The following is a 57,671-nucleotide window of genomic DNA, read 5'->3' on the forward strand; positions in this document are numbered from 1 at the left end:
TTTCCCTCACGGTACTATGCGCTATCGGTCGCCTCGAGTATTTTGCCTTGGAGGGTGGTCCCCCCTGCTTCCCACAGGGTTCCTCGTGTCCCGTGGTACTCTGGATTCCGGCCATTTCGCTCTGCCTTTCGCTTACAGGGCTGTTACCTTCTGCGGCCTACCTTTCCAGGTAGTTCGACTAGGCCTGACGAAACTTCCGCCGGTCCTCAACCCCAGTCGACCGAAGTCCACTGGTTTGGGCTCTTCCCCGTTCGCTCGCCGCTACTTGGGGAATCTCTGTTGATTACTTTTCCTCCGGGTACTTAGATGTTTCAGTTCCCCGGCTTACCTCCCGACCTAAGTCGGGTAATGGTGCATGACCACCACTGGGTTCCCCCATTCGGAGATTCATGGATCAGGGCCTGCTTGCGGCTCCCCATGACTTTTCGCAGCTTACCGCGTCCTTCTTCGGCTCTTGGCGCCTAGGCATCCACCGTATGCCCTTACTAACTTGACTTCTAGCTCCGACTGTCTATAAGCCGCCATCTGCGTTGTTGCTCCTCAACCCGATTGTTTGCGTACGCGAGTACGCGGCACGGCTCGGGTTTCCGGGGCGCCTAGCATATGGCACCTTCTAGCCAGTCTCCGCCTCAACTTAAACTTTGCTTGTGACTAAGGTTAAGTCATTTTTTAAAAATCCTAATTGCGCTTCGTTAAGTTACTTCACATATTTGCATATGAGAGGTACTTTTACTTTGCTTTCTTCTGTGCAGTTTTCAAGGAACATGTTTTCAGGAATATCTATGTTACCATCATTGCTTGTGTTTTGCAACAAGTAACTTTTGGTAACAAAAGCATTCCCTCAAAACCAAACAATGTAAATCTGTGCATCTGCCAAATGTACCGACCTGGAAGTTGTTTGGGGGTTAACCCAAACGCTTCTCCCTAGAAAGGAGGTGATCCAGCCGCACCTTCCGATACGGCTACCTTGTTACGACTTCACCCCAATCATCGGCCCCACCTTCGACGGCTAGTTCCATTTCTGGTTACCCCACCGGCTTCGGGTGTGACTGACTTTCGTGGTGTGACGGGCGGTGTGTACAAGGCCCGGGAACGTATTCACCGCAGTATGCTGACCTGCGATTACTAGCGATTCCGACTTCACGGAGGCGAGTTGCAGCCTCCGATCCGAACTGAGAGCTTGTTTCTGCGTTTTGCTTGCCTTCGCAGGTTTGCTTCGCTTTGTTTAAGCCCATTGTAGTACGTGTGTAGCCCAGGACATTAGGGGCATGATGACTTGACGTCATCCCCGCCTTCCTCCGCATTCTCTGCGGCAGTCTCCCTTGAGTTCCCGCCTTTACGCGCTGGCAACAAAGGATAAGGGTTGCGCTCGTTGCGGGACTTAACCCAACATCTCACGACACGAGCTGACGACAGCCATGCACCACCTGTTTTCGCGTTACCCGAAAGTAAGGGATCTATCTCTAGACCTTTCGCTCAATGTCAAGCCCTGGTAAGGTTCTTCGCGTTGCGTCGAATTAAACCACATACTCCACCGCTTGTGCGGGCCCCCGTCAATTCCTTTGAGTTTCAACCTTGCGGCCGTACTCCCCAGGCGGGGTACTTATTGCGTTAACTCCGGCACAGAAGGGGTCGATACCCTCTACACCTAGTACCCATCGTTTACGGCCAGGACTACCGGGGTATCTAATCCCGTTCGCTCCCCTGGCTTTCGCGCCTCAGTGTCAGACACAGTCCAGAAAGTCGCCTTCGCCACTGGTGTTCCTCCCAATCTCTACGCATTTCACCGCTACACTGGGAATTCCACTTTCCTCTCCTGCACTCAAGCCTGACAGTTTCCTGCGCCCATACGAAGTTGAGCTTCGCACTTAGACACACGACTTATCAGGCCACCTACACGCCCTTTACGCCCAATAATTCCGGACAACGCTTGCCACCTACGTATTACCGCGGCTGCTGGCACGTAGTTAGCCGTGGCTTCCTCCTTTGGTACCGTCATTACCCTATATTATTTACATAGGATACGTTCGTCCCAAACGACAGAGCTTTACGACCCGAAGGCCTTCTTCACTCACGCGGCGTTGCTCCGTCAGACTTTCGTCCATTGCGGAAGATTCCCCACTGCTGCCTCCCGTAGGAGTCTGGGCCGTGTCTCAGTCCCAGTGTGGCCGTTCATCCTCTCAGACCGGCTACTGATCGTCGCCTTGGTGAGCCGTTACCTCACCAACCAGCTAATCAGACGCAGACCCATCTCTGAACGATAGCTTCTTTGAGAGGCCACCTTTCTTATCTCAGTCATGCAACCAAGATACCACATTCGGTATTAGCACCACTTTCGCGGTGTTGTCCCCAATTCAGAGGCAGGTTGTCTACGCGTTACTCACCCGTTCGCCACTAAGTAGCTATTGCTAACTACTCCGTTCGACTTGCATGTGTTAGGCACGCCGCCAGCGTTCGTCCTGAGCCAGGATCAAACTCTCCAATAAAATGCTGCAATCACATAGTGACTACATTTATATTGAAGCCGTTTTATCGGCTCAATTCAATCAAAATTGTTGTTGGTTGTGCTGCATGGCAGCACACCGCACATCTGGCTTTTAATGATGCATTTCTTTACATTGTTCAGTTTTCAGGGAACGACGCGCATGGATGCGCTAGGATCACAGGCGTATCAGGACGATACGCTTTGCCTGGGACCGACGCGCATGGATGCGCTAGGATCACGGGCGTATCATGGACGATACGCTCTGCCCGGGACCGACGCGCACGGATGCGCTAGGATCACGGGTGTATCATGGACGATACGCTCTGCCCGGGATCGACGCGCCCATCATGTCAATACGCTTTGCATTCATTATTGTCTTGCTTACTGCTGAATGCGACAGCTTTTATATGTTAACACGTTTATATAAACATGTCAAGGATAAAACAATTATTTTTTATCCACTTCTCACTGTTTGTTAGGGTGGGATATTCTGCCGTACCCTTGGCGGCTTAGTTATAATAGCACATCTCCATTAATTATGTCAATCTACTTAAACAAAGTAAATTCTCCAGCATCTTGTGGGACACTATTTTACCTTAGGAAAAGTTTAGGAATTTACATTGAACACTATACATCCTTAGTGGCAGCTATATTGGTTATCACAAATATTCGTCGTTAGGATCCAAATACATAGAATAATCAACAGGAAACAGCGGATAGATCATATCAAGCATCTGTGTTTGGTCATTCCAGTCTGTTTTTACATTATAAACTTCACTGATATCATTTATTGCGATAAATGGTTGCCCACTAATTAGTTTAATTGGCGCTGGTTTCCCGTGTATAAGCAGTTCTCCTGTTGCAGGCCGCCAGGTTACGCGCTCGCCTAATTCATTGGCTATCGCCAGTGCCGGTACCGCCAGTATATTATCTAAGCGTTGAATATCACCCGATAGTAGGTGTCCATCCAACCTGGCAACAGGCAAGAGTAATTCAAGGCAATTTTGCTCATCATTCCAGCTCTCCCGCCCGCCAAACAGCAAAGGTACCTGATCAGCAGCCACATATATTCTTTCACCAAGCTTAAGACCAGGAACTGCCTCATTTTGACGGGTTACGGTCCGGCTCACTGCGTTCCATTGTACAGAAGTATGCAGGCTATCGGCTAAAGCCAAGACCGGTACATACTTCTCGCCGCCTCTGGCTAATATGTACTCAGGCCGTAAGGTTCCGTTTATTCTAAGGTTATGAAGCTGAGCAAATACAACCTGCCGATCGGGAACAGCCTGTATAAGTGCTTGAAGAAAATCATCGTCAATAAGATTATCTAATGCAGCCTGCTGCAATGCCTTCTTGGCATCAGCCAGCGTTATTTTCTGCTGATTATAGACATCCGGATAAATGCCAATCGTTGCCTGGCCGCCGGCATTAATCCGTACTTTAATCCGCTCATATTCAATCTTAACCGGAGTATCACAGTTAATCAGCTCAAATAGTTCTTCAGCATCTACTTCCTGCAGGCGGATACAGCCATTAGATATTGCCAGTCCAATTGACCAGGGATCATTCGTACCATGAATGCCATACAGGTCACCCAACCCCATCCAACGGTATCCCAGTGGGTTTTCAGGCCCGGAAGGCACAACATAGTTCTTGCCGGGAGGATACCAGGCGGGATCTACCTCCTTTTCAATTATGGAAAAATTACCGACCGGTGTAGGTGTATCCGACTTTCCAATGGCTACCGGATACTCTTTTATCAGAATATTATCTTGATAAAGTTCCAGGGTACGACTGGGGAGATTAACAATGATCTGAGACGAAGCTACTTGTGCGGTAGCCTGGGCCTGAGTTGGCACAGCAAAAATAATAAGCCCGAAAAAGAAAAGTAACCAAACAGCCTGTTTCCATAGCCGTTTACCCATGCAGCCATCCCCTTTTATAAATGCCTAAGACAATAACATATATGACAGGAGGGCTGCGGTTATTCATTAATTATTCGTACAAGCCTAGAAAAAACTGGCTTATCAAGTATTCTTGGCTTGGGCCAAGTCCTCTAGGACGCCGGCAGAAGCCACCTGTGCCCTTTAGGGTATAGATTTTTCTTATCCCTTAGATTATAGTCTTGAACTTTATCAATTCTGATGGGGTAAAAAACAAGGGCAACACACTACAATATGCGCTGCCCTTGCCTGTCCAACATAATATTAAAAACCTAACTCTTCTCCAATAATGATAATCTCAACATCACTTGCCGCGGGCTTTTTGTGCATGACTGTAGTTACATTACATATCCGCGTAGGCCCTTGGCAATCCATACATTCACCGGTTATAGTACATGGGTTAGGACGATTTAGACGTTTATTGTTAATCGGAGCGGCAAACAATTCAATCCGGTCCATGGCGGCATCAACATCAGTAACAATTTTATTTACACCGGTTATGACAATAACCTTTTTAGGACCAAAAATCATCGCTGCAACCCGGTTACCAGCCCCGTCAACATTAACAAGTTCACCTTTCAGAGTCAGGGCATTAGTTCCGGTAAGGAAAACATCCGCCGTCATTTCCTGCCGCCGCAGCGCCAGAGATTCTTCCGGCGACAGTCCCGGTTTGTTATGGTTGAATACGGTATTGCCCCGCTCTTCCAGCAAGGTATCAATACCAATTTCCTTAATCGTCCAGGAACCGCCGATCCCAACAGTAGCATCAGGAGGAATCAAGGCAGCCAGCTTTGCCAAAGCCTCTTGCCGGGTGCTGACATAGCTGGCGGTAAAGTTGTTCTTTTGCAAGGCTTCGACAACTTTATCCGCAATCGTCTTGTTATGCCAGGCTTTAAATTCACTCATCGCAAAATACTCCTCTCCTCTAATAATTTATAAGGTAACCATATGTACGCCAGCCATGTCTGCCATTTCTTCAGCAGTGTACTGGTTGTACACCATATTCAGGTGTTTCGCGTAGGATAAGCCATTGAAGCTGCCGTTAGCCTGGGCAGTTATAGCTAAATTAAGCTTATTGGCAAATTCAGAAGTCATGGCGATCTTCCTCACGGCCTGCACAATACCATTGTCAGCATTTACGAGTGTGACTTGTAAAACAGAAGAATCTGCAGCCTCCTCTGGATATACCCGGATGCCACGCGGCACGGTATGCCAGGAGAATGGCGCGTCGTTCCAGCTTTCGGTTCCAAATCTAAAGAGTAAAAAAATAACAGGGCCATCAATATACATACTGAATATGGCGGTCCCTTTCTGAATATTTTCTATTTCCCGGTTAATAATTCCTGCTTTAACAATAAGAAGTCTATGACCTTCACTATCCAAACGGTACATAATTTTTTCTTCTAATTTATGCTGGCCTGATTCGTACAGTTCTCCTATTTTTCCTGCTCGCATCATGCTCCACCACTTTCTCTCTATAGTTTGTTTCTATATTATACCATTGTCTATATGAAATAATAAACTAATGACCAAAGGGCCGCACCGTTTCTGGACCTGCTTCGTAAAAATTACCACAATGGCCGGTAATAAAATGGCGTTTGTTTTCAGAAACTATAGTAGCGTGAGATATTGTAATGCTAATAATTCTCAGGAGGTGATTTTGTACCATGTACAAAATCAAAGGATGCGCCGATTGCATCGAAAGTAGTTCCTGTGAGTTTTCCTCCGAGTTTTGCCCTAAAGCATTATTGGATGTTCATCCGGATAACGACTTAACCACTGATCCTGTATTAAGAAAATACCAGGAATTATACCAACGCTTAGACAAATAATCTAATTCGCAGGGGAGGTTCAGCTGTGAAAACTACGATCAAATATGCTCACGGTAAAGGATTTAGTAAAAACTTGTCTTCCGTTACCGTGCTGACCAGTCCGCGTGTTAACCGTGAGATTCAGGAAAATATAAAGAAAACACGGCTATTATCAAGCCGCTTGGCAAAAAGGTCCGCCCGGAATATACCAGGCGGACAGGCCTATTAATTATTTTAAGATATGATTCCGGTCTGGAAAATACGTCTGCGCCCCAGGGCTGCCACTTGGCAGCCTATATTTTTTACTGCCTCTATACCAATCTGGCTAGGCACCTTATATATTTCATGTAGAGCAGTGACAACTTCCTCTAAGGCGGCATTGCCTGACCGTTCTCCAATACCGGTAGCAGTCACACTGGCAAATACGGCTCCATTTTGTAAAGCGGCTAATGTGTTGGCTGTAGCCAGGCCAAAATCATTATGGCCATGAAATTCAATGGGTAATGGGCAGCGGACTGCGAGATCAGCCATAATTTTCGTGACAGAAAACGGATCTAACAGACCAACTGTGTCTGCATAACGAATTCTTCTCGCACCAAGGCTGGCACTAAGCTCAGCCAGTTCCAGAAATTGCCCGGAACTGGCCCGCGATGCGTCTTCGGCCCCAACCGACACATAACAGCCATGGCTTTGGGCTAAAAGTATCGCATTTTTCAGCTGAGCGATCACCCAGTCGCGGCTTTTCTTTAGTTTCCGATGAATGTGAAGATCTGATACAGGAACAGAGATATGCAAAAATTCAAAGCCACAGGCAATTGACGCTTCAATATCTTCCCGGCATGCACGATTCCAGGCAAATATCACTGCTTTTAGACGGGCATCAAGAATAAATCGCAAAGCCTCGGTCTCTTCCGGCCCCATAGCCGGTGTACCCGCTTCAATCCAGGTTATGCCGGCTTTATCCAGCGCAGTGGCAATGGCGAGCTTTTCCATGGCTGTAAAAACGATCCCCGCTGCTTGCTCTCCGTCTCGCAAAGTGGTATCAATTAAAACACCCTGATTGAGTTCTTGCATAGGTCTGCACCTCTCAGCCTGATAAGTATAGACGCTGTAATTCATCATCACTAACCGCCGACTTGTTGCGTACGGACAGGGCCCGCACACTGGCAAGCAGCCTTTTGGACTCCACGTCCTCCAACTGTATCCCCCAGGATGCAAACTTAGTTTTTAGCGCCGTGGTTCCAGAATGTTTACCAATAATAAGCTGCCTGCTTAATCCTACAAGTTCCGGAGCAAAGGGCTCATATAACCACGGGTCCTTGTTGACGCCATCAACATGCAAGCCTGATTCATGAGCAAAAATAGCTGGGCCAATAATGGCTTTATTGGCGGAAACAGTAAGCTGCAGGGCCGCTAGAACCTGTTGACAGTTACCTGCTAAAGCAGGTGGTATGACGATATCCTGTCCGGCAAATTGTTTGGCAGCCATAAGGGCCTCTTCCCAGGGAGCGAAACCGCCGACACCGGCTACCGCCGTCATTACCTGCCGGGCGCCCGCCTTCATTGCGGCCAGTGTATTGGCAGTTGCCAAACCATAGGCATTTCCGGCCCGAATGCCGATAGGACAATGTAAATTATTTTTTAATAGGGTTATTTGATCAAAGATAGTTAAATAATTGCCGCTCCCATTCTCATCTCCATAGAAAACAGTTTTTATAGAATAGCTGTTAATTTCGGTGATAACAGCTGCCAGGCCGCGTTGGTCCAGATTAGCCAGACCTTCCAGCAACAGCGCGACATCCAGGTCAAGCCTGCTTGCTTTGCTTATTGCTGCGCCCAGGTTAGCCCTGCATTCATCTGAGCAAATATTACGCGCCACCATTATTACTCGTTTAATACCTGCCTGTTCTAACCATTTAAGGTCATAGGCAGATATATCGATTATCCCCCAGAGTTCAAGCTGCTGCCTAACAGCAGACAAATCCGGACAATACTGTTGCCAGACCGGCATATAAATACCGGCTGCCTGCATTCCTAGTCCTGACAGCAGCCTGGCTATATGCTCAAGCTGCGCACTGGTAAGATACGAGTTAACGGCTGCATTTAGGGTCTGATCAATCCATATTGGCTTGCTCATTATAATCACCCACAGCTTTTCTTCTTTATTGTCAATTTAATGCCATTTGCAGACTGCTCGGATTTACAGTCAAACTTGCCACAGGCCCAGTCAGCCTCCAGCCAGGGCGGAATATGGCTGCAGTGAACTTCGACAAGATAGAAGTTACCCTGCAACAAGGGTTGCAATACTTGCTTAGAAGTCATTCCGGTGCCGCTTTGCTGCAACTCCTTAAGTGATACCTGATAGCAGCCTGGTCCGGTCTCAACAACAGCCGGGGTTACTGCCTTTAGTGGCGCAGGCTGGCGGGCGGCAAGTTCTTCCTGAATTAATATATACTCCAGAAAGTCTAGCGGCCGACCGTCAAATTCCCAAATACTAAATCCCGCCTGTTCAAGTTCTTTGTATAAAAGGCCGGCGACAGCCCGGGCAACAAAAACACGGCATCGTCCGATAAATTCTATCATTGCTGCTAATTGTTGCCGTGCTCCTGCCATGCCACTTGTGGGATCGAGCTGAAACAAGGCCTCGCTGACCGGTTGCCATTTTCCCTGTTGGCGCCGGTAAACAATCACTTTGCCTGATTCTCCCAGGGCAGCCGTACTACCGTTATTACCCACAAACACAGCAATTTCCCGCGCCATTTTTATTACCTCCTTGCCTTTAAACAGCAGCAGCTTTCAAATCAAGTTGTTCTGTTGCGTAACCAAGCCCGCTTTCTATTGTATAGCAGTACTCAACTGACATTATGCCCCGCTTCAAGAGGCGCTTCTGGGCCTGATAACCGATACGCATAGTCAATACCGCATCACAGTCAGACAAAGCCATTAATATCGCTTCTTTTCTTTTATCCTCATTATCGCAGACAACATTGCCTGCACAATATTTTTCCAGCTGCCGCGTCTCTACCAGTTCAAAACGGCTGCCATTCACCTGATAAATCAGGAACTCTTCTGCCTGACCAAAATGTAAGTCCACCAGCTTGCCAAATTTGCTGGTAACAGCAATCTTGTAGTGGGGAACAAACGGTATTGGCTTGACCTCAACCGGTTCCACCTGACTGACGCAACTGCGAAACTCACCGGCTCTGTCTTGCCCTAATAACCCAATGGCATCCGCCCGGCACTGACGGCAATGAGTCATTTGTCTCAGTTCAGTGGCACAAGCTGTGCGAACGGCTGTAACATCACGCGGATTTGTTTGCGGCAAGCCGGAAAAGACGCTGCCTGGAGCAGGAATAAACGGCATAATATTAGTCATACAGGCACCTAGCTGCTTAACCTTTTTGACAATATCGGGAACATGCCAATCATTAACCAGTTTAATCATGACAATATTTACCTTAACAGTAACCCCATGCCCGGCCAGATACATAATGCCTTCCTGTTGATTATTCAGAAGAATATCCGAACCCTCAACACCAACATAACGCTTGCCCTGATAATTAACAGTTCCATAAACCTGAGCGCCGACAACCGGATCCGTACAGTTAACAGTTACAGTTACATGCTGCACCCCCAGTTTAATTAACTCTGGTGCATATTCAGGCAGCAGCAGCCCGTTTGTTGATAAACAGACCATAATGTCCGGATCAACTTGTTTAACAAGCTCAATTGTCGCCTGTGTTTCCGCCCAGTTTGCCAGGGCATCCCCCGGCCCGGCAATGCCGACAACACTCAAATTGGGAATTGCTGCTTTAACTTGGGCAAATTTTTCTTTCGCTTCCAGGGGTGACAGGATTTCACTTGTTACTCCCGGACGGCTTTCGTTTACACAGTCAAACTTGCGACTACAATAATTACAGCTGATATTACACCGGGGAGCCACCGGCAGATGCATGCGGGCGTATTGATGCTGAGCTTGCGCGGAAAAGCAGGGATGTTTATCGGTAAGCACACTCGTCATAGAGCGGCCACCCCCTTTCTTGGTCGTTCAGTTTTTGGCTGTTGAAAATATTTAGCAAACATATTCTTACGGTAATCTTTATATTTATCTTCCAGCAGGGTATTGGTGATACGGTCTAAAAGCAGCGCAGTACCCGTATAGCCTACAGAGAGAAGGCGTTGCCCGCCTACCCGGTCATGAATAGGGAATCCCAGCCGGACTAAAGGAATGCCATCCCGTTCGGTAAGAAAACGTCCGTCTGAATGACCAATCGCTATATTGACCAAACCGGCCCCAGCCCTGTCCTGTACTAATTTAAAATCCGGCTCTGCCAAGACAACCGTTTCACTGGTCATTTCATTATCTGGCAGCAGCCTGGACAAGTTACCATTTTTATCACCGGTCACAACGATGGGGCGAATTCCATTTTCCATGCAGACCTGAGTAACAGCGTATACCAGCTCAGGATCACCAAAAATAGCAGCGCGACCGGCAAAATTGTATTTATGAGAGTCAATCATAGCATCAAGCAGCCGTCCCCGCTCAAGCTCGATTGCCGCCGGCCGCTTTTTGCCGCTAATGGTCGCCAACGCTTCCATAAATGCATCTGTATTCTCAATGCCAATAGGAATCGGCACCGTATAGAGAGGTACGCCAAATGTATCCTCCAGGTATTTCCCCGGTGATACACTGCCCTCCACAGTAACTCCCAGTTCAATTGTCGCCGGCGCACCACTCATCCGGCAGATATCCGCAACAGCGGTGCCGCCGTCCGGCAACTTGCTATACACAGGCAGGTACGGCTGATCCATAGTATCCGAGATATCCGGGCACAGGCTATAATCAAGCTCCATTGCTGCCAAAAGACGCTTTAGCTCACGAATATCCGCCGGACTCAAACTGGGAATAATTATATTGATCTTGTTATGCCGCTCAGTAGTTGTAGCCAGCGTTTCGACAATTCGTCTTACTGTCAGCCAGTAGCCTTCGTGGTGGCTGCCGCCGTAACCGGGCGTACTGGCAGCGACAATCGGCATATCAACCCCGTTATCCTGCCGGTACTCTTTTACAATTCTGGCAACGTCTTCACCAATAGTCTCTGCCAGGCAGGTGGTAACAACGCCAACCAGTTTGGGCTGATATACCCGGTTGATGTTATCAAGTGCGGTACGGAGATTCGCAGCCCCGCCATATACAGTCCCTTTTTCATTAAGGGAAGAGGAACCGACATCAACCGGTTCGTTAAAATGTTCGGCAATATGCCGCCGCATATACGTACTGCAGCCTTGTGAGCCATGAACAATAACCATTGACTTTTCGATGCCTTTGAACGCCAAAATGCCGCCCATCGGCATACACATATGGCAAGGGTTCTCCATATCAGCCACCTCCATTTACCGCAGTATATTTCCATACCGGCGAACATAGGGTAGAGTAAACTTCCTGCGCAAAATTTACCGCGCCGTCATAGCCGCTTAAAGGATGCTTGCGATCATGATTATGGTCAATAAAGGCCAATCCCAGCTTATAGGCCAGCGGCCGTTCCTTTACACCGCCAACCAGCAGATGAGCGCCCTGGCTGGTCATAAACCGTTCCAGTTCGGCCGGGTTGGCATCATCCAGGATCACCGTGCCCTCGGCAACAAGCTCATGGATTGTATCGTACTCTTCCCGCCTGCCGGTTTGGGTTCCAATCATGACAACCTCGATCCCGATTTCCCGGAATTGTTTGATGAGCGATATGGCTTTAAAACCGCCGCCAACATAGACGGCTGCTTTTTTGCCGCTAAACTTTTCCCGGAATTTCCTAATATGAGGCAACACCCGGTCGGTTTCCCGGCGGATAAGCACCTCGGCCTTAGCCCTGATCTCACCGCCCCCCATAGCATCGGCGATACTGCGCAGGGATTTAGCCGTATCTTCCAGCCCCAGAAAGGAAACCTGCATATATGGTATACCATACTGTTCCTGTAATTGGGCCGCCAGATAATTCATCGAGCCTGCGCATTGCACTATATTCAGAGATGCATTGGCAGCGCCCTTGAGCGTGGCACTGGTGGAATCGCCTGTGAAAACAGTGTTAATTTGAATCCCCATTTGGGCCAGATAATCCCTGATGATCCAGGCTTCCCCCGCCAGGTTAAAGTCTCCCAGGTAGTTGATTGTCCGGCTGGCTGCAGCCTTAGCCCGGTCAACCGGAGCAATCAGTTTTAACAGAGCCTCACAGGCCGCCCGGTAACCGGCTGATTTATTGCCAATAAAACCACTTGATTCTACCGGGATAACTTCAATATTGTTTCTGAGAGCCGCCGCCTTGCAAATAGCAGCCAGATCATCGCCAATGACACCAACAATACAGGTGGAATAAACAAACATAAGTTTTGCCGGGTGCTTGGCAACAAGCTCATCAATGGTTTTGGCTAATTTCTTTTCCCCGCCAAAGATAATGTCTTGCTCCCGTAAATCGGTGCAAAAACTGTTGCGGTACAGCTCCGAGCCGCTGGACAAGCTGCCCCGAATATCCCAGGTGTAGCTGGCGCAGCCGACCGGGCCATGTACCAGGTGGATCGCATCGGTAACCGGATTAAGCACCACTCTGGCACCACAGTATACACAGGCCCGTTGACTGACACAGCCGGCAATGCTGTCAGCATCACATTTTAATGAGTTTTTACGCCGCCCTTTAGTTGCTATAAACTGCTCTCGTTCCGAAATGGCTACAGTCGCCTCGCTCACTTGCTTCACCCCCAACTATTTACATAACAAGTTCAAAATCTTCATCAGCAGCATCACGGTCAGCCCGCTCTAACAAGGCCCCGCTAATATTTTCGATCAGACGCATAGCGCCCCGGTAGCCAACAACCGGCAAATAAGAATGAACACTGCGGTCCAGAACCGGGAACCCAACCCGTACTAAGGGAATATCCTCGGCCCGGGCAATATACTTTCCGTAGGTATTGCCGATGATAAGATCAACCGGCTGATTCTTGATCCACTGATGCAGTGTAAATAAATCACCGCCGGCTTTGACGTTAGCGCTAATCCCGGCTTGGCGCAAAAGCTCATTAATATCCTCTTCAAAGCTGCCTACTGCTGAACCCATAGCCCCTCCCGGCGTACCGGTCAGAATGTGCAGGGGCACCATTCCCAGACTGAGCACGAATTCAGTCAGGCCGGTAACCATATCAGGATCACCGAAAATGGCTACTGATTTACCATGGAAATGAAAGTGGGTGTCAGTCATAATATCGACTAACTGACCGCGTTCCTCTTCCAGCTCTGCCGGCACTTCCTGGGCAAAAGTCCGGCGCAGGGATAAGAGCAACGCATCAGTTGCCTTGATACCAATCGGCGTCTTAAGCACTGCTGCCGGCACCTGACATTTCTTGGTCAGCGCGTCTGCCGCATCACTGGACGCAAACCGTCCTAAGGCCAGCGTTATTTTGGAGTTGCCGCTGTCTTTAATCTGAGCTATGGTAGCACCGCCTTTGGGATACATGGCAAACTTCCCGGTCATCGGTGCATCCATAACGCCTGAGGTGTCTGGGAACATAATTAATTTAATCCCCATAGCCTTGACTATACGTTTTATTTCCCGCATATCACCGGGATTAACAAATCCGGGAATGATATTAGCCTGCTCTTTTTTTACCGCTGAAGCACTTTCGGCAATATAGGTAACCATCCCTTTAGTCATATTGGAGAAACCCGTAATATGAGAACCCTGATAACTCGGGGTATTGGCATGGATAACCAGCTTACCTTCAGGCACCTCGGCTGATTTAATAATACTGGGTATGTCATCGCCGATCGTTTCCGTTAGGCAGGTAGTATGAATAGCCATAATGTCAGGGTTATATATCGAGAAAACATTTTTAATCGCCGTTTTCAAGTTCGCACCACCGCCAAACACCGAAGCGCCTTCTGTGAAGCTTGAGGTGGAAGCCATCGCCGGCTCCCGGAAATGCCGGGACAGGTGCATGCGATGGAAAGAGCAGCAGCCTTGCGACCCGTGGCTGTGGGGCAGGCAACCATGAATGCCAAGGGCAGCATACATGGCGCCAATAGGCTGGCAGGTTTTAGCCGGGTTAATGACTGCGCCGTGACGTTGTTTCATCTCTTTTGGTGTACAATCCAGCATATCAGGCCACTCCTTCCTCGTTTACAGTACCGCTGAGCAGAGGTTCATCCTGCCATGGCGGCACTATGAAGTTCCAGGTAGGGGAAGCAAAACCCATGCTAACATCCCTGGCAAAGTTTACAGCACCGTTGAAACCGGCATAAGGGCCGCTATAATCATAAGAATGGAGTTGTTTCGCCGGGATACCCATTTTTTGAATCACATATTTATCTTTAATACCTGATGCGAAAATATCCGGTTTCAGGATTTTAATGAATTCTTCGGTCTCAAAATGATTGAGATCGTCAACAATAATGCTGCCGTCTTTCATTTCGGCATTCATACCTGCATAATAGCTGAGAGGAATTTTCTTTTTCAGTTCTTCCATCTTGGCCGGCGATACCTTCAGCCGAAAACGCCGCTCATCGGCAGTAACATGCAGCTCGGGAATATTCTTTGAGTCAGCATCGGTCTTAATTGTGGGAATGACTTCCCGCCCCTCATAGTCGTCCCGATGGGCGAATTCATACCCGGCCAACACGGTTTCAATCCCCAGCTCAGAGAAAAGCCCCTGGTAGTGATGGCCGCGGGAGCCTCCCACAAAACAAAAAGCTGTTTTGCCGTCGCAAATCTTTTTATATTGATCCAGCAAGGGTTCAATGCGCGTCACTTCCCTGGCAATTACTTCCTCCGTTTTCCGGATAAGCGCCTCATCGCCAAAATACAAAGCCATATTCCGGAGAGAGTCGGTTGTGCCCTGGATACCGATAAAATTAACTTTAAGCCAGGGTGTGCCATATTTAGTCTCCAGCATTTCCGCAATATAGTTGATGGAACGATGGCATTGCACCAGATTAAGCTCAGCCGTATGGGCATTTCTTAAATCCTTGTAAGTTCCGTCCCCGGTCATAACCGATACGACAGTATAGCCGATTTCTTTGAGCACGCGTTCAATTTCCCAGCTGTCGCCGCCAATGTTATATTCTCCCAGAATATTGATTGCATATTTGCCAGAGGCCTCTTCTACATCAGATGCACCAATGACCTTATCCATAAGAATATTATTAGCGATATGGTGGCCGGCAGACTGACTGACACCTTTATAGCCTTCACAGCTAAAAGACAGTACCGGAATACCGTGGCGGCCTTCAGCGGCTTTAGCCACTGCCCCCACATCATCACCGATGAGCCCTACCGGACAAGTAGCCGATACGGTAATCGCTTTGGGATGAAAAATCTCCACTACGTCATCAATGACCTTAGCCAGCTTCTTTTCACCGCCAAATACGATGTCGCTTTCCTGCATATCAGTAGAAAAGCTATAGTTAAGAAAATACTGGCTGGGATCATCGTTTTTTGCCTTATTGCGGCGTGTGCCCCAGGTATAGTAAGCACACCCGATCGGGCCATGGGTAATATGAACCATATCCTTCAGCGGGCCAAGCACTACGCCTTTACAGCCGGCATAGGCACAGCCGCGGTTTGTGATTATACCAGGCACTGTACGTGTATTGGCTTCAATGATTTGAGCTCCTTGCTCGCCGTCCTTAATCAAAATATGCTTTTTCCGGTTTTTCTGAACTTTGGCCGGATATTGGTCAAGTATTTCCTGTAATTGTTTTTCAGTAACAGCCATGCTGCTTTACCCCCTTTGCCCTTTGCTATTTATACTGCTTCTTCACCTGATTCGCCAGTGCGAACCCGAATTGCGTCCAACATAGGTACTACGATAATTTTGCCGTCACCTACTCCGTTTTCGGTACGGTTTGCCGCCATGATCGCCTCAATGATGGTGTCGGCGTCTTCATCGTGAGCCAGAATAGTGAACAGCCGCCGCGGAAACAATCGGTGCCCGTCAAGAAAACCGTCAATTAACATCTCCGCATCCTGTTCGTCTGCACCGGCCAGCGCCATCATTTTGGCTTTTCGCTCGGCTACAATCGCCGGGTCATCGACTAATTGGCCACGGCCCATTACCTTAAAGGCGGTGAAACCGGCCACGCCAGCGTCTACAAGAGCTTTCTTCGTAGCGCCTGTTTTATTCATGCGCACGATGGCAATGATCTCTTTCATGGTGTCACCCTCCTTTACAGCTCTTTCATGCCGCTCGATACAGTGTATACCTCGGAAACAGGGCTGACGAAAATTTTACCGTCACCGTAAGCACCTTTTTCTCCGGTTTTCGCTGCCTCCATGATTACTTTAACAATTTCCTGTTTGTATTCGGCCCGCACAGCCATCAATAATAGGCTTTTGGGGATTTCATCATAGACGACACCGCCAATTTTGATGCCCTTTTGTTTACCTCGGCCGACGACGTCGACAACGGTAACCGCGTTGAATCCGGCTGCTGACAGCGCGGCCAATACCTCGTCTTTTTTGTCCGGTCTGATGATTGCTCTAATTAATATCACAATACTCACTCCTCATTTTATCGTCGGTCAGGCTTAGGCGATGGCATCAAGAAAACCGTGCTGCATCATCAGTTCTTCCAGACGATCCTGCGTCATAGGTTTAGGAACTACAAACATTCTGTTTTCGTCAATGGCTTTTGCCAGGTTACGGTATTCCTCGGCTTGACCAGCCTCAGGTTCAAAGTGAACAACTGTTTTCTTATTGATTTCCGCCCGTTGGACAACATTATCCCGCGGCACAAAGTAAATGAGCTGCGAGCCAAGCTCTTCGGCAAATGCCTTTAACAGCGGTAATTCATTATCTACCTTCCGGCTGTTGCAGATGATGCCGCCAAGCCGGACTTTACCTGATGCAGCATACTTTTGAATACCCTTGGCAATGTTGTTGGCAGCATAAAGGGCCATTAACTCACCTGATGCTACAATATATATTTCTTCGGCTTTGCCTTCACGGATTGGCATTGCAAAACCGCCGCAGACAACGTCACCTAATACGTCGTAAAACACATAATCAAGGTCGGAAGTATATGCACCCAGCGATTCCAGCATATTGATAGAGGTAATGATGCCGCGGCCAGCGCAGCCTACCCCGGGTTCAGGACCACCTGATTCAACACACATGGTATTTTTAAACCCTGGCTTTAAAATATCATCAAGATCAATATCGTCGCCTTCGTCACGCAGTGTATCAAGTACGGTCTTTTGACAAAGTCCGTTTAGCAGCAACCGGGTTGAGTCAGCCTTCGGGTCACAGCCAACCACCATTATGTGTTTCCCGGCCTCGGCCAATGCTGCCACTGTGTTTTGGGTTGTAGTTGATTTTCCTATACCGCCTTTACCATAAATAGCAACCTGTCTCATTTAAAAAATCCTCCCTTTGTTAAATAATGAGATAACTGGCATCCGGGTTTATGTTGAAAAATGTTGGTGTGTAGAATATAATGTAGATGGGCATGTCAATAAACCCTTGCCGTCACTTGGGGATGTGATGTTGCCCCGGCTTCACGGGTACTCGCAATACCCGTGAAGTCTTTTATTATGCACGAAAGCGATCACCTCCTTATATTGGTTGTAAAAAAGACAAGGCTTACCGCGTTGGTGAATGCGGTAAGCCTCATTGCTTTTGAATCTATTCTGTTGATAAAAATAAAAAAACTACGGGCAGAAAATTGCTCCATAGCTTCATTGCTGAAATCAAATACTGTTTATCACACTATAACATAGTTAAAACAGTCCTGCAATACCTTGCAACGATGTCGGAAAATTAAGTTTTCTACAATTCAGGACAACATAAATTTTTGTTGCTTTTCTACAGATATCCGGCTATAATCCCAATAGGCAAAGGAAAGGTAGCAACAGTCCCCCTGCCGCTTGGCCGGCAATCTATCCCTGGAAAAAATGGAGGCCTCAGTTATGGAATCAGATAAAGATCCGGTGCACGACCTGCTGACAGCAATCGTATCTTCCCTCAATAATACTCTCTATGATCTCGCAACTGAAAACGAGCGAAGCGGCAGCAAAGTCACTGCTAAACGCCTGGATTTTTCCCGGCAAAAGATTATGAGCGCATGGGAAGTATATAACCAAAACCGCAGTGCCAAATAAACCAAAGAAGCTTTATGGGTGAGCGATGCCCATAAAGCTTCTTTTATAATCTGGGGAAAACAATATCCTTAACCACTTCACCGGCAATAATCAGACCGGCTACAGAGGGGACAAAGGCGATACTGCCCGGAATCTGGCGGCGTGTTGTGCACTTGCGCGTTGTTCCCTGAGGGCAGACACAGCCTGTGCTACAGCTTGAGTTTTCCGTTTCCAGAGGTCTGAGCGGCTCCTCTTTAGAATAGACTACCTTTAACGAAGCAACGCCCCGCTTCCTCAGTTCCTGTCGCATTACTTTGGCCAGCGGACAAACGGAAGTACTAAAAATATCTGCCACTTCAAACCTGGTTGGGTCCAGTTTGTTGCCGGCGCCCATGGAAGAGATGATCGGAATATTTCTGGACTTAGCCTGCATTACCAGATCGATCTTGCCGGTGACAGTATCAATGGCATCTACAATATAACTGTAATCATCGGCAAGCAGTCTGGCGGCGTTGTCCGGCATATAAAACTCCTGGAAAACAGTTACTTCCGCCTTGGGGTTTATTTCCAGAATGCGACTGCGCATTATTTCAACCTTAGACTTACCAATTGTTTTTCTGGTTGCATGCAATTGCCTGTTAATATTTGTAAGGCAAATACAGTCATCATCAACCAGAACAAACTTGCCCACACCGGAACGGACCAGGCCTTCAGCAACAAAGGTGCCTACTCCGCCGATGCCAAAAATGGCGACTTTGCTTTGTTTAAGTTTTTGAAGGCCTTCTGCGCCGATTAACAATTCGGTCCGGGAAAACTCATGCAGCATATTGTCACCCTTTATATCAAAATTATGTGTATGTATTAGTGTAGCAAAATTCCCCAGACCAGTCAACGCTGCTGCGGCTACTTGCGCGAAACCCGGGGTTTAATCGTTTTTCCGCATTTCGGGCAAACATGAATACCTTCCTGATCAACTTCCATAACCACACCGCATTGAATATGCACCAACATCCTGCCACCTCCTAAATTAATTCCACAATAAACAGTATATGAGAAGCAAATAAAAATAGACCAGGATAATTTTTGCTTAACAATAGGTTTTCTGATAGATAAAAAGCTTTCCGGCAGCACCGGAAAGCTTTTCTATTGCCTTAGCGTTCAATATATACTAATGAAGGATCTTTACTGGCAACTAGTTTAAACGTGCTGCTGTCAGCGCCAATCTGTTGAACCAGCCAGTCACGGCTCAGGTCTTGCGGGGTGCAAATACTGATCGCAAACGCCTTTCTTGCTTTCGATAAAAGCTGACTGGGGAAAGTGACATTATCAATGACTGCAATATGAAGCCCCGAATTGACCTCGCCCGCTGCCATATGGCTTACCTTAGCTAATATCTCAGTACTAATCTGAACGTGGTTTTTGCCTGGTTCAGGTTCCACCAGCACCTGGAACACATACATTTTATCGCTCATCAACCGTCACTCCCCCTACATTCGTCCTATTTTTAGATACATTTTTATACAAACAATTGTATCATAGCAGGTTTTTTCCCGCAATGTGCAACATAGCAATTCACAATATTAGGACTAAAGTTTTTTCCAATCACGCACTACTTTGCCCATGGATCTTACACCTGTAACCCTAAAGACTTTACCGCTACTTTATCAGTCTGTGCAATGGTAAAAAGGTAAGTAATCGCACCTTGCGCATTACTTACCTTTTTACTTATTCAGCGCCTTGCTCACCACATGATTTACGCTTTATCAATTCCGGCTTAAACATTACTGTTGCCGGCTTTTTAGACATGCGCGGCGCTTTCAGGCGTTTCATCAACATGAGCGCCGCTTTATTGCCCATAGCGTAAACCGGCTGGGCAACAACAGTAATTGGCGGTTCAATAAGTTCCGCCCAATCCCAGTCATCAAAACCAAGTATGCTGACTTGGTCCGGTATTGATACCCGCATCTTTTTCAGGGCTCTAACCACCGCCATGGTCAGCAGATTATTCGCACAAAAAATTGCCGTGGGACTGCTCTCGCGCTGCCCTGCAGCTAACAATGCCTGCAGTTTGGCAGTAACATCGGCCTCATCCCCACCAGTACGTATCAGCCATTCTTCCCGGGACAGCAAGCGGTGTCCGGCTAAAGCGGCCTGATAAGCCTGAACCCGTTCCAGACGGGGACTGATATGGTCATACGGCAAAGTGAACATGGCAATCCGGCAATGACCAAGGCTCACCATATGATCGATAGCCTGTCTGACACCGCAGGCACTATCGACAGTTACCGTATCTAAATTAATTTCTGGCACCTTTCTGTCAATAAGCACAACCGGTGTTTGTTGATTTACCTGGGCAATTAAAGAATTATTACAGCTGGTGGTATTGATAATCAACCCATCAACCTGCTTATCAACAAGCATAGTAATATAGTCCCGCTCTTTGACCGGGTCATCATCGGCATTACATAAAATAAGATTAAAGCCCGCTTCTTGCAGTGTATCCTCAATTCCACGGATGATGCTGGTGGAAAAAGGATTTAAAATATTGGCCACAATTGCGCCTATCGTATGGGTACGTTTTTGCTTCAGACTGCGTGCCAGCGTATTGGGCCGGTAATCAAGTTCGGCAATGACCTGGGCAATACGCTCCCGGGTATCTGCTCCCATATGCTCGTACAGGCCATTTAGATAACGGGATACCGTACTTTTGGAGACACCGGCTCTCCGGGCAACCTCCGCAATAGTAACTGGCATTGCTTTACCGCTGAACGCGCCCTGAACCATCGCCAGCCATCAGGGCTTTTACTTCACTGACAGTTACATGGTTATGGTCACCTTCAATTGTATGTTTAAGACAGGAAGCGGCTACTGCAAACGCAAGGGCATCACTATTAGAGTAATTGTTGATAAGCGCATGAATTAAGCCACCGCCGAATGAATCGCCGCCACCTACACGGTCAACGATGTGGATGGCATAATTACGGGAGAAATAGAATTCATCGTCTTTATACAGCATGGCCGCCCAGTTATTATCAGAGGCTGAAATGCTGCCGCGTAAAGTAATGGCTACCGCTTTAAAGCCAAACCGTTCTTTAAGCTTCTTAGCCACATCCTTATATCCCTCATGGCTGAGCTTACCGCCGGTAATATCGGTATTATCGGCCTTGATGCCGAATACTTTTTCCGCATCTTCTTCGTTGGCAATGCACACATCAACATAGGGCATAAACTGAGCCATAACCTTACCGGCTTTTTCACTTGTCCACAGGTTCTTGCGGAAGTTAAGATCGCAGCTTGTGGTCAAGCCGGCTTCCTTAGCCGCTTTACAGGCATCAAGCACACACTCGGCAACACCATCCCCCAGAGCTGGCGTAATCCCTGTAAAATGGAACCAGGTTGCGCCCGCAAAGATCCTTTTCCAGTCAAAGTCTGCCCTCGTTGCCCCGGAAATAGCAGAGTGGGCACGGTCATACACTACCTTGGAAGGGCGTTGGGAAGCCCCTTTTTCACAAAAATAGATTCCCAGCCGTTCACCGCCCCGGACTATGTACCGGGTATCAACGCCATAGCGGCGCATTTCATTAACAGCAGCCTGACCGATGGGGTTTTCCGGAACCTTAGTGACAAATACAGCTTCTTCCCCATAGTTCGCCAGTGATACACATACATTTGCCTCTCCCCCGCCATAAACGGCTTCAAAACTGGGAGTCTGTTCAAATCGCTGATACCCTACCGGTGCCAAACGCAGCATAATTTCACCAAAACAAACGACCTTTTGCAAAATATCCACCTCTTAATTAGTTTTTATTTTATTTGCCACGAGCCTGGCGTACTTTGTCAATAAATTGTCTGCCAATCTCGGTAATCGACGCATAATCCCCCTTTTTCGCACCGGCAGTCAAATTACCGCCGACCCCGACAGCTACACAACCGGCTTTAATCCAGTCCTGCACATTTTCAAGGCTGACACCACCTGTCGGCATAACCGGCGCCTGCGGCAACGGCCCCTTCAGGGCTTTGACGAAAGATGCGCCCAATGCCTCGCCCGGGAATAATTTTATAATATCCGTACCGGCCTCCATCGCTTCAACAATTTCTTTAATTGTCATGCAGCCAGCCATGATCGGTATTTGATAACGATTGCACAGTTTGACAGTTTCCTGATTAAAGGACGGGCTGACAATATATTGGGCACCAGCTAATATGGCGGCACGGGCCGTCTCCGGGTCAAGTACTGTACCGGCGCCAATAATGATTTCACCGTTTTTATAAGTAGCGGCAAGATCCTTAATTACCTCAGCAGCACCAGGCACTGTAAAAGTAATCTCAATTGCGGCAACCCCGCCTTTCAGGCAGGCGTCAGCAATTTTCACAGCTTGTTCAGAGGTCTCTGCCCGTACAACAGCCACCACCCCGGCGTCCATAATTTTCTGCAATACATTTAATTTAGGTATCATTTACATCTCATCCCTTCTTTAGTAAACCGGTTTAGGAAACCGGTTTACTAAGTTATACGTGCATATATTAGCTATTTTTTTAAATATTCCTGCTACAGGGCAACCACATTACCAAAAAAATATTTGCCAGACTAAATCAGCTTGCTTGGATTAGAATACCTTCACCGGCATTGACTTGTACTGCTATATAAAGGTATACTGTACATATAGTTATAATGGAGGCAATAATATGGACATTGCAGCGCTTTCCGCAGCGGTTTCGCAAACGAATATCAGTAATCAGGCTGGTATTTTAGTAATGAAAAAAGTCATGGCTACGGCTTCCACGCAAAACCAGGGCCTGCTTGCACTGCTCCCGGCAGCAACTGCCCCGATTTCACCGTCTCATTTAGGTAATAGTATTGACATATCTGCATAACCTTCTGGCTGACCAGGAGTCTTGCCAAACTAATCAAAAAAAGTGGCCGCCATTCATAATGGCGGCTTTTTGTACCTCGACTTTCCCGAATAAGCGGCATAGCTTCGCTATGTCAAAGGCCCGGGCAAACCGTGATTTTTCTTGCTTACATCAGTCAGTTGCTAACTCCAGGGCAAACCGGGGAACTTCCCGGCCTTCAATTATAAGGTATTCACAAAACATGGTTTTCGGCCTGACCCATAAACCAAATTCTCCATATAAAGCCCGATAAACCACCATAGGTTCAAGAGTTTCACTATGAGAAGCTTCACCAATCACCAGATACTGCTGCCCTTTATAATGCCGGTAAATACCCGGCTTTAGTTTTTCCGGCTTACCTACTGTCATGATTAATCTCCTTACAGCCCTGTCAATGCAAAACAGGAGAAACTTTTTTATATACCAGCATTGTGATTATGGAAACAACAATCCCTTTAAATAAATTAAATGGCACTATAGCAAAAACAATAAACGTTTTTAAGTCAATAATCAACGGATTCGCCACCCTGCCCATGTTGACGATTGCCTCTGGCGGCAAGTGCAGGGCAATTTGATACAAAGGGATCAACACCCAGTAATTAAGCGCCGCTGCGGCCAGTGTCATTGAAACCGTTCCCGTTACCAGCGCCACGATTGCACCCGTACGGTTTTTTTGGCCTTTATAAACCATAGCAGCCGGTACTACCAACGCTGTGCCCACAAATAAATTTGCCATCTCGCCAATGCCGGCTGTTTGTGTGCTGGTTAAATGAATCAGATTTTTCAACAATACAATCAGCCCCCCTGCAAGCGGCCCTAATGCAAAGGCGCCAATGATAGCCGGTATATCACTAAAATCAAGTTTTAAAAAAGCGGGCATAAGAAGAACCGGCAGTTCTAGCGCCATTAAAATAGCGGCTGCACTGGCCAGAATGGCAATGCGCGTTGTATAAACCATGTTAGTATGCAACCATGTAGCCTCCTTACATTTCCATCAGCAATAGTCCTAAACCTATCCCTGCTGACAAATCAATGTAATGCTTGCGGATTATCCAGCATTGGGTTGTGTAAAGCCATAGCAATAAATTCAGTGAGTGCCGTTTCCATTACTGTCTCATGCACTGCCATGATATCATTCATGTCTAAGCCATGCCGAATGCTCATATATTCAAACACCCGGGCCAGGCTCTCGGCATAAACGCCCTGAACCTCCTCCGGCATTTTGCCTCTTAGCACATCATAATAAAGTATTCCGTAGCGTTTACTAATATCTTGCAGATGGAGGGCCAACAGATACTTATAATCTTCAATCAGATCAATCATTGGGTTCCTGCCTTTCTTCTGTTGTTAGCCTTATACGCTGTGTTCTTCCCGGGCTGAACTTCGCCAGGCTCTATGAATTATATTTATTAGGCTTAACTATATTTATGTATTCGCACCGGATTGCCAAATCCCTACATACTGGCCGATAAATTAATCATTGTATTAAAAACAAAAAATATAATGTGGTCAAGGCTGCGCCGGCGGAAAAAAAGCCTTTACATGAGATGTAAAGGCAAAAAAAAATTATGCCAAACCCCCAGCGTACATGATCACAACAATTACGGAGGTTAGCATGAAGAGTTTAAAATTTATCCTGTTGGTTTTCACTTTATTTGTCTTTACCGCAATAGCTAATACCGACCAGGTAAAAATTTATTCCGAGCCAACACCGTCAGGCACTGTTGTCAGCTTGTTACGGTTAGGCGATGTGGTTAAAGTATATGGGAAATCGCCGGATGGCCAATACCTTGAGGTTGAGCATAAAGGCAATCACGGGTGGGTAATTTTTAAATACCTGAGTCCCAAAGACCATAGGCTTAGTACTGATTATAACGGGGCCCCGGCGCCACAGCCGGCCAGTGGTATTGTTTTCTAAATACCATCTCCATAAAGCCCGCTTAAGTCTTCCGGGTCATTCAATTTATCCAAGTCAAAAGGCGTACCTTGATATACATAATAATTCAGCCAGTTTGAAAATAGCAAATTTGCCGCACTGCGCCAACGGACTACCGGTGTTTGCTGTGGGTCATCATTAGGATAATAATTGGCAGGAACATTAATTGGCAGCCCTTGGGCGACATCCCGGTCATATTCAGCCTTAAGGGTTAGCGGGTCATACTCAGAGTGCCCGGTAATAAACAAATGCCGGTGTTTTTTATCAATGATTGCATAAATGCCGGCTTCCGGTGATTCAGACAATATACATAACTGTGGTATTTTTTTTATGTCTTCTCGCCTCACCTCTGTATGCCGGGAATGAGGCACATAGAAAATATCATCAAAACCACGAAACAGCATTTTCTCTTTAATATTCACAGTATGAGGAAAAACACCAAACATTTTGTTGGCCAAGTTATATTTAGGTATTCCATAATGATGATATAAAGCGGCTTGGGCACCCCAGCAAATATGAAGCGTTGAATAAACATTGCGTCTGCTCCAGTCCATGATCTCACAAAGTTCATTCCAATATACGACCTCTTCAAAAGGGATTTGCTCTACTGGCGCGCCGGTAATAATCATGCCGTCATATTTACGTGTTTTTACATCCTTGAAGGTTTCATAAAATTTAACCAAATGCTCCTGTGAAGTATTTTTCGGTTCATAGGTAGCAGTATATATGAAGTCAAATTCCACCTGCAGCGGAGAATTCCCCAGCAGCCGCAGCAATTGTGTCTCGGTCACTATTTTGGTAGGCATCAGATTTAATAATAAGATCCGAAGCGGACGTATGTCTTGCGCATAAGCGCGATCCTCGTCCATTGCAAAAATATTTTCCTTTTCGAGGATGTTGACAGCCGGTAAATTATTAGGAATTTTAATAGGCATAGTTCCGCTCCTTTGTGCTTAAGTCTCTGTTGGCAGTACACAAGTTTTTTTATCGGTTCTTATTTGGATATCCAAAAGGCCCTATTTGCCTGGTTTAGACAAATAAAGCCTTTTTAAGAACCTTTTAAAATTTTTACAGCCTGGAGTAACAAGCAAGAATATATCAAATTATTATTAATATTATACTCTTTACTCTAAAAACATTCAATACAAAATTTCTATAGGTTTGCAAGTTTGTTGCTGCCGGTTGTAAACAACGACAGGGCATTGCCTTACTGATTGTCCGTATCTTCAATGTGCTACTCCTTTAGAGCAACGCCGTCGTTGTTTGTATTGTAAATATCAGTTCCCCGTTCTGAACTATGGCCTTGCCGGTAAATCGGTACCCCTGCTGCCCTGCAACTGCAACCGCCTGCAGGCAACCGGTTTCCAGCAAATTTTGCTGCGTTTTCTCCATCTTATACACACCAAAAACCAGTTGGCCTTCATTTGTGATCTGTTTTACTTTTCCCACCACAATCAAATGAGGCTCCCCCTGCCCGGAAACAGATACTAAAGCCAGGAAAGGCGATGCTAAAACCACTTCTTTCACTTCAGGACTAAGCACGGCAAGCGTATTCAATTTAGCGTCCATGTTTATCACTCCTTGTATTAGGTTAGGGTAACTAATACAAGAATACTCTGGGAAAAGAGGATATTGCTATTAACTATTTAACACAGTATTGTCAAAAACATCTATTTTTTAGAATATAATACCTATTTTCCCTGCAGAGATAATTTTTTGCCGTTAACTCTTTGATTGACTGGGAAACCATTACCCTGGAGGCTCCCACCAGTGCAGCAATCTCCTGCTGTGTTAAAAAAATAGTAATACGTGTCCCGTCGGCACAAATCTCACCATGCTCGCGGGCCAGCCGGATCATCAGTCCCAGTATTTTTTCCTGGGTTGATTGTCTGTTTTCTTCAGACATTTGCTCCCATACATGATACAGGCGGTCATTTAGATTTCTAATAATCTCTAATGCCAAAGCAGGTTCTTTTTTAATCACACTTTCAAATGTGGCTCTGTTAATACTGCAGACTTTAGCCTCTTCCAGCGCGACTGCGGTTGCCACCTGCATGGCATTGGGGCGAAACAAGGCTGTCTCCCCCAGCATTTCACCGGGGCCCACAATTTGCAGAATTGTCTCGTTACCGTCTGCGGTCATCCGCAGAACTTTAAAACGCCCGTCTTTGATAACATAAATAGTATCTGCCGCTTCTCCCTGTTGAAATAAAATTTGTCCTTTTCGCATTTGCTGCTTATTAGCAGCCCAGCAGATATGCTTGAATACTTCCATACTTAACCCGGCGAACAACATATTATCGCGTAAGCATAAACATCCTTTATTACTCATACACATGCCCCGACCCTCTTACGATTTACTTTATTCGCATCACAGTGCCTCCGACTAAATTCCCGGCTCTGTTAAATGTTTTATATTCTTAGCTGCAAATGACATCTATAATTAGAGCAAGAAGATAACAGGGAGGCAACTGTAATGGCAAATAGACTCTTATGCTGTGAGATACTACGCACTGAAGTTGAGCAGCTTTTACAAGAGAAAAATATTGAAGTGCAATATGTAGAAGCTGGTTTGCACGCGGATCTAAAAAAACTGGAGTCGGCGGTTAAATCCGGCTTGCAAAAAATGGGTAACGGTAAAGATATATTATTGGGGTTCGGAACCATGTGTCATCCGGATATAGAGAACATTGCAGCAGACTGTGGCAGCAATACCTTGCCTGCAAAAAACTGTATTGAAATCCTGCTTGGTGATAGATTGAAAGAACTGGATAACCAGGCAAAGACGTTTTATATTACAGGCGGCTGGCTTGCAAACTGGCACAAAATATTTATTGAACAGCTTAAATGGGACAGTATTGATGCCAGGCAGAATTTTGGCTTTTATGACCGCATTCTGCTGCTTGATGCCGGCCTGGTCCCCATAGAAGATGAGCAGATATTAGAATTCTTTGAGTACACTCAGGTCCCGATTGAAATTATGCCTATAGAACTGGACAATTTGAAGAAACTGCTTCTCCCCTATCTGGATTAACTATAAAGCGGCCTGCTTCTTGGTCGGGGCAGGCTGTTTAATTGTCTAAGCAAGGACTGTTCATACGCCAGGACCTGTTGGCGACCATATCATACGCAGGCAGTTGGTTATCATTTTAATTTTAGCCTAAAATGCAATAAAAGTCTGTAAACAGCTTTACATGCAGACAAAGAATTAACCGGGCTGTGATCTGCGTTTGATCAGCACCTAATTATTTTTCACCTGTTCCTCTACCGGCAGCTATAGTGTGACTAAAGCAGCAGCTTATCGATTAGCTTTAGCAGAATACGTGTCCCGTAACCAAGCGCCTCGGTGTTAAAGTGCATCGCCGGATGGTGCAGGCCTGGCGTCAAGTCGCCGCCTAAGCCAATATAACAGGTTTTAAGTATTGGTTTTGCTTGTTTATAAAAGTGAAAATCTTCGCCCCCCGGGGTATGAATATTCGCAAGCAGTCCTGCGGGGCCTAAAATTTCCGTAATTGCCTCTCCAGCTGTATGAATAAGCGCAGTATCATATTCTGCAGCCGGCACTAAGCCCTTAAGCCTGGTTACCGCCGTTGCCCCTACCGAAGCCGACGCAGTAGCCACCGCGCCCCTGGACTTAGTGATTAATACCTCCATCACCCGGTTCTGTTGTGCCCGCAGATCCAGCGCCAGTTCTGCCCGGTCCGGAACAGCGTTAAGCGCGGGACCGCCGGCATGCAGCTTTGTTACTTTGACTGAGGCCGGCACTGCGGGATTAACATGGATCGCATTAACAGCATGCACCACTGCCGCCGCCGCATCGATGGCATTAATCCCCAGATGAGGCCTGGCGCCATGAGCAGCAACGCCGTTGATTTCAGCCTCAATGATAGCACTGGCCCCGTGGTACAGAGCCGGAGTCGCCTGGCCAAGCCGGGCTTCCTCGCTGGGCCGTAAGTGAATGCCAATAAGTATATCCACATCATCGGTAGCACCAGCCGCAATCATCCTTTGAGCGCCCTGCAAGGTTTCTTCGGCCGGCTGAAAAATTATCTTTAACGCGCCTTTCGTAAGGCCCCTGGCGGCAATGGCCTGCGCCATAGTCAGCACCATAGATGAATTAGCATCATGCCCGCAGGAATGAATCGCTGTTTCCCGCCCCTCTACGGCATGCGCCAGAGCATCCATGTCAGCCCTGACTGCCACTACCGGCCCGGCCTGCTGGCCGTTCAACCTGCCAATTACGCCAGTCCCGCCAATTTGATCGGCAACCTGATAGCCAGCCTGACGCAAACCTGACGCTAAAAATGCAGCTGTCCTCTGCTCCGCGAACCCCAGCTCCGGCATTTGGTGCAGCACCTCGTAATTCGCAATAACCTTAGACTTAATATCCACGCCAGCATCGCCTCCGTCAAATTGGTAGTCAGGTCTCAAATCATTGCCATAGCCTCGCCGGCAAAGTATGTTAGGGCCGGAATGTCTCACTATACAATGTATATTTATCAATACGCTCCCGGCGCACAGCATAGCCAATACCCGGTCGGTCAGGTATCTGAATCATACCATCCTGAACAACAACCGCTGGTTCGATCAGATCTTCTTCCCAATACCGGCTGGAAGCAGCCGTATCTCCAGGCAAAGTAAACCCGGGCAGAGTGGTAATGGCAATATTATGGGCCCGGCCAATCCCCGATTCAAGCATACCGCCGCACCAGACCGGTATACCCTTCTCCGCGCATAAGTCATGAATCGCTTTGGCCTCAGTAAGCCCCCCCACCCGGCCAACCTTGATATTAATGATCCGGCCGCTGCCCAGTGACAGCGCCTTACGGGCATCCGCTACGGAATGAATACTTTCATCAAGGCAAATAGGCGTTTGTAATTGTTTTTGCAGTACAGCATGGTCAATAAGATCATCATGGGCTAAAGGCTGCTCAATCATCATCAGATTATATTGGTCCAGAGCGGCCAAGCGGGCCGAATCGGCCAGTGTATAAGCCGAATTGGCATCAGCCATAAGCTGAATTGACGGAAACCGCCGCCTGACGGCAGCAACAGTATCAATGTCCCAGCCAGGTTTTATCTTAATTTTGATTCTTTTATAACCGTATGCCACATACTTTTCTATCTGCGCCAACAACTTATCAACTGTGCTTTCAATCCCCAGGCTTATGCCTACATCAATTACTGTCCGGACTCCTCCCAGTACCCGGTACAAGGGCATGTTTTCCGTTATGGCGTACAAGTCCCAGACAGCCCCTTCCAGAGCAGCCTTAGCCATATAATTTCGCCGGATGGGACGGAACAAATCGGCCACTTCCCTGGGGTGCCCGGGAGACTGACGCAGGAGGGAAGGAATAAGAAATTCCTTTAGCATTAGCCAAACTGTACCTACTGTTTCTTCATTATATAAAGGCGCTTTCATCGCTACGGCCTCGCCCCAGCCGGAACGTCCCTCGGCATCTTTGATTTCTACCAGTATAAAATCCTTATCCCACTCTGTCCCAAAACTTGTAGTAAAAGGCGCTTTCATTCGCATTCTCATCGCCCGTAAGGTCACAGCTGCTAATTGCAATTTCATCATCCTATTCTCTTTAATTTTTTCCCCAGGGCGGCTGGGGCAATCCCAGCTGCGCCTGGCGCACCAGAACATATTCATTAGCCGGAACGCCAGCTAACCGCTGGAAACCGGCCACGGCCCAGCCGGCATCAAACAAGGAAACAAAGGCCTGTCTGGTTACCATTCGCCAGGTTTTAGCCAAAGCTATATCCTGCACCTTAATCGCCTGTATGTCCGCTGGTATCGCCACAGTTACACGAACCGCTTGCTCAAGAAGATCATGCGCCAGATCAGCCTCACCTACCGGTTCAATCAGACACTCTCTATATAGCCGCCAGGGAATGACCTGACATTCTTTACCTGAAGGTAATAGTAATTCTTTCGGTTGCTCTAACCACCAGGCTACTTGGAAACGGTCTGATGGCATCCCCTGATTGAGGTTATCATCCATCTCCCCGTAACAATTGACAATATATGTCGAACAAACAGCTCCCAGTTTACAAATATTCAGATTGGCATTCACTGATTCCAGAGGGTCATACGTCCAGGTAACCAGGGAATAGCCTGCCGCTCTCGCTGCGTCAGCCTGAGCAATCTTCAATTTTTGCCCGATTCCGCAGTGGCGCCAGCCTTCCCGTATCCCAAGCATATGAGAACATAAATAAGGCTGCCGGTTAAGATATCCGGGAAAACTATACAAAAGCCCCACCAGCAGGCCGTCAGCAAAAGCACCTACCAGAATTCCACCATTTTTGGCTACTGTTATCACCTGGTGTAAAGGCAAAGTATGCGGCGTATGCCAAATCATATATTCTAATTCCTGCATTGCACAAAAATCCTGCAGCCGCTCAGGAGTAATCGCCCGCAATTCGATTGTATCGCCATCATTCACTCCGGTATTAGCGCTATCCATCAATTTTCTAAACCTCCTGTTTTATATAACATCTTCTAAGTCTTTCCATAAAATTCCTGCTTAGTGCTCACCCTTGTATTTTTTACAACAAATACACAAATGAAGCATATTCGTTCCGTACGTTAGGCGTAATAATTTCCCACAAAAAAGTTATGCTTCGGTTAATTAAAATGTGACGAGGAAATTTCAGACCTTAATAGGGGAAACAAATTTTTTTAAAATATTTTAAGAAAATTCTGTTTTGTGGCAGGATTTTAAATAATTGGGTGTAATTACTATTGTGCTAATATACTGAATTATCGGCAAACTTTTTTTCAATTGCATTTTCATGCTGAGGCAATCTTTTGATTCTCTTGACTGGTCGATTGGAGGTATCAAGATGCTAAAATTGTCATAGTTGCGCCTTTCTCAGATTTGCATCAGATTGCGCGGAAGGTGGTGGAGGAACAAGCAAACAAGTGGCCGGCAGATGTTATTGCTGTTTTGGGTGACTTGAAAGCTGGGGTGTGCGCCGCAAAACAGGCAGTCGCGGATGGGGCCGAGGTAATAATTAGCCGCAGCGGCACCGCTTTATTAATTGCGCAGGAAATTAACGTGCCAGTAATTGAGGTTAGGACAACTTCGCTAGACGTGCTCAAAGCTTTAGGTAAAGTGAAGCTCAAAAAAGGGGTAGTTGGGCTAGCGGGATTCCCCAATGTTATAAATCCCTGTGAAGATCTTATCAACTGCTTTGGGATGTCACTGCGGGTAATAACCCTGGACAACCACAGCGAGGCGAGAGAGAAAATCCTGAGCGCGGCTAATGAGGGCCTCCGTGTTATTGTTGGCGATTCGATTGCGGTACAGGTTGCAGACCAGGAGGGACTGCAAGGCATCCTCATTCAGTCCGGCGAAGACAATGTTTACCAGGCTATAAAAGAAGCTCAATTGATTGTGCAGGTGCGAAGCCAGGAGCAAGAAAGAGCGGAGCTATTAAAGACAATCATTGAAAGTTCGACTGATGGCATTATCTCTATCGATTCTACTACCCGTATTAATATATTTAATCCCATGGCCGAGGATATTTTCCAAATCCCGGCGGCTCAGGCCATCGGCCAACAGGTGACAGAGATTATCCCCAACACCCGGCTGCCGCAGGTTGTTGCCCTGGGCATGCCGGAAATTGGCGACATCCAATATGTCGACAGCAAGGTTATTGCCACCAAACGTATCCCTATTAGAATTGGCGGTAAAGTAGTGGGCGCAGTTGCTAATTTCCAGGATGTTACGCAATTGCAACGCTACGAGCAGGACATAAGGCAGAAACTGTACGCCAAAGGCCTGATTGCGAAAACTACCATTGATAATATTATTGGTATGTCGCCAGCAATTTTGTTAGCCAAACTAAGGGCCTGGCAATATGGGATAACCGATTCCACTATGCTAATAACCGGAGAATCAGGTAGTGGTAAAGAAATGTTTGCCCAGAGTGTTCACAATCTGAGCAAATGTAAGGATGGGCCTTTCGTTGCTGTGAATTGTGCTGCGTTGCCTGAAAATTTGCTGGAAAGCGAGTTGTTCGGCTATGAGGAGGGGGCCTTTACCGGAGCACGCAAAGGCGGCAAACCTGGATTACTTGAACTTGCGCACCATGGAACGCTGTTTCTTGATGAAATCAGTGAAATGAATTTGGTATTACAGTCCAGGCTGCTGAGAGTTTTACAGGAGAAGGAGGTAATGCGGCTGGGGGGCGATAGGATGATCCCTATTGATGTACGGTATATTGCGGCAACCAATCAGAATTTGAATGAACTGGTCATGAGAAAACAGTTCCGCCAGGATCTCTATTACCGTCTGGACATTCTACGCTTACAGGTTCCGCCACTTAGGGAAAGACCCACCGATATACCGCTTTTGGCAGAATACTTTATCGATAAATTTAACCAGCAGCACCGGCGCTGTGTTAGGATTACCGATAGCGTAATAAAAATTTTAAAGCGATACCACTGGCCCGGCAATGTGCGGGAATTCGCCAACATGCTGGAACGGGCAGTACTACTCGCCACCGGAGATCTTATTGAAGAAAGCTGCATCCGCGAATCGTTATTAAATAGCACCAGTGTAACAGTAGCTGAATCAGAAGTACTGGCTACTGATAGCCTGCCAAATGTGGAACAGCAAATGATTAACAGAATTTTGGCAGAAGAAGGGTATAATTATACCAGAGCAGCCCAGCGCTTAGGAATTAACCGCACTACTTTGTGGCGTAAACTCCAAAAACTGGATTAAAGAGCCTGTCGCATTGCAAAATGCAACAGGCTCTTTGCTGCATTCTGCAGCAATTATGAGGAGCCATGCCCGAGTTTACTGGGTTTTCCGGTTGGAACAGAACTTGCAATACTTTATAGGAAAATATTATTATTGGGCGTTAAGGAATCAAGTGACTCACTACCAAGGGGGAATATTTACAAAAATTCAATTAAAAGGTGGGAAGGCAATAGCCGGCAAGATGAAAAACCATCAATTTAGCGTTAAGGATATATTGCTGCACATTGGACTCGTTGGCCTGCTGCTTTGCGGCACAGCGTATATTTATGGCGGCTTTGTTCCGGTTGCAGGACTAATTATGGGACTGCTTACAGGTGTTGTATACTTCTTTCACTTATATTATCAAATTGAACGACTGATCATTCTGCCGAAAGAAAAAGCACCCTCCTACATACGCTGGGGCTGGATGGCACGGTTTGGGTTATTAATTGTTGTACTTGTTTTCTTGGGATATCGCTTAAATATTGGCTACTCTGCTTTTATAACAGGCTTTTTCACAATGCCCGCTATCCTATTTTTAAATGCCATAGGCTTAATTGGGCAACAAATAGCAGAGTCTCGTAAAAATCATAAAAAAGCAGGGGGTAGCAAACCATGGGGCATGGTGGGACGGAAATCGGGGGACATAAGCTGGTAAGTTTTGCAGGAACGGTGTTTCATTTGGATACTTTGTATATGACTTGGCTTACTATGGCAATTATTATTGTTGGCACAATGATAGCATGTAGAGGGCGGACAGTGGTGCCACGCGGCTGGCGAAACTTTGTGGAATTAATTATTGAAGAGTTACTGACCCAGATTGAGGCTACAATGGGGTCAAAGGGCAAAAAATTCGCTCCGTTCATCATGACCTTATTCTTATTTTTACTTGTTTCTAACTGGCTAGGCTTGGTGCCTGGATTCACATCACCCACAAATGATATAAACACAACGTTTGGCTTAGCGTTAGCAGTTCTCATTCTGGTACACGCTTTAGGTATAAAAAACCAGGGCTTGCTGTCTTATTTAAAACACTTCTTCCAACCGCATGTGCTGTTTTTCCCTATTAATGTTGTGGAAGAATTGGCCAAACCGGTTACATTATCATTTCGTCTTTTCGGCAACATCCTGGCTGGCGAAATATTAATAATTATTCTGGGTATTTTAGTTCCTTACGTAGTACCGACCTTGTGGTTAGCTTTCAGTGTGTTTGTTGGTATTATTCAGGCATTAATTTTTACTATGCTCTCAATGTCTTATCTGGCTAGTGCACTACAAGACCCTCACCATCATGACTAGTACCTCATCTTTCTTAAAATCGAGGGAATAGTTTGCGCAAATTTTTTCGCAATGCAAGGCGGAGGACGCTAACTGATTCAGTAAGATCTGCTTTCATAAGGCCGGTAGGTGATGGGTCTCTTATTACTTGCGCGGGCCGCGCATATCGGACATATGCAAGGCGACGACAACGAAGCAGTGCGGGAAAAGATGCGCAAAATATCCTTGGTTTTAAAGGAGATGAGGTACTAGTACCTTGGCCATTAGAAATTTATCAAAAATATGCGGATATGAAAGGAGGGAAGAACCTTGGAACAGGCTATCATCATTTCTGCCTCAGTCATTGCCGCTGCAATAGTGGTTGGCTTGGCAGCATTCGGTGCCGCAACCGGTGACGGACAGGTAACCGCAAAAGCTGTTGAGAGCATTGCTCGCCAGCCTGAAGCGAAAAACTCTATTCTTGTTTCCATGTTAATATCGGTAGGCTTAATTGAATCAATTCCAATTATCGCTGCGGTTATTGCGATTGTTCTTATTTTTACAAACCCATTTGTGAAGTGAGCAGAAAGGGTTCTGTTTTTATCAGCAAAGGTGTCCACTGGCCTCAATCCTAGGAAACTGGGGTGGAGGTCAGCTTTTTTAATCGCCCTGTAATGGGACTTCCTGCCTCACAAACCCTATACAACACAAAAAACCCGCCAATTTCACGGGTAAAATATCAGCTGCAGCAAGAACTTCGCAAGCCTCTGTGGCGGGAGCGTGTAGGAATCGAACCCACCTTGGACGGGTTAGCGCCCAACGAACAGTTTTGAAGACTGCAGGAGCCACCAGGCCCCGTCCACCCCCATCTAGCTAACGTATATAATATATCACGGACTGTGCAATTATTCAAGGTAGAGAGACTCTTACGGCAATAGGGGGCTTTTTTCTACTAGCAGCAAACATTTCTTGTGGTTTTCAGAAATTCTGCTTGACACAGGTATATCCAATTTGGTATAGTGACTACAATAAGAAATTAACTTAGGCAATGGAGCCTTCGCGACTATAGCGAAGGCTCTTTCTGTCTAATTACCTGGTTTTCCGGACAATGGCGTCCTAAAGGTCTCTGAACCTATAGGGCGCTTTCTGTTTGGCCATGGGGGGGGGATGCATTTTCCAGATAACGGCTGTTACCTCAGAAAATCTAATTAAAAGGAAGGGATTACCTATGAAAAAATTGTGTACCATTTTTTCTACGTGTCTACTGTTAATGTTCATCCTGGTACCAGTAGTTTTTGCCGCCGACGCGCCCGCTGAGTCGGCAATTGATACCGGCGACACTGCTTTTGTTCTCATATGCGCTGCTCTTGTTATGCTTATGACTCCTGGTTTAGCACTATTTTATGGTGGTATGGTCAGAACAAAAAATGCACTTAGCACTATCATGCAAAGCTTCTTTATACTCGGCCTTATAACTGTGCAATGGGTTCTTTTTGGTTATTCGCTGGCCTTTGGCCCTGACATTAACCATTTCATCGGCTCGTTAGACTGGGTCGGTCTTAGCGGGGTTGGCCTGGACCCGAATCCTGATTATTCTGAAACAATTCCCCATCAGGCGTTCATGATTTTTCAGGGAATGTTTGCCGTTCTTACTGTAGCTCTTATTACCGGCGCGTTTGCTGAACGTATGCGGTTTCCTGCTTTTGTTGTATTTGCTTTGGCCTGGGCAACATTTGTATATGACCCGGTCGCTCACTGGGTATGGGGCGGCGGCTGGATCGGCGAATTAGGGGTCCTTGACTTCGCTGGTGGTACTGTCGTTCATATTATTTCCGGGGTTTCCGGTTTGGTCATTGCTTTGATGATTGGTAAACGCAAAGGCTATGGTACTGACGTTATATTGCCCCATCATCTGCCAATGACCGTTCTTGGTGCCGCCCTGCTCTGGTTTGGCTGGTTTGGCTTCAATGCCGGCAGCGCCCTCTCCGCCAACGGCCTTGCGGCCGGTGCTTTTGCAGTAACCCAAATTGCGGCTGCTGCCGCCACCGTCTCCTGGGTGCTTACTGAATGGGTACAGCATGGCAAACCTACCATCCTTGGTGCGGTTTCCGGTTGTATTGCCGGTCTTGTTGCCATAACCCCGGCTGCCGGTTTTGTCAGCCCTATACCCGCATTAATTATCGGTCTTGGCGCAGGTATTATTTGCTTCCTGGCAGTAGCTGTGGTGAAAGCGAAACTGGGCTATGACGATGCTCTCGATGTCTTCGGCATACATGGTATTGGCGGTACCTGGGGGGCAATCGCAACTGGTTTATTTGCCTCTACCGCAGTTAATCCGGGCGGCGCTGACGGGCTGTTCTACGGCAACGCCGGCCAGCTCACAACCCAGCTTATCGGTGTTGTTGCCAGCTGGGTTGTGGCTGCAGTGATGACCTTCATCATCCTGAAAGTTATTGGCCTCTTCATGCAAATCCGTGCTACCGCCGACCAGGAAATTCAGGGCCTTGATATCACTGATCATGGCGAACGCGGTTATGCCTATCAGGACTTTATGACTGGTTCACCTATCGGGTTTAGCTCAGCCAGCCAGGATACGGCTGCTAAAAAAACAACTTCAGTGTAGCCTTAGTTGATAAAGGAGGAAACGGCATGAAACCAATAACCAAAATTGAGATTATTACCCGCCCGGAAAAATTGGAAGAGCTTAAGACAGCTATGAATAAAATTGCGGTTACCGGCATGACAGTTACTCAGGTATATGGCTGCGGCCTGACCAAAGGACATACGGAAGTCTATCGCGGTAAAGAATATAGTATTAATCTCGTGCCTAAGGTTAAGGTCGAAATTGTTGTTTGTGAAGTACCGGTGGAAAAAGTGCTGGAGGCTGCCAAGCAGGCTTGTCAAACCGGTAAAATCGGCGATGGCAAAATTTTTGTTTACCCAATCGCCAATGCGGTCCGTATCCGTACCGGTGAAGAAGGCGACATCGCCATTGTCGACCCGGCTGATATGCCAAAATAAGTTAGCGGTCTATTAAAAATCTCAGGAATACAGCTCGCGCTGTATCCCTGAGATTTTTATTGCTTTATGCTATGTCCGCCTGACAGGAAATAGTTGCCAAAGCCTGCGGAATGACTTACACTATATTTAATAAGATTACCGGGTTAGGAGGAAGCTGAATGCGACCAATAACAAAAATTGAAATTATAACCCGTCCGGAAAAGCTGGAAGAACTAAAAACAGCCATGAACAATATCGGCGTTACCGGTATGACAGTTACTCAGGTATATGGCTGCGGCCTGACCAAAGGACATACGGAAGTCTATCGCGGCCAGGAATACAATATTAATTTGGTCCCCAAGGTTAAGGTTGAAATTGTTGTCTGCGAAGTACCGGTGGAGCAGGTGCTGGAAGCTGCGAAAACAGCATGCCGCACAGGTAAAATCGGCGACGGCAAAATTTTTGTTTATCCTATTGCCAATGCGATCCGCATCCGGACCGGTGAAGAAGGCGATATCGCCATCATTGATCCTGCAGATACAGCTAAATAAGCTACGAATGAAACTGCCTCAGAGCTTTTGCTCTGAGGCAGTTTCATTCGTAACACTTCTTTTCTGCTGTACACTCGCTGCACTTTCCGTCACAATAAGCCCGCAGTAACTTATGGCAGCGGGGGCAGCGTATGTCCTCCTGCCCACACACGGTTTTACATTGCCGGCAAATTTGCTGCTGTGTTTGTTGCATTGCCTACCCCTCTTTCAGGTAACTTCGAATAAAAGTGCGATCACTGGTCTGTACAAATCTGGTAAACCGGCTGGATAATATTTTTTAGTAATGAATTATACTCAGAACACCTCCGGATAAATCAATGTTGCCAGTTGTTCAACCCCCTCAGCCAAACGGAAGGTCGGGCTTGAGACCAGTTTCTCTTCTATAATATAGACCTGACCCTGCCGCACTGCCTTGATTTTGTCAAAACCCGGGCGCTGCTTGATTGCGTCAACAGTAATCCCGGGATTCATTGGACCCCGCTGCGCCAGAAAGATGTCGATTGCATCGGCCTTCATCAGCAGGCGCTCACTGCCATAAGCAGCAATGCTGCCGGCAGTTTTTATTGCCTCCGCATCGGCAGCTACATTGATGGCGCCAGCCAGATTAAGGACGATCCCGGGCGTGCTTGCCGGCGTAATTGTCCGGTACTCAGTAGCGGTTGACTCAAAGTAGACCTGCTTTTTAACAGGCGCCTTAGCTGTACGGTCTGCAATCTCTGCAAGTTTGTTATGAAAAGCAGCCAGACGGTCAGCAGCCTGCTGCTCCCGGCCTGTCAATACAGCCAGTTTATGAATATAGCTGTCAAAATCCTCGAATTTCTCAGGATACAGACAAACAATGGTAATATTCGCCTGCTCTAAGGTTTTAATAAAATCCGGATAACTTTGTTTGATAAACGGTCTGATAATAACGAGGTCAGGCTGTGCAGCCAGGACTTTCTCCGGATCGGCGCGATAGTCAAATACCGGCTTATTTTGAGCAGCGGGATCAGACTCGGCCGTACTGACACCAATAATCTCCGGCCCCAGACCAAGGGCCAGCAGGTTTTCCGTATGGGCTGAATACAAAGAAATAATACGCTTTGCCGGCTGTTTAAGAACGATCTTTTGGTTTAAATCGTCAACAATACTTATGCTGCCTTCATCCGGTGCAGCCGGCTGTTTAGGGGAGCCACAGCCAAGTAAGGACAACAGCAGGATAACAATGCCAATAACACGTAAAAATTTAGTTTTCATTGCTTTTTTCACCCCTTCAGCAAAGTTCGTCCCCTTACAGGTCGGAAAGTACGGCCAGACCGGTCTCGCCTGCACGTACTACCTTAATATTAAATACATCCCGGATAAGTGCAGGGGTAAGTACGGCTGACGCCGGCCCCTGCTCAACCAGCCGGCCAGCCTTAAGAACAACAGCGTCTGAACAAAAGACGCTGGCAAGATTAAGATCATGGATAATGGCCACCACTGTTAATCCCTGCTCTGCACACAGCTCCTTGAGCAGGTTGAGACAGGTAATGCTGTAAAAAATATCCATATTGGAAAAAGACTCGTCTAAAAACAGAATTTCCGGCTGTTGCGCCAGGGCTTTGGCAAATAATACCCGTTGGCGTTCGCCGCCACTCAGCTCTGTAATAAGCCGTCCCGCAAAATCAAGCGTATTAGTAATCCGCATGACATTCTCAATAATCCTTAAATCTCCGTCATTCAGCCCTTGAAGCCTGGCCTTAAACGGAGTACGGCCCATGCCGACAATATCCAGACAGGTATAGGGGAATCTAATCTCCATATTTTGCGGTACAATCGCAATATAGCGGGCCAATTCCTCAATCCGATAGGCAGTGATATCCCGGTCTTTAATTGTTATATTGCCGGCAACGGCCTTCATCTGACCTGTCATAACATTGAGCAACGTCGTTTTACCCGAGCCATTAGGGCCTACGATACCGGTAAAACTACCTTGGCAGATACTCAGGCTGATATCACGCAGCACCGGTTTATCAGCATAATTAAATTGTATGTTTTCTACTTTAATCATCATAAACGCCCCTACCCAAGCGTCTTGTTGCGCAGCCTGAATATATATACAAAAAATGGCCCGCCTAACAGTGTTGTCAAGACACCGACAGGGATTTCAATATTGCCGACTGACCGGCCAAACGTATCAGCTGTCAGGAGCAGCAAACCACCAGTCAGGCCGCATAGCGGAATTAAGGCCTTATTATCGGAACCAGTGACCATTCTGACCATATGGGGCACAATCAGGCCGACAAAACCAATAATACCGCCAATAGCGACACATACCGCCGTAATAAGCGCGCCGGCCCCCAACAGGATTGTCCGCAAACGCGACGCATTAACCCCAAGGCTGCGGGCCTCACGGTCACCCAGTGACAAAATATTGAGATCGCCGGCATGATAATAGCACAAAAAACAAGCGGCCAGAATCAATGGCCAGGCATACACCACATGGTCCCAGCTTTTAGCCGCTAAGCTGCCAATCAGCCAGGCAACGATAGCAGATACCTGTTCACCGGCCAGACTTTTTACCATACTGATTGCTGCCGACAGGATGCTGCTGACAATAATCCCGGCAATAATCAGGTTTGCCGACGATACATACCCCTTTACCCGCGCCATTGACATAACAATCAACAGGGTAAGAACGGCGCCGCCAAAAGCAAACAGTGTTACCGGCAGGCCTCCCTGGGCAAATATATTGAGATAGATCGCAACACTGGCGCCAAAAGCAGCGCCTGTTGATACCCCCATGGTATAGGAATCAGCCAGTGGATTCATCAACAACGCCTGAAAAACCACACCTGCCACAGCCAGGCCGCCGCCAACGGCAATAGCGGCCAGAATCCGCGGCAGGCGTATATCCCAGATGATTGCCGTCTGGGCAGCGTTAATGGAACTATAGGCTTCCTGGCTGCCAGTCAGCTTGCCATAGATAACGGCAGCCGCATCAGCCATGCTGATATCCGCCCGGCCGAACCCAACCGCCGCTAAAGCAAACAACACGGTTGCCGCCAGGAGGACCAAGCCGGCAATACGGGCCTTAGCCTGTTTGCGCCGCAGGAGGGCCGCTAACGAACTGCTGTTCATGCCAATGCGTGTTTACTCACTTTAGAGCGTTTAGTAAGAATGGTCGACAAATAGTTAACTTTCTTGCTGCCAGCCGTTATCAGATCATGAATTATTTCTTCACCCTCCAAACCACATTTGGAGACCATAACAGCGTTTTCAACCATACCGTGTTTATGCAGTTTTTCGACAATTTCAGTATAATTTTTGTATACTTTCATAAGCACAACATTATCAGATACCGCCAGTACCTGCTCCAGACGCTTTTCATCAATCGTGGCAGGTACGATACTGAGTATATCGCCGCCTTCAGCCAGCGGCACCCCTAAGCGGTTGCCAATCGCCGAAAACGAATTAACGCCGGGAATATTAACAATTTCATGGCCTGAATCTTCCAGCAGCCGATACACATACATATAAGTGCTATAAAGCATAGGGTCGCCCAGGGTCAGGAACGCAACTTTCTTGCCAGCATCCAGTAAGCCAAGGATTATGCTTTTATTGCTCACCCAGGCCTCAGACAGGGCTTGGGCGTTATAGTTCATGGGAAATACGAGCTCCAAAACCTCACTGCCTTCCTGAATATACGGACGGGCAATCGACATTGCCGTACTTTCGTCTTTTTTCTCCGTCCGGGGAGCAATGACTACATCTGCCGACTTAATGGCATTAATAGCTTTCAAAGTTAGTAATTCAGGATCGCCCGGTCCTACACCGACGCCGTAAAAAATTCCTGCCATAATCTAAACAACTCCTTAAAAAATAAAATCTCTGTCACGCGCACGGGCGTGGCAGAGATTATTTGCCGTATTGACGCAAATCCCCTCCCCATCGCGCGTGGGTGAAAACGGTGATTGTCAAACAGGCAGTTCTTCTGACTTAGGCTCATCGCCGGACTACGCCTTCCCAAAATAGGTTACTATTTCAGTGGCTCATTTGCAGTTGGCTCACCATTACAGCGGCGGGACCGTGCCGGATTCGCACCGGCTTCCCTTTTAAGCCCGATCGGGCGCCTGTTCCATATAGAATTACTTAAATTGTATGATTAACAGTACGAAAAGTCAAGATAATTTATGTCTACGCTATGTAACCGCAGATAGTTACTAATTTATAAAGTAACGGTACCAGGTATTCAACCGTCAGGATCGCAACATTATTTTTGCAATAACTTCATTTACTTTGTTTTATTTGTTATAATTAACAAATAAAACAAAATATGTAAAAGAGAGAAAAAAATGATAAAATATCTTGTGCTCTTATTGCTGTTTGCAATACTTATGTACTTTTTAAGCCCTTATCTCGTCCCGGTTAATAATGTCTGAATAGCAAACCCCGGCACTTCAAGCAGCAAAAGTGCCGGGGCCCGGTCTTACCTGATTATATCTACCCCCATATAGGGACGCAAAACCTCCGGCACAATAACTGAACCGTCTTCCTGCTGGTAGTTTTCCAAAACAGCGGCAACCGCCCGGCCAATTGCCACCCCTGATCCGTTCAGGGTATGGACAAACTCTGGTTTGGCCTTGGGTTCTCGGCGGAATTTTATCTCTGCCCGCCGGGCCTGGAAATCTTCAAAGTTGGAACAGGATGAAATCTCGCGATAGGTGTTGAAGCTAGGCAGCCACACCTCGAGATCGTAGGTCTTGGCCGATGAGAATCCCATGTCGCCTGAACACAATAACATGGTTCTGTGCGGCAAGCCTAACAGCTGCAATACTTTTTCCGCATTAAGAGTCAGCTGTTCCAGTTCATTGTAAGATTCTTCCGGCAGACTGAATTTAACCAGCTCTACTTTGTTAAACTGGTGCTGACGAATAAGCCCCCGGGTGTCCCGGCCGGCAGCACCGGCCTCGGCCCGGAAACATGCGCTGTAGGCTGTATAATAAAGCGGCAGCTCCTTGGCATCCAGAATTTCCTGGCGATGCAGGTTGGTGATCGGCACTTCTGCCGTGGGAATAAGATAATAGTCAAGGCCTTCCAGCTTAAACATATCCTGGGCAAACTTAGGCAGCTGGCCTGTGCCAATCATGCTGGCTTCATTAACTATAAAGGGTGGAAAGAACTCGGTATAGCCATGTTTTTGGGTATGAAGGTCGAGCATAAAGTTAATTAATGAACGTTCCAGCCGGGAACCCAGCCCTTTATAAAAAGTAAACCTGGCACCAGTTACTTTGCCGCCCCGCTCAAAGTCAAGAATACCCAATTTTTCACCAAGCTCCCAATGGGCAAGCGGTGTAAAAGTAAAATCACGCGGTGTACCAAAGCGGCGAATTTCTTTATTATCCTGTTCATTTTTACCTATAGGCACCGATACATGAGGCACATTGGGAATGCCCATGATAATAGCGGCCAATGCTGACTCCGCTTCTTTGACCTTGGCATCAATGGCGCTAATGCAATCGCCCACCTCACGCATCTCTAGAATCATATCATCGGCATTTTCCCCATTTTTTTTCTTTTTGCTGATGGCCTGAGACACAATATTCCGCTTGTTTTTAAGTGTTTCCACTTCGGCCAATAATTCCCGCCGTTCTTTTTCCCGGTTAATAAACACATTCAGGCTCATGGCTGCGCCCCGGTTAGCCAGCGCCTGTTCAATTACCCCGGAGTTATCCCGTACGAATTTGATATCTAACATGGTTATCTTCCTCCTTAACATAAGATAAGACTTGGCTTGTGCCAAGTTCTTTAGGACGATGGCAGAAGCCTTAGTCGTTCTTATGTCCACAAAATTTATTTATAAATTCTGGTAGACTAAAAAACTCCCGTCCCTGTGATAGGGACGGGAGTATAATTCTCCCGCGTTGCCACCCTGATTGACTCCCGGAGTCCGCTCGGCACGCATAACGGGCGTGTTCCGTACGGCTCATCACCGCATGCTCATAGGGTGGATGTCATAATTACGTTACCGGCTCGCACCTTACGCCGGCTCTCTGCAAACTCCAAATTATGCGCTGCCCTGTCATTGCAACAAACGATATTGAGATACTATTTATTATGCATTATAAAATTATACATTATTCAATACCAATTGTAAAGTACTGGCAGTTTAGATGCGAAGTTAAGCATGAGCAGCCACCAAATTATTATTATACTTTTGACGCTCATTAATAAACTCAATAAAACACCGGCTTATAACCGGATCAAATTGCGAACCGGCACACCGGCTGATCTCCTCCAGTGCTTTCGCTATACTAAATGGCTCCCGCCGGTAACAACGCACAGTTGTCATTGCGTCGAAACTGTCGCAGATGGCCAGTACGCGGCTAAAAAAAGGGATAGAATCCCCCGCCAGGCCTGTACCATAGCCTTTACCATCATATCGTTCATGATGATGGCGGACAATTGTTGCGATCCTATCCAGTCCCTCAACCTCGGACAAAATATCAGCCCCAACGTCAGGATGCTGCCTGATAACTGCAAATTCAGCGTCTGTCAGGTCTCCTGATTTATTTAAAATATGATCAGGAACACTGACTTTTCCCACATCATGAACAATACCGACAACATAAGCAAGGGTCACATCTTCAACAGGCAATTCGGCATATTCAGCGAAACCAGCCATTAAACAAGCCACATTTTTGCTATGCTCGGCTGTATATTTGTCCCTTTCGCCAATCACATGACAAAACGCTTCAATTATGCTCATGGGCTTAATTCCTTTCTGCGATGTGGTCCATTCTTCCCAGCGCCTGCAGGAGACACCATAAGGTGTTATAGGTAATATTATGTAACTATGTCTATTCTAATTGGCAGCGTAAAGAGCGTCAAGCTGTTTTATTACACTGTATTAAATTATATTGCCGGCAAAATAATTATATCCTACTATCGGGCACAATAAATATTCGTATATACAGATGTCAGTTGGGGTTAAGGGAACTTTATTTTCCTTCGTACCAAAGGAATTTTATTTTGCAAAGCGAAATAGAATACTGAGGTGATATCATGACCCATGACACGCACGAGCAGCTTGAGCAGTCGCTGTTGGCTTGCAGCGCCTGCCACCTGCGTCAGGATGCAATCGGCCCCACCTCCTATAATGGTACTCCTTGCAGTCCATTAGCCATTGTCGGGGAAGGGCCAGGCGGGGTTGAGGACGAATATGGCGTCCCTCTGGTAGGGCCTTCCGGCCAGCTTCTGGATAAAGCGCTTACCAGTGTCGGCGTTACCCGTGATAAAATTTATACGACCAACATTATTAAATGCCGCCCGCGAAATAACCGGACACCAACGGTAGAGGAAGGGCTGTTCTGCGCCCTTACCTGGCTGGACAAGGAGTTGGCGCTGGTTCAACCCAAGATTATCATTGCTCTGGGCAGTGTGGCGTTAAAATATTTGCTGTCGCCTAATGCCCGTATTACTAAAGATCGCGGCCGGTGGTTTACTACCAAATATGGCATTCCTGCAATTGCCACTTATCATCCTGCTTATCTGCTCCGTCTGACCGGTAAGGATTTGGTCAGAGGCAAGTGGGAAGTATATTATGACCTGAAAGCCGCTGTGGAGAAATGTGCAGAGTTAGCTCCCGGTTATTTATTGAAATCACCCGCACCGCCTGATTTGCTGGCGCTGTACAGCCGCAGACGCGAAGAACGGCAACTGCACAGGCGCCCGTAATTTTACTCTCTGTTTACAAAAAATAAAACGAGACTGAGCCACGCTTGCTAGTGACCGGACTGGGTTATCCCCAATCATTACCAGCGGGCCAAACAGTCTCGTTCTTTTATTTACCTTGTTTATCGATATAGGTAATTGCGCTTAGCACTGCTACCAGGCCTTCACCGGTTGCTTTGGCAATCTGCCAGGGTTTACCGGTACAGTCACCGGCAGCAAATACCCCGGGGATATTTGTCGACAGATCCCGGTTTACTTTAATCACTTCCCCATCAAGTTCCAGGCCTGGCAGCAGATTTTCAACCGGATCGGACTGGCGCATGATAAAAACACCATGTACTTTTAGTTCTTCTTTATCAGTAATCAGCTTTTCTACCTGACCATCGCCGCTGATAGCCTTTGGCTTGGCTGACAATACGGTTACCGGGGAACGCATATGGCCAAAATCCCCCTTATACTGGGGCAAAAAGTATACATTACGGCAAATTTCTCCCAAAAAAGCTGTTTCATTCTCACCCTCCTGGGTATAAGAGATAACGGCTACGTCCCGTCCCTCAAACATTCGTCCGTCACAGGTGGCACAGTAGCTTACCCCCCGACCAAGCAGGTCGCGCTCCCCCTCAAACAGCAGCGTACTAACCACACCGGTAGCAAAAATAACAGCCTTGGCCTCATAGGTGGTTTTAGGTGTGAGTAAAGTAAACAAACCCTCACCCGGAAATACATTAATCACCTTTTCCTTAATCAACACCGGACCATGAGCCAGCGCATGTCCGGAAAAATGTTGCATAAGCCCTTTGCCGGTTATTGCCGGCACTCCCAGGTAGTTATCCACTAAATGGGCTTTCTGCAGCTTTTGGCTAAAATCGAGGTGTTCAAATAAGGCAATCTTTTTATTACGGATGCGTCCTGTCAGAGCGGCGGACAGTCCGGCCGGGCCGCCGCCAATAACAGCAATGTCAATTTTGGTTTCTTCAGCCATAGTTTCCTCCTTGTATCTCTACCCGAGGTCCTGGGCCACCTGTTTCATGCGGCTGCGAATCGGCAAATTATACGGACAACGGCTTTCACACTCACCGCATTCAATGCAGGCAGAGGCTTTGGCCTCAAGGCCTTTATACCGCATAGGGATTACATTTTTCATATTATATCTTGTATATTGATGATGAAAAATAAACGTAGACGGGATGTCAATTCCTGCCACACAGGGCATACAATAGCCACAGCGGCGACAGAAAACAGGCCCTAATGCCGCCGCTTCGGCCGCCAATATAGCCGTTTCTTCCGCATTTAACGGCTTAAAATTTTTGGTTGGCGCCAAATTTTGCTCCAGATGTTCTATTTGGTCCATACCGGGAATTGCCACCAGTCCGTCATGTTGAAGAACAAACCGCAACGCCAGTTCAACCTCTGAGATCATGCCGCCGCCTAATGGTTTCATAACTATAATGCCCACATCCATGGCTTGCGCCAGCGGTATCAGTTCCGGCAAAGCCCCCTGCTCAACACAGTTGAAAGGCACCTGAACTGTGCTGAATTCACCAGTCTTAACGGCTCTTACCAGCATGTCCATATTATGCCCGGTTATACCGATATGGCCAATTTTGCCGGCTGCCTGCGCCTCCTTTATAGCTTCCAGTGCACCACCGGGAGCCATGGCCGTATTCCAGTCCGCTTCTGATTTGACATTATGAAGCTGATACAAGTCAATATATTCGGTCTTCATAGTAGCAAGGCTGATCTCGATATCAGTGGCCATGGCGGCTTTCGTCCTGGCCATACTTTTCGTCGCCAAATAATATTCATGGCGGCGATTTGCTATACATACCCCAATCTTTTCTTCACTGTCGGTATAAGCCCTGGCAGTATCCAAAAAGTTAATGCCAGCATTCAAGGCTGTATTCAGCACCTGATTTGCCTCGGCCATGGTACACCGCTGTACAGGTAACGCCCCGAAACTAATGGGAGTAACCATTAGCCCGGTACGTCCTAAACGCCGTTTATCCATAAACACCTTTACCTCCTATTGGATCTGATTTCCGCCCGTATCGGCCCCCAGTGCCTGCAAACGCTCCCGGGCGTGAGCAGCTTCCGGTGCCGCCGGATTAGCAAGTTTCAAGAAATTCTGGTAAGCAACAATTGCCTCATTATCCTGTTTTTGTATTTCACAGCAAAGGGCTTTGTTATGATAAGCCAGGGCATTATTGGGATTCAGTTCGGCTGACCTGGTAAAATCAGCGATCGCTTGGTCATACGACTGCTGAGCCGCATAGGCTATTCCCCGGAAAAAATAGGGTCTGGCATCGGTAGGGTCAAGTTCAATGGTCCGGGTAAAATCGGCAATTGCCTCAATCAATTTTCCCTGGCCCAAATATACCGAGGCGCGTATGGCGATAGCCTGAATATTTTCCGGTTCCAGTTCAATCACTTTATTATAATCAGCCAGGGCTTCGTCATATAAGCTCAGCTCATAATAAGCCTGCCCCCGCTTTAGCAGGGCCTCGGTTTCTTCAGGAAACTTTTCCACGACCTTACTATAATCGGCAATAGCTACGGAAAACAAATTGCGGGCAACATAGGCATCGCCCCGGTGTAAATAGGAGCCCAGGTCTTCCGGTTCGAGTTCAATCGCTTTATTAAAATCATCAATCGCATGTTCGGTCATGCCGTTATTAAGATATAATACACCACGGTTAGCATAATTAACCCAGTCCTGAGGATTGTAAAGCATTGCTTTTGAATAATCCAAAACGGCATTTTTAATGTCATCAAGCATTGCATAAGCGCTCCCGCGGTAAGAGTAATAGGAAGCCTCATCGGCATTAAGTTCGATTGCTTTGGTATAATCAGCAAGCGCCTGTTCAAAGTCGCTGGTAACAGCGGCTACAACACCACGCCAGAAATAAGCTTCACTATTAGACGGATTGCTGGCAAGTTCTTGCGTACACTCCGCAAGCATCGCTGCCGTTTGGCCCTGTTGGTAAAGTTCTTGCATCCGCCCGCTAAAATTATTGTCCTCGGCACCACCGCAGCTTGTGCAACCGCAGTCGCAAGCAGCACAAGCTTCAACATTGCAACCTGTTTCTTTATCCATGGTAACAGCTCCTTTTGATGCACAAAATCGAATCACTATTAATTACTATATAATGTTCGCGTTCAAATTGTTAACACCTGCTATTATTGCAAAAATTCAATGTCAGTTGCCTGACATGACTAACCACCGATTATAGGGCAAGAAAATCGGTCTCCTAAGCTGCGGTTATTGGCACCTAGAAGACCGATACTATTATTATAAACCTTTTTGTTCAATTCCACTATATAAAAAGCCCAGATGCGTCGTTGAATTCAGGAGCACCAGCCGCCACTTTCCCGCCTGATATTCAAACACATTAATACAGGTATTATCCTGTTTGATCTGCCAGAAATGGGATAAATCAATGTCCATTATGTCACACAATACAGCCTTGTTGACCGCATCATGAGCCACCACGAGCACGGTTTGCCCCTCATGCCAAGCGGCAAAATCCCGAAACGCGGCCATGGACCGGTCACGAACAGCCGTAATATTCTCCCCGCCCTCTCCGGGCATGGTAACACCTACTACAGTACTCTTCCATAGGGCCAGCAGTTCGGGATATGTTTTGCCGACATCGTCACTTAGGAGTCCTTCCCATTCACCATGGTTAATCTCCAGCAGCCTGCTGTCGGTCTTGACGGCTAAGCCATGGGCAGCAACGCACATCATGGCTGTATCCACAGCCCGGGACAGGGGGCTTGCATAACAAATATCGATGGGAATATCCTTAAGGGCCTGAGCTGCCAGCTGGCCCTGCTCCCGCCCGAATGCGGTGAGCGGTGTATCAATCTGGCCCTGATAGCGCCCTTCTTTATTCCAGGTTGTTTCGCCATGCCGGACTAATATAAATCGGGTAACTGCCATGTTTTCCTCCTTAAACTCTGCTTTTAGCTCATTTGCAGCTGCCTGCTATGCATATTCTTTGTAGAAAGCCAGCATAAATTCACGTAATGCCTGGCACGCTTCGTAAGGAACGGCATTATAGGCAGAGGCCCGGCAGCCGCCCACAGAACGATGCCCGGCTAAGCCAACAAAGCCATGCCCCTTGGCTGCCTCAAGAAACTTCTTTTCCAAAGCTTCATTGGCCAAACGGAATGTAATATTCATTAATGAGCGCGCAGCCGGCTGTGCATGACCAAGATAAAAGCCATTGCTCTCATCGATGGCATCATAAATGAGTGCCGCCTTCCGCTGATTCTGTTGATAAAGGGCAGCTGCCCCGCCCTGCTCCTTAATCCATTCCAGCATCAGTTTTATCATATAAATACTAAAAGTGGGCGGCGTATTATACAATGAGTTATTTTTGGCATAGATTCCGTACCGAAGCATTGTCGGTATATTTTCATTGGCTTTTGCCAATAAGCCACGGCGGATAATAACCACCGTCACACCGGAAGGTCCCAGGTTCTTCTGGGCCCCGGCATAAATAAGGGAAAACTTGCTGACGTCAAACGGTTTGGACAGAATATCACTTGACATGTCGGCTATGAGCGGTACGGCTCCGGTATCAGGGAATTCCTGCCAGGCTGTACCAAAAATGGTATTGTTGGAAGTAATATGCAAATAGGCTGTTTCGGCAGCATATTGTATCTCTTCCAGGGCCGGTATCTTACAGTAATTTCCTGCTTTGGCGGAAGCAGCAACAAATACCGCCCCCAGCCGTTCCGCTTCTGCATATGCTTTTTCAGACCAGACACCGGTCAGGACATAACCGGCTTTTGCTCCTGCTGTCAAAAAATTAAGCGGCACCATAGCAAATTGGAGACTGGCACCGCCTTGCAGAAATAACACCTCATAGTCTGCCGGAATGGCCAGAAGCTCTTTTAACAACTCAATGGCCCGATTATGGACGGCCTCATACTCTGGGCTGCGGTGGCTCAGTTCCATAACCGACATACCGGTATCGTTGAAATTAAGCAGTTCTGCCTGGGCTTTTTGCAGGGCTGTAAGCGGCAAGGCTGCCGGCCCGGCATTAAAATTATATACCCGTTTACAGTTCTTTTCCATAAATCCACCTCATAAAAATCTCGCCCCTTATACAATGAAGCAAGACAAATATTTCTCAGGCCTAGTGTCTTGACCACATTATCTTTTTCGTTTGATGACGGCCAAAATGACCAATGGCGGCGTCAGCCCCTCCTAGCAGACCCCTTCCAGTATGCGTCGTCGGTGCTTCCTTGCCCTTTGCCATTTTGTCTCGCCCTAAAACTAAAATATAACATGGTCAAGACACTAAGACAGTTTTGCCTAAAAATAAAAAATCCCTCATCCCCATACAGGGACGAGAGCTATTTCCCGCGTTGCCACCCAAATTGCCTTTCGGCCAACTTTTGCCGCTATACCGGGCGCACCCGTCAGATTCATCATCAGCCACTTCCAGGCGGAATCAACAGTTACTCACGCCAACTCACACCAGCCGCCGGCTCTCTGAAGATTGTAACCAATTAACTTCCTGTTCATCATGTTAAGCAATTTAACTTGTTTTCGATTATACATGATACGCCATCCACAGTCAAGTGTATTCAGGTCAAAAACTCTGAAAAATCACAGCTGTTTCTATTCTGTGCAGCCCCTGCAAAACCCGGACCTGAATAAGGGCAGCTTAGCCGCCGCTAGGCCACGATAAGGCTACATTCTTTTTATTATCCGTCTGGCACGGGCATCAAGGGCAGCAACAAGCGCATTACGGGTATTACTTAGCTGTCCGGCCTGAATCCGTTCTAACAAATTCTGCTGAAAGCAGCCTACACCAGGACCAGCGCCAATGGCGGCCGCAATTTCCTGACCACGCAGCTTTAGCTGGGACGGAAAAAACGGCACCTCCTGCACAAGCTGGCCGGCAAATTCTTGCAGGCCTTTCAGCCCCGCCATATCCGGCTGGGTATGGCCTGCCAGCCGGTCAGCCTGATGCAAGCTGAATAACTGGGCCAAGGCAGCAGTAAACTGACTGCTGCTTTTAAAATCAGCGGCTAGACGTTTAAGCCATTTCAACACAGCTTTACGCTCTGCTACCGGCAAAACCAGATGCCGGCGGACAAGCCACACTACTCTATCGGCTATCCGGCGCTCGACCCTCAACCTGGATAAAATCGACAGCGCTGCCAGCGAACCGGCCTGGTCGTGTCCAGGATCAGACGGCTGCCCGGCCCGGTTCAAAGTACGCACTCCCGGCCAGCCTTTAGCAACATCATGCAAGAGCGCACTCCAGCGCAGGGTTAGCTCCGGCGGTGTCAGGGCCACAGTTTCCAGCGTATGACGCCAGGCATCATACACATGATATTTCGGGTTTTGCGGCAAACCGCGCAAATGTTCCAGTTCCGGCAGAACAGGCACACTAGAGATCTGCCCCTGTTCTTTGGCCTGGCAGGTAGTTCCCAGCAGGCCGGTTGTTTGCAGCACTTCCAACCCTTGGCCGGGAAATTCAGCTAACAGTGTTTTTTCTATTTCACACCGCACGCGCTCCACAGATAACCCATTCACCCGACCCAAATTTATTGAAATGGCAGCCATTGTTGCCGTTTCGACGGCAAAACCCAAACGCGCGGCAAAACGGGCAGCCCGGAACATCCGCAAACCGTCCTCGGCAAACCGGGTATGCGGATTGCCAACTGTCCGGATCAGCCGGTCCGTAAGATCCTGCCGTCCCCTGAATAAATCAATAACCCTACCGTCAGCACTCATCGCCATTGCGTTAATTGTAAAGTCCCGCCTGGCCAGATCCTCAGCCAGACCTACCCCGAAAGCAACACTTTCCGGCCGGTGGCTGTCAGTGCCATAACGTTCGCAGCGAAAGGTCGCTATCTCATAGCTCCGCTCACCAATGACTACCATGACTACCCCAAAAGCCGCGCCCACGGTGACAGTCCGCCAGCCTTGACTCATGGCAACAGCCACAATCTCCGCCGGCATCGCATTGGTAGCCAAATCAATGTCGGCAGGTTCGACCCCGCGCAATATATCCCTCACTGCACCGCCTACTATATATACAGCATGACCGGCGGCGGCAAGGGCCTGCATAATTTTCCCTGCTGCTTCCATCGTCTCTACTCCCTTACGCGCTGACACGCCTGCCAGTCAACTCAACAAATACATCTTCCAGATTAGTATGACGCAGCGTTGCGTTTGTCGCCAAAGTGCCGGCAAAGGTTGCCGCTTCAGCCCGGCCGGTAAAGAAGCGATACTGCGTCCCCTCACTATCAGTCCACTCCACTACATAGTTGCCTAACCGTTCACACAGCGCTTTCGGGCTGTTGAGCGCAATTAACCGCCCCTTTTCCATAATAGCGACACGCTGACAGAGATTTTCAGCCTCTTCAATATAGTGCGTGGTCAAAAGCACAGTCAAGCCATCGGCATTCATACGGCGGATAAGATCCCACAGTCGCCTTCTTACCTGAGGGTCCAGCCCTACAGTCGGTTCGTCCAGAAATAAAACCTGGGGGCTATGCAGCAAGGCCCGGGCGATCATCAGCCGCCGTTTCATACCGCCGGAAAAAGTATTTACCATATCATTGCCGCGCGCTGTAAGCTCGACATAGTCAAGCAACTCCTTGATTCGCTGTTCCCTTACAGAACGGGGCATATGGTGCAGCCGCCCATGCAAGTCAAGGTTTTCCTTAGCCGTCAGGTCAATGTCAAGGTTTAAGTGCTGAGGCACAACACCAATCACAGATTTAACGGCCAGTTCATCCTGCGGCAGCTGCCAGCCATTAATCGTTATATGCCCCGCTGTCGGCCGGGTGAGCATAGTCAGAGTCCGGATTGTCGTAGTTTTGCCTGCCCCGTTAGGCCCCAACAAACCAAAAGTTTCTCCCTGCTTAATCTCCAGGCTTAGATTATTCACGGCTATGCGTTCACCGAATTTTTTTATCAACCCATTAATATAAATCATAAATAACCTCGCAAAATCGTAATGCTGCTATTTTCAACAGCACGGGCAGCAACTCCTGCCGGGAATGCGATTTCTCCCAGGACCAAAGTCCTATATAGTCAAAATCCCAGCAGTGTTATGATAAAATTACATAAGTATATTTAGGAGGTACATCCGGGTGTGAATCAATTAGATTCCAACTTCGACGAATTTCATCAGATATTTAATTCGGCCGCTGACGGCATGTGTGTAATTGCCCGTGATTTCACTATCCTCAGAGTAAATAATGCTTTTACTGCGCTGACCGGTTTCACCCGTGAACAAGCCATCGGAAAAAAATGCTATGCATTAACGCCAAATCCACGGTGCCAGACTCCGTCCTGCCCGCTGCTGTACATTGTAGAATCCTTACAACGGTTCGATTGTGATATAACTTTAAAAAATAAGGCCGGTGATGAAAGAGATTGCATACTAACGGCTACGCCATTATTAAATCAGGCGCGCGAATTAACCGGTATTATTACCTGCATAAAAGATATTACTGAACGGAAGCGCCTTGAGGATGAGCTTGTCGTGATGAATAAAAAATTAGAAAAAAAAGTTGCCGAACACACGCGCGCCCTGAAAGAACAGGAGAGTCAGCTTGTCCGGCTGCTCTATACCGATACGCTGACCAGCCTCCCCAACCGCTTACGCTTACTCAGGGATGTTGCCAAATCTAAAATCCCTGTTGTAGCCCTGATTAACATTGACGACTTTGAACAAATAAATAACTTTTACGGTTATAGCGAAGGCGATTTCATCCTCGTAAGCCTGGCCCGGCTTTTATTGGATATTTTGCCTAGTTCAGACTATACACTTTATAAAATGCATGCTGATGAATACGCTATCTTTCTTGATGCGCAGTCCACGCTTAATCTGCCTATGATTCTCGATGACTTTGAACGGCTGGCTAAACATATTGCCTTAACGCTCCAGACTACCCGTTTTTCCAGCAATCACCAGGAAGTTTTGTTGCGGGTAACTACCGGTATCGCCTTTGCTGCCAGCGCCGATCCGAAAAGATTGGTTATTAAGGCCGACATCGCCCTGCGGGAAGCCCGAGCGGAACGCAGACCTTATCTGTTTTTTCGGGAAACAGATGGCATTGATGCCCGCTATCAGGATAATATTAAATGGGCAAAATTACTCCAGGAAGCCATCAAAAATGACCGTATTATCCCTTATTTTCAACCAATATATAACCACAGGGAACCTAATAGCCCCCATTATGAAGTGCTGGCGCGGCTAGCCGATAACCGGGGAAAAATTATTGCCCCCCAGCAGTTTATTGATATTGCCAAAGCTACCAGGCAATACCCGGCCATTACGAAAGCCATGATTGAAAAATCCTTTTACCTGTTCAAAGATCTGCCAAACGAAATATCTATCAACCTTGATGTGGAAGATATGCTTGATCCGCAGACAACTGCTATGATTCAGGAACATCTGGAGAAATACAAAATAAACCATAAAGTGGCCTTTGAAGTATTGGAGAATCATAGCCTGGAAACCCACACTGCCGCTGGACAATTTTTAAAGTCCCTAAAAAAATCCGGCTGCAAACTGGCTGTTGATGACTTTGGATCAGGTTATTCCAATTTTGCTTATGTACTGTCGCTGGACTTCGACTATTTAAAAATTGACGCCTCGCTGATTAAAAATATTGATCAGGATGTCAATTCACAATCTATTGTTAAAAGCATTGTAGCCTTTGCGCAAGACATGGGTATTAAAACAGTTGCCGAATTTGTCCACTCTAAATCAGTATTTACCAAAGTCCAGCAATATAATATTGATTTTTCTCAAGGTTATTATATTGCCAAACCAAGTCCATGGCTGCTTAATAATTAGAAATCGCTTACTTTCTGATTATAAAAACAGGCTCCCTGCAAAGGAAGCCTTGGCGTGCTAATAGTTATAGAGGATAGCAGGGACGTGGATAACACTGGCGCCAGGGGTAGCAGCCTTGGCGTGGCCGGCAGCCTTGGCGTGGATAGCAGCCATACCGCGGATAGCAATTGCGCCGCGGGGAACAGCCAAAACCGAAGCCTAAACCTAAGCCCAGAATAAAAGGCAGTACCTGTCTGTCTTCCCTTATCTTGTCGTTTTCCTCCCACTCGTCTTCCTCATCGTCCCAGTCATCAATCTCGGGGGGCTCCCAATAAGGTTTTTTTATATTTGACACCTAATCCTCCTCCTTTACCGCTCACTCTTCCAAGCTAATTTCGCTCCTGCGTATTAGGGATAATTGCCGCAAAGTGAAAATGCACTTACACTACATAATATGCAAAGCCTATACTTTGGTTACAGCGACGGTATGTAAACTTAAGAAAAAACTTGGCTTGTGCCAAGTCCTTGAAGGCGCCGGCAGAAGCTAAGTTTTTTCTATCCCTTAGATCATAGCCTTTGGATTTTTATAAATTCTGACGGGGTAAAGAAAACACGGCTTGCGCCGAGTCTGGGGCGAAAACGGAAGCCGATGGCCACGAAACCATCGGCTTTCATCTGCTATACCTTAAACCGCACAACCATTTCTTTTAACTCAGCCGCCATACTTGTTAACTCTTCCGCACTGGCAGCCACTGTTTCGACAGCAGCCGCCGTCTGCTCGGCGGCAGTAGCCACATCTTTACTTAATCCGGCTGTCGCTTGCAAGCCCTGGGTCAAATTGCCAATCAACGCAACAATCTGGTTGGAGGTAGCAACCTCCTCATCAGCCACTTGCATAATCTGGTTAATATCTGTAACTGTTGCACCTGCCGCTGCCAAAATGCTCTCTAATGCCGAGCTGGCGGCATCTGTGGACCTTACTACCTGTTCCATGCCTGCCCGGCTTTGTTGCGCAGCCGCTACCGCCAGCGTTGTGCTGTCGGTTACCTTACTTAAGAGAGCCCCTACATCCTGCGCCCCTTTGCTTGATTGTTCGGCAAGCTTACGTACCTCTTCAGCCACAACCGCAAAACCACGCCCGGCTTCGCCGGCCCGGGCCGCTTCAATCGCAGCGTTTAATGCCAGGAGATTAGTCTGAGCCGCAATACCGGTTATGGTTTCGGTAATCACACCGATTTGACTGGAATAATCATTCAATTTGCCAATAAGCTCTTCTGTTTCTAAGATTTTCGACTGCATCGCCGTAATACCGGCAATTGTCCCCGCTACGGTGGACTGCCCGTTGGCAGCCGCCTGAGAAGCCGTAGCCGAAACGTCTTGAGCCGACATAGCCCTTTCTTTCGCTAAT

General features: G+C 47.3%; 57 protein-coding genes, 1 tRNA gene, 2 rRNA genes and 1 riboswitch (2 of these 61 cut by a window edge). Of the genes, 14 read left to right on the forward strand and 46 right to left on the reverse strand.

Features of this window, described 5'->3' with window-relative positions; translation table 11 throughout:
- The 5 genes from ACZ481_RS24855 to ACZ481_RS24875 form a co-directional block, all read right to left on the reverse strand.
- A 23S ribosomal RNA gene (locus tag ACZ481_RS24855) occupies positions 1-496 on the reverse strand; it reaches 2,422 nt to the left of the window's first position.
- A 432-nt stretch (positions 497-928) separates the two neighbouring features.
- Positions 929-2,486 (reverse strand): 16S ribosomal RNA (locus ACZ481_RS24860).
- The 16S and 23S rRNA genes sit together here, the layout of an rRNA operon.
- A gap of 658 nt (positions 2,487-3,144) precedes the next feature.
- Complete coding sequence (locus ACZ481_RS24865) at positions 3,145-4,410, reverse strand: L,D-transpeptidase family protein (RefSeq protein ID WP_464768025.1); 1,266 nt, start codon at positions 4,408-4,410, stop codon at positions 3,145-3,147.
- A 282-nt stretch (positions 4,411-4,692) separates the two neighbouring features.
- A complete protein-coding gene (locus tag ACZ481_RS24870; protein WP_464768026.1) occupies positions 4,693-5,334 on the reverse strand; it encodes a lactate utilization protein in 642 nt (213 codons plus the stop codon).
- Positions 5,335-5,361: 27 nt separating this feature from the next.
- Entirely contained in the window at positions 5,362-5,886 is a 525-nt protein-coding gene (locus ACZ481_RS24875; protein ID WP_464768027.1) for a hypothetical protein, read from the reverse strand.
- A 399-nt stretch (positions 5,887-6,285) separates the two neighbouring features.
- Between ACZ481_RS24875 and ACZ481_RS24880 the strand changes: the two genes are divergently transcribed.
- Positions 6,286-6,468, forward strand: coding sequence for a hypothetical protein (locus ACZ481_RS24880; protein ID WP_464768028.1), 183 nt, complete (start codon positions 6,286-6,288; stop codon positions 6,466-6,468).
- Positions 6,469-6,473: 5 nt separating this feature from the next.
- Here ACZ481_RS24880 and ACZ481_RS24885 read toward each other — a convergent pair whose 3' ends face one another.
- The 11 genes from ACZ481_RS24885 to nifH are packed head-to-tail and all read right to left on the reverse strand — an operon-like array spanning position 6,474 to position 17,634.
- A complete protein-coding gene (locus ACZ481_RS24885) occupies positions 6,474-7,313 on the reverse strand; it encodes a homocitrate synthase (RefSeq protein ID WP_464768029.1) in 840 nt (279 codons plus the stop codon).
- Positions 7,314-7,326: 13 nt separating this feature from the next.
- Complete coding sequence (locus ACZ481_RS24890; RefSeq protein ID WP_464768030.1) at positions 7,327-8,376, reverse strand: homocitrate synthase/isopropylmalate synthase family protein; 1,050 nt, start codon at positions 8,374-8,376, stop codon at positions 7,327-7,329.
- A gap of 5 nt (positions 8,377-8,381) precedes the next feature.
- Complete coding sequence (locus ACZ481_RS24895) at positions 8,382-8,999, reverse strand: Fe-only nitrogenase accessory AnfO family protein (protein ID WP_464768031.1); 618 nt, start codon at positions 8,997-8,999, stop codon at positions 8,382-8,384.
- Positions 9,000-9,018: 19 nt separating this feature from the next.
- A complete protein-coding gene (nifB, locus tag ACZ481_RS24900) occupies positions 9,019-10,260 on the reverse strand; it encodes a nitrogenase cofactor biosynthesis protein NifB (RefSeq protein ID WP_464768032.1) in 1,242 nt (413 codons plus the stop codon).
- Entirely contained in the window at positions 10,257-11,618 is a 1,362-nt protein-coding gene (locus tag ACZ481_RS24905) for a nitrogenase component 1 (RefSeq protein ID WP_464768033.1), read from the reverse strand. Before ACZ481_RS24905 ends, nifB begins: the two co-directional genes overlap by 4 nt.
- 1 nt (position 11,619) lies before the next feature.
- Entirely contained in the window at positions 11,620-12,975 is a 1,356-nt protein-coding gene (nifE, locus tag ACZ481_RS24910) for a nitrogenase iron-molybdenum cofactor biosynthesis protein NifE (protein WP_464768034.1), read from the reverse strand.
- Positions 12,976-12,994: 19 nt separating this feature from the next.
- Entirely contained in the window at positions 12,995-14,380 is a 1,386-nt protein-coding gene (nifK, locus tag ACZ481_RS24915) for a nitrogenase molybdenum-iron protein subunit beta (protein ID WP_464768035.1), read from the reverse strand.
- A 1-nt stretch (position 14,381) separates the two neighbouring features.
- Positions 14,382-15,995, reverse strand: coding sequence for a nitrogenase molybdenum-iron protein alpha chain (gene nifD, locus ACZ481_RS24920; protein ID WP_464768036.1), 1,614 nt, complete (start codon positions 15,993-15,995; stop codon positions 14,382-14,384).
- Positions 15,996-16,024: 29 nt separating this feature from the next.
- Positions 16,025-16,432, reverse strand: a complete 408-nt coding sequence (locus ACZ481_RS24925) for a P-II family nitrogen regulator (RefSeq protein WP_464768037.1) — start codon at positions 16,430-16,432, stop codon at positions 16,025-16,027.
- Positions 16,433-16,446: 14 nt separating this feature from the next.
- Positions 16,447-16,773 (reverse strand): P-II family nitrogen regulator, encoded by a 327-nt coding sequence (locus ACZ481_RS24930; protein WP_144352173.1) that lies wholly within the window; start codon positions 16,771-16,773, stop codon positions 16,447-16,449.
- 33 nt (positions 16,774-16,806) lie between these two features.
- The gene (gene nifH / locus ACZ481_RS24935) at positions 16,807-17,634 is read right to left on the reverse strand and encodes a nitrogenase iron protein (RefSeq protein ID WP_464768038.1); all 828 of its coding nucleotides are present in this window, start codon (positions 17,632-17,634) and stop codon (positions 16,807-16,809) included.
- A gap of 552 nt (positions 17,635-18,186) precedes the next feature.
- Between nifH and ACZ481_RS24940 the strand changes: the two genes are divergently transcribed.
- Positions 18,187-18,378: a hypothetical protein gene (locus ACZ481_RS24940; protein WP_464768039.1), complete on the forward strand. Its 192-nt coding sequence runs from the start codon at positions 18,187-18,189 to the stop codon at positions 18,376-18,378.
- 43 nt (positions 18,379-18,421) lie between these two features.
- Here the strand turns inward: ACZ481_RS24940 and ACZ481_RS24945 are convergent, their stop codons facing one another.
- From ACZ481_RS24945 to ACZ481_RS24965, 5 genes are all read right to left on the reverse strand, one after another.
- The gene (locus ACZ481_RS24945) at positions 18,422-19,183 is read right to left on the reverse strand and encodes a tRNA threonylcarbamoyladenosine dehydratase (protein ID WP_464768040.1); all 762 of its coding nucleotides are present in this window, start codon (positions 19,181-19,183) and stop codon (positions 18,422-18,424) included.
- 325 nt (positions 19,184-19,508) lie between these two features.
- On the reverse strand, positions 19,509-19,829 hold the full coding sequence (locus ACZ481_RS24950; protein WP_464768041.1) for a hypothetical protein: 321 nt from the start codon (positions 19,827-19,829) through the stop codon (positions 19,509-19,511).
- Positions 19,830-20,082: 253 nt separating this feature from the next.
- Positions 20,083-21,111 (reverse strand): LacI family DNA-binding transcriptional regulator, encoded by a 1,029-nt coding sequence (locus ACZ481_RS24955; protein WP_464768042.1) that lies wholly within the window; start codon positions 21,109-21,111, stop codon positions 20,083-20,085.
- Positions 21,112-21,115: 4 nt separating this feature from the next.
- A complete protein-coding gene (locus ACZ481_RS24960; protein WP_464768043.1) occupies positions 21,116-22,138 on the reverse strand; it encodes a PfkB family carbohydrate kinase in 1,023 nt (340 codons plus the stop codon).
- Between the two features lie 28 nt (positions 22,139-22,166).
- Positions 22,167-22,814 (reverse strand): bifunctional 4-hydroxy-2-oxoglutarate aldolase/2-dehydro-3-deoxy-phosphogluconate aldolase, encoded by a 648-nt coding sequence (locus tag ACZ481_RS24965; protein ID WP_464768044.1) that lies wholly within the window; start codon positions 22,812-22,814, stop codon positions 22,167-22,169.
- Positions 22,815-23,043: 229 nt separating this feature from the next.
- On the opposite strand from ACZ481_RS24965, the gene ACZ481_RS24970 reads away from it, so the two are divergent.
- Entirely contained in the window at positions 23,044-23,232 is a 189-nt protein-coding gene (locus ACZ481_RS24970) for a YjfB family protein (protein ID WP_464768045.1), read from the forward strand.
- Between the two features lie 150 nt (positions 23,233-23,382).
- On the opposite strand, the gene ACZ481_RS24975 is transcribed toward ACZ481_RS24970, so the two are convergent.
- Genes ACZ481_RS24975 through ACZ481_RS24985 form a run of 3 tightly spaced genes read right to left on the reverse strand, consistent with a single transcriptional unit; the run spans position 23,383 to position 24,573 of the window.
- The gene (locus ACZ481_RS24975; protein ID WP_464768046.1) at positions 23,383-23,619 is read right to left on the reverse strand and encodes a DUF1653 domain-containing protein; all 237 of its coding nucleotides are present in this window, start codon (positions 23,617-23,619) and stop codon (positions 23,383-23,385) included.
- Between the two features lie 22 nt (positions 23,620-23,641).
- Positions 23,642-24,220: an ECF transporter S component gene (locus ACZ481_RS24980; protein ID WP_464768047.1), complete on the reverse strand. Its 579-nt coding sequence runs from the start codon at positions 24,218-24,220 to the stop codon at positions 23,642-23,644.
- 59 nt (positions 24,221-24,279) lie between these two features.
- On the reverse strand, positions 24,280-24,573 hold the full coding sequence (locus tag ACZ481_RS24985; RefSeq protein WP_464768048.1) for a hypothetical protein: 294 nt from the start codon (positions 24,571-24,573) through the stop codon (positions 24,280-24,282).
- A 292-nt stretch (positions 24,574-24,865) separates the two neighbouring features.
- On the opposite strand from ACZ481_RS24985, the gene ACZ481_RS24990 reads away from it, so the two are divergent.
- Positions 24,866-25,168, forward strand: coding sequence for an SH3 domain-containing protein (locus ACZ481_RS24990; protein WP_464768049.1), 303 nt, complete (start codon positions 24,866-24,868; stop codon positions 25,166-25,168).
- Here the strand turns inward: ACZ481_RS24990 and metA are convergent.
- From metA to ACZ481_RS25005, 3 genes are all read right to left on the reverse strand, one after another.
- Positions 25,165-26,121 (reverse strand): homoserine O-acetyltransferase MetA, encoded by a 957-nt coding sequence (gene metA, locus ACZ481_RS24995; RefSeq protein WP_464768050.1) that lies wholly within the window; start codon positions 26,119-26,121, stop codon positions 25,165-25,167. The genes ACZ481_RS24990 and metA overlap by 4 nt on opposite strands.
- Positions 26,122-26,428: 307 nt before the next feature.
- Positions 26,429-26,755 (reverse strand): hypothetical protein, encoded by a 327-nt coding sequence (locus ACZ481_RS25000; RefSeq protein ID WP_464768051.1) that lies wholly within the window; start codon positions 26,753-26,755, stop codon positions 26,429-26,431.
- Positions 26,756-26,846: 91 nt separating this feature from the next.
- A complete protein-coding gene (locus tag ACZ481_RS25005; RefSeq protein ID WP_464768052.1) occupies positions 26,847-27,518 on the reverse strand; it encodes a Crp/Fnr family transcriptional regulator in 672 nt (223 codons plus the stop codon).
- 144 nt (positions 27,519-27,662) lie between these two features.
- Here ACZ481_RS25005 and ACZ481_RS25010 point away from each other — a divergent pair, with 144 nt between their 5' ends.
- The gene (locus ACZ481_RS25010; protein WP_464768053.1) at positions 27,663-28,220 is read left to right on the forward strand and encodes a DUF1638 domain-containing protein; all 558 of its coding nucleotides are present in this window, start codon (positions 27,663-27,665) and stop codon (positions 28,218-28,220) included.
- A 251-nt stretch (positions 28,221-28,471) separates the two neighbouring features.
- Here the strand turns inward: ACZ481_RS25010 and ACZ481_RS25015 are convergent, their stop codons facing one another.
- The 3 genes from ACZ481_RS25015 to ACZ481_RS25025 form a co-directional block, all read right to left on the reverse strand.
- Entirely contained in the window at positions 28,472-29,578 is a 1,107-nt protein-coding gene (locus ACZ481_RS25015) for an amidohydrolase (protein WP_464768054.1), read from the reverse strand.
- A 70-nt stretch (positions 29,579-29,648) separates the two neighbouring features.
- Positions 29,649-30,767: an o-succinylbenzoate synthase gene (menC, locus tag ACZ481_RS25020; RefSeq protein ID WP_464768055.1), complete on the reverse strand. Its 1,119-nt coding sequence runs from the start codon at positions 30,765-30,767 to the stop codon at positions 29,649-29,651.
- Between the two features lie 10 nt (positions 30,768-30,777).
- Positions 30,778-31,659 (reverse strand): hypothetical protein, encoded by an 882-nt coding sequence (locus tag ACZ481_RS25025; protein WP_464768056.1) that lies wholly within the window; start codon positions 31,657-31,659, stop codon positions 30,778-30,780.
- A gap of 411 nt (positions 31,660-32,070) precedes the next feature.
- Here ACZ481_RS25025 and ACZ481_RS25030 point away from each other — a divergent pair, with 411 nt between their 5' ends.
- The 4 genes from ACZ481_RS25030 to atpE all read left to right on the forward strand — a co-directional run bounded on the left by ACZ481_RS25030 (position 32,071) and on the right by atpE (position 35,781).
- On the forward strand, positions 32,071-33,924 hold the full coding sequence (locus ACZ481_RS25030) for a sigma 54-interacting transcriptional regulator (RefSeq protein ID WP_464768057.1): 1,854 nt from the start codon (positions 32,071-32,073) through the stop codon (positions 33,922-33,924).
- A 13-nt stretch (positions 33,925-33,937) separates the two neighbouring features.
- On the forward strand, positions 33,938-34,600 hold the full coding sequence (locus ACZ481_RS25035; protein WP_464768058.1) for a hypothetical protein: 663 nt from the start codon (positions 33,938-33,940) through the stop codon (positions 34,598-34,600).
- Positions 34,558-35,241 carry a F0F1 ATP synthase subunit A gene (gene atpB, locus ACZ481_RS25040; protein WP_464768059.1) on the forward strand — a complete coding sequence of 228 codons (684 nt, stop codon included), beginning with the start codon at positions 34,558-34,560 and terminating at the stop codon, positions 35,239-35,241. The genes ACZ481_RS25035 and atpB overlap by 43 nt, the downstream gene beginning before the upstream one ends.
- Positions 35,242-35,529: 288 nt before the next feature.
- Positions 35,530-35,781: a F0F1 ATP synthase subunit C gene (gene atpE / locus ACZ481_RS25045; RefSeq protein WP_464768060.1), complete on the forward strand. Its 252-nt coding sequence runs from the start codon at positions 35,530-35,532 to the stop codon at positions 35,779-35,781.
- A 188-nt stretch (positions 35,782-35,969) separates the two neighbouring features.
- On the opposite strand, the gene ACZ481_RS25050 is transcribed toward atpE, so the two are convergent.
- A tRNA-Sec gene (locus tag ACZ481_RS25050) sits at positions 35,970-36,066 on the reverse strand.
- Between the two features lie 361 nt (positions 36,067-36,427).
- Here ACZ481_RS25050 and ACZ481_RS25055 point away from each other — a divergent pair.
- The 3 genes from ACZ481_RS25055 to ACZ481_RS25065 all read left to right on the forward strand — a co-directional run bounded on the left by ACZ481_RS25055 (position 36,428) and on the right by ACZ481_RS25065 (position 38,750).
- Positions 36,428-37,822, forward strand: a complete 1,395-nt coding sequence (locus ACZ481_RS25055; RefSeq protein WP_464768061.1) for an ammonium transporter — start codon at positions 36,428-36,430, stop codon at positions 37,820-37,822.
- A 26-nt stretch (positions 37,823-37,848) separates the two neighbouring features.
- Positions 37,849-38,220 (forward strand): P-II family nitrogen regulator, encoded by a 372-nt coding sequence (locus ACZ481_RS25060; RefSeq protein ID WP_464768062.1) that lies wholly within the window; start codon positions 37,849-37,851, stop codon positions 38,218-38,220.
- 158 nt (positions 38,221-38,378) lie between these two features.
- Positions 38,379-38,750, forward strand: a complete 372-nt coding sequence (locus ACZ481_RS25065) for a P-II family nitrogen regulator (RefSeq protein ID WP_464768063.1) — start codon at positions 38,379-38,381, stop codon at positions 38,748-38,750.
- Between the two features lie 294 nt (positions 38,751-39,044).
- Here ACZ481_RS25065 and ACZ481_RS25070 read toward each other — a convergent pair whose 3' ends face one another.
- From ACZ481_RS25070 to ACZ481_RS25095, 6 genes are all read right to left on the reverse strand, one after another.
- Positions 39,045-39,986 carry an ABC transporter substrate-binding protein gene (locus ACZ481_RS25070; RefSeq protein WP_464768064.1) on the reverse strand — a complete coding sequence of 314 codons (942 nt, stop codon included), beginning with the start codon at positions 39,984-39,986 and terminating at the stop codon, positions 39,045-39,047.
- Between the two features lie 34 nt (positions 39,987-40,020).
- Positions 40,021-40,785, reverse strand: a complete 765-nt coding sequence (locus ACZ481_RS25075; protein ID WP_464768065.1) for an ABC transporter ATP-binding protein — start codon at positions 40,783-40,785, stop codon at positions 40,021-40,023.
- An 8-nt stretch (positions 40,786-40,793) separates the two neighbouring features.
- The gene (locus ACZ481_RS25080; RefSeq protein ID WP_464768066.1) at positions 40,794-41,852 is read right to left on the reverse strand and encodes a FecCD family ABC transporter permease; all 1,059 of its coding nucleotides are present in this window, start codon (positions 41,850-41,852) and stop codon (positions 40,794-40,796) included.
- The gene (gene cobI / locus ACZ481_RS25085) at positions 41,849-42,571 is read right to left on the reverse strand and encodes a precorrin-2 C(20)-methyltransferase (RefSeq protein WP_464768067.1); all 723 of its coding nucleotides are present in this window, start codon (positions 42,569-42,571) and stop codon (positions 41,849-41,851) included. The genes ACZ481_RS25080 and cobI overlap by 4 nt, the downstream gene beginning before the upstream one ends.
- Before the next feature lie 107 nt (positions 42,572-42,678).
- Positions 42,679-42,863: riboswitch (cobalamin riboswitch) on the reverse strand.
- 337 nt (positions 42,864-43,200) lie between these two features.
- Positions 43,201-44,469 (reverse strand): serine--tRNA ligase, encoded by a 1,269-nt coding sequence (serS, locus tag ACZ481_RS25090; RefSeq protein ID WP_464768068.1) that lies wholly within the window; start codon positions 44,467-44,469, stop codon positions 43,201-43,203.
- A 423-nt stretch (positions 44,470-44,892) separates the two neighbouring features.
- A complete protein-coding gene (locus ACZ481_RS25095; RefSeq protein ID WP_464768069.1) occupies positions 44,893-45,480 on the reverse strand; it encodes an HD-GYP domain-containing protein in 588 nt (195 codons plus the stop codon).
- Positions 45,481-45,776: 296 nt separating this feature from the next.
- Between ACZ481_RS25095 and ACZ481_RS25100 the strand changes: the two genes are divergently transcribed.
- Positions 45,777-46,448: a uracil-DNA glycosylase gene (locus ACZ481_RS25100; protein WP_464768070.1), complete on the forward strand. Its 672-nt coding sequence runs from the start codon at positions 45,777-45,779 to the stop codon at positions 46,446-46,448.
- A gap of 106 nt (positions 46,449-46,554) precedes the next feature.
- Here the strand turns inward: ACZ481_RS25100 and ACZ481_RS25105 are convergent, their stop codons facing one another.
- From ACZ481_RS25105 to ACZ481_RS25135, 7 genes are all read right to left on the reverse strand, one after another.
- A complete protein-coding gene (locus ACZ481_RS25105; RefSeq protein WP_464768071.1) occupies positions 46,555-47,427 on the reverse strand; it encodes an NAD(P)/FAD-dependent oxidoreductase in 873 nt (290 codons plus the stop codon).
- Positions 47,428-47,445: 18 nt separating this feature from the next.
- Positions 47,446-48,453: an aldo/keto reductase gene (locus tag ACZ481_RS25110; protein WP_464768072.1), complete on the reverse strand. Its 1,008-nt coding sequence runs from the start codon at positions 48,451-48,453 to the stop codon at positions 47,446-47,448.
- Positions 48,454-48,468: 15 nt separating this feature from the next.
- Complete coding sequence (locus ACZ481_RS25115; protein WP_464768073.1) at positions 48,469-49,539, reverse strand: tetratricopeptide repeat protein; 1,071 nt, start codon at positions 49,537-49,539, stop codon at positions 48,469-48,471.
- Positions 49,540-49,734: 195 nt separating this feature from the next.
- Complete coding sequence (locus tag ACZ481_RS25120; RefSeq protein WP_464768074.1) at positions 49,735-50,385, reverse strand: histidine phosphatase family protein; 651 nt, start codon at positions 50,383-50,385, stop codon at positions 49,735-49,737.
- A 45-nt stretch (positions 50,386-50,430) separates the two neighbouring features.
- Positions 50,431-51,528: a 3-phosphoserine/phosphohydroxythreonine transaminase gene (serC, locus tag ACZ481_RS25125; protein ID WP_464768075.1), complete on the reverse strand. Its 1,098-nt coding sequence runs from the start codon at positions 51,526-51,528 to the stop codon at positions 50,431-50,433.
- Positions 51,529-52,149: 621 nt separating this feature from the next.
- On the reverse strand, positions 52,150-53,559 hold the full coding sequence (locus tag ACZ481_RS25130; protein WP_464768076.1) for a CCA tRNA nucleotidyltransferase: 1,410 nt from the start codon (positions 53,557-53,559) through the stop codon (positions 52,150-52,152).
- Between the two features lie 13 nt (positions 53,560-53,572).
- Positions 53,573-54,412: an ABC transporter ATP-binding protein gene (locus ACZ481_RS25135; protein ID WP_464768077.1), complete on the reverse strand. Its 840-nt coding sequence runs from the start codon at positions 54,410-54,412 to the stop codon at positions 53,573-53,575.
- Between the two features lie 159 nt (positions 54,413-54,571).
- On the opposite strand from ACZ481_RS25135, the gene ACZ481_RS25140 reads away from it, so the two are divergent.
- Positions 54,572-56,284, forward strand: coding sequence for a bifunctional diguanylate cyclase/phosphodiesterase (locus ACZ481_RS25140; RefSeq protein WP_464768078.1), 1,713 nt, complete (start codon positions 54,572-54,574; stop codon positions 56,282-56,284).
- Between the two features lie 64 nt (positions 56,285-56,348).
- On the opposite strand, the gene ACZ481_RS25145 is transcribed toward ACZ481_RS25140, so the two are convergent.
- Positions 56,349-56,618, reverse strand: coding sequence for a hypothetical protein (locus ACZ481_RS25145; protein ID WP_464768079.1), 270 nt, complete (start codon positions 56,616-56,618; stop codon positions 56,349-56,351).
- Positions 56,619-56,941: 323 nt separating this feature from the next.
- Positions 56,942-57,671 carry the final stretch of a methyl-accepting chemotaxis protein gene (locus tag ACZ481_RS25150; protein ID WP_464768080.1) on the reverse strand. 1,235 nt of this gene lie beyond the right edge of the window, so only the last 730 of its 1,965 coding nucleotides appear in the window; the start codon falls outside the window, past its right edge — the gene reads right to left on this strand; its stop codon occupies positions 56,942-56,944.

The organism is Sporomusa intestinalis (assembly GCF_055383785.1).

What these genes read in the sequence shown, in the direction of transcription:
- ACZ481_RS24865 (WP_464768025.1), bottom strand. Translation starts at nt 4,410, where the DNA reads ATGGGTAAACGGCTATGGAAACAGGCTGTTTGGTTACTTTTCTTTTTC.
- ACZ481_RS24870 (WP_464768026.1), bottom strand. Translation starts at nt 5,334, where the DNA reads ATGAGTGAATTTAAAGCCTGGCATAACAAGACGATTGCGGATAAAGTT.
- ACZ481_RS24875 (WP_464768027.1), bottom strand. Translation starts at nt 5,886, where the DNA reads ATGATGCGAGCAGGAAAAATAGGAGAACTGTACGAATCAGGCCAGCAT.
- ACZ481_RS24885 (WP_464768029.1), bottom strand. Translation starts at nt 7,313, where the DNA reads ATGCAAGAACTCAATCAGGGTGTTTTAATTGATACCACTTTGCGAGAC.
- ACZ481_RS24890 (WP_464768030.1), bottom strand. Translation starts at nt 8,376, where the DNA reads ATGAGCAAGCCAATATGGATTGATCAGACCCTAAATGCAGCCGTTAAC.
- ACZ481_RS24895 (WP_464768031.1), bottom strand. Translation starts at nt 8,999, where the DNA reads ATGGCGCGGGAAATTGCTGTGTTTGTGGGTAATAACGGTAGTACGGCT.
- nifB (WP_464768032.1), bottom strand. Translation starts at nt 10,260, where the DNA reads ATGACGAGTGTGCTTACCGATAAACATCCCTGCTTTTCCGCGCAAGCT.
- ACZ481_RS24905 (WP_464768033.1), bottom strand. Translation starts at nt 11,618, where the DNA reads ATGGAGAACCCTTGCCATATGTGTATGCCGATGGGCGGCATTTTGGCG.
- nifK (WP_464768035.1), bottom strand. Translation starts at nt 14,380, where the DNA reads ATGCTGGATTGTACACCAAAAGAGATGAAACAACGTCACGGCGCAGTC.
- nifD (WP_464768036.1), bottom strand. Translation starts at nt 15,995, where the DNA reads ATGGCTGTTACTGAAAAACAATTACAGGAAATACTTGACCAATATCCG.
- ACZ481_RS24925 (WP_464768037.1), bottom strand. Translation starts at nt 16,432, where the DNA reads ATGAAAGAGATCATTGCCATCGTGCGCATGAATAAAACAGGCGCTACG.
- nifH (WP_464768038.1), bottom strand. Translation starts at nt 17,634, where the DNA reads ATGAGACAGGTTGCTATTTATGGTAAAGGCGGTATAGGAAAATCAACT.
- ACZ481_RS24940 (WP_464768039.1), top strand. Translation starts at nt 18,187, where the DNA reads ATGGAATCAGATAAAGATCCGGTGCACGACCTGCTGACAGCAATCGTA.
- ACZ481_RS24945 (WP_464768040.1), bottom strand. Translation starts at nt 19,183, where the DNA reads ATGCTGCATGAGTTTTCCCGGACCGAATTGTTAATCGGCGCAGAAGGC.
- ACZ481_RS24950 (WP_464768041.1), bottom strand. Translation starts at nt 19,829, where the DNA reads ATGAGCGATAAAATGTATGTGTTCCAGGTGCTGGTGGAACCTGAACCA.
- ACZ481_RS24955 (WP_464768042.1), bottom strand. Translation starts at nt 21,111, where the DNA reads ATGCCAGTTACTATTGCGGAGGTTGCCCGGAGAGCCGGTGTCTCCAAA.
- ACZ481_RS24965 (WP_464768044.1), bottom strand. Translation starts at nt 22,814, where the DNA reads ATGATACCTAAATTAAATGTATTGCAGAAAATTATGGACGCCGGGGTG.
- ACZ481_RS24970 (WP_464768045.1), top strand. Translation starts at nt 23,044, where the DNA reads ATGGACATTGCAGCGCTTTCCGCAGCGGTTTCGCAAACGAATATCAGT.
- ACZ481_RS24975 (WP_464768046.1), bottom strand. Translation starts at nt 23,619, where the DNA reads ATGACAGTAGGTAAGCCGGAAAAACTAAAGCCGGGTATTTACCGGCAT.
- ACZ481_RS24985 (WP_464768048.1), bottom strand. Translation starts at nt 24,573, where the DNA reads ATGATTGATCTGATTGAAGATTATAAGTATCTGTTGGCCCTCCATCTG.
- ACZ481_RS24990 (WP_464768049.1), top strand. Translation starts at nt 24,866, where the DNA reads ATGAAGAGTTTAAAATTTATCCTGTTGGTTTTCACTTTATTTGTCTTT.
- metA (WP_464768050.1), bottom strand. Translation starts at nt 26,121, where the DNA reads ATGCCTATTAAAATTCCTAATAATTTACCGGCTGTCAACATCCTCGAA.
- ACZ481_RS25000 (WP_464768051.1), bottom strand. Translation starts at nt 26,755, where the DNA reads ATGGACGCTAAATTGAATACGCTTGCCGTGCTTAGTCCTGAAGTGAAA.
- ACZ481_RS25005 (WP_464768052.1), bottom strand. Translation starts at nt 27,518, where the DNA reads ATGAGTAATAAAGGATGTTTATGCTTACGCGATAATATGTTGTTCGCC.
- ACZ481_RS25010 (WP_464768053.1), top strand. Translation starts at nt 27,663, where the DNA reads ATGGCAAATAGACTCTTATGCTGTGAGATACTACGCACTGAAGTTGAG.
- menC (WP_464768055.1), bottom strand. Translation starts at nt 30,767, where the DNA reads ATGATGAAATTGCAATTAGCAGCTGTGACCTTACGGGCGATGAGAATG.
- atpB (WP_464768059.1), top strand. Translation starts at nt 34,558, where the DNA reads ATGGGGCATGGTGGGACGGAAATCGGGGGACATAAGCTGGTAAGTTTT.
- ACZ481_RS25055 (WP_464768061.1), top strand. Translation starts at nt 36,428, where the DNA reads ATGAAAAAATTGTGTACCATTTTTTCTACGTGTCTACTGTTAATGTTC.
- ACZ481_RS25060 (WP_464768062.1), top strand. Translation starts at nt 37,849, where the DNA reads ATGAAACCAATAACCAAAATTGAGATTATTACCCGCCCGGAAAAATTG.
- ACZ481_RS25065 (WP_464768063.1), top strand. Translation starts at nt 38,379, where the DNA reads ATGCGACCAATAACAAAAATTGAAATTATAACCCGTCCGGAAAAGCTG.
- ACZ481_RS25070 (WP_464768064.1), bottom strand. Translation starts at nt 39,986, where the DNA reads ATGAAAACTAAATTTTTACGTGTTATTGGCATTGTTATCCTGCTGTTG.
- ACZ481_RS25075 (WP_464768065.1), bottom strand. Translation starts at nt 40,785, where the DNA reads ATGATGATTAAAGTAGAAAACATACAATTTAATTATGCTGATAAACCG.
- ACZ481_RS25080 (WP_464768066.1), bottom strand. Translation starts at nt 41,852, where the DNA reads ATGAACAGCAGTTCGTTAGCGGCCCTCCTGCGGCGCAAACAGGCTAAG.
- cobI (WP_464768067.1), bottom strand. Translation starts at nt 42,571, where the DNA reads ATGGCAGGAATTTTTTACGGCGTCGGTGTAGGACCGGGCGATCCTGAA.
- serS (WP_464768068.1), bottom strand. Translation starts at nt 44,469, where the DNA reads ATGTTAGATATCAAATTCGTACGGGATAACTCCGGGGTAATTGAACAG.
- ACZ481_RS25095 (WP_464768069.1), bottom strand. Translation starts at nt 45,480, where the DNA reads ATGAGCATAATTGAAGCGTTTTGTCATGTGATTGGCGAAAGGGACAAA.
- ACZ481_RS25100 (WP_464768070.1), top strand. Translation starts at nt 45,777, where the DNA reads ATGACCCATGACACGCACGAGCAGCTTGAGCAGTCGCTGTTGGCTTGC.
- ACZ481_RS25105 (WP_464768071.1), bottom strand. Translation starts at nt 47,427, where the DNA reads ATGGCTGAAGAAACCAAAATTGACATTGCTGTTATTGGCGGCGGCCCG.
- ACZ481_RS25110 (WP_464768072.1), bottom strand. Translation starts at nt 48,453, where the DNA reads ATGGATAAACGGCGTTTAGGACGTACCGGGCTAATGGTTACTCCCATT.
- ACZ481_RS25115 (WP_464768073.1), bottom strand. Translation starts at nt 49,539, where the DNA reads ATGGATAAAGAAACAGGTTGCAATGTTGAAGCTTGTGCTGCTTGCGAC.
- ACZ481_RS25120 (WP_464768074.1), bottom strand. Translation starts at nt 50,385, where the DNA reads ATGGCAGTTACCCGATTTATATTAGTCCGGCATGGCGAAACAACCTGG.
- serC (WP_464768075.1), bottom strand. Translation starts at nt 51,528, where the DNA reads ATGGAAAAGAACTGTAAACGGGTATATAATTTTAATGCCGGGCCGGCA.
- ACZ481_RS25130 (WP_464768076.1), bottom strand. Translation starts at nt 53,559, where the DNA reads ATGGAAGCAGCAGGGAAAATTATGCAGGCCCTTGCCGCCGCCGGTCAT.
- ACZ481_RS25135 (WP_464768077.1), bottom strand. Translation starts at nt 54,412, where the DNA reads ATGATTTATATTAATGGGTTGATAAAAAAATTCGGTGAACGCATAGCC.